The following is a 55,129-nucleotide window of genomic DNA, read 5'->3' as shown; positions in this document are numbered from 1 at the left end:
TGCTGGCGATAATCTTATCTTGGCCTCGGTCGCCTTTCAGAATGTCGCTACTGGCGGTGCCCCTGATAATATCCTCGAGGTCTTGCACCCCAAACGAAACTGACGCGCTGTCGCCATCGGGACCTGAGATGTAGAGCTCGTAACGGAAGGGCTTGCCCTGATAACTGTCGTAGTCGAGGTCCGCATCAATAACGATCCGATTGCCGTCAATGCGGAAAACCGAAGTACCCACCTCCCACTCACCAGTTATACCCCTATAGTCGACCCAGGCGTTCTGGCTTAACGTGAGGTTCGAGCCCTCAGGAGCGGATATTTCTGCTATCGCTGTGCCTACCGCAATTCGCTCGGGAACACCCTGGGGAAACAAAAGACTGATTGTTATCTGGTTGGCCAATATTTGGATCCTTCACGAGAGCGGACTCTACCTAGAGTCGGTACTATTGTCTGACTCTGCGGCAATTGGCAATTTAGTCGATGGGTTGCGGCACACGTTGAACCTGCCGCGAACGCTAAGGCCACGCTGCGCTAGCGAATTCAGTCTATAATCTCGGTGTCCTCATCGACCTTCGTCCACGTCAACGACCATTCGTCCATGCTGCCTTCGTTGTAGGTGTAGGTGCCGTGGTCTGCAATCTCCGTATCCATTGTGACCCAATCGGACGGAGCAACGCCCGGTAGATCGAGGACGCGCAGGTATTCACGCAGCTCGGCTAAATCGGAGACGTGCTTGACATCCTGCCGGCCCGGTTTTGCGATCGTCCATGCATAGATAGTCATGATTTCCCTCGCTCTCTGACATAGGCATCTACGAGCCGATCGGCCGATGGGAAAGCGCCGAAGTCATTGGCATCGCCGCTATCGTTCGGCGGGTCTTCCGCCGGATCCGGGTCTTCAGCGTAGGCGATCCGCATATTTTTCAAAACCTCTTCCATGGCCGATATTGTCTCAAGCGTTCCCCATCCATGCGTGGTGGCTTGGTCAAGTATGTCCTGGAGCGGCCCGTCTACCTCTTCCTGGCACAGAAGATGGCGGTCCTCATGGGATGCCGGGAATTTCGGCTGGTTTATCATCGTGGCTCCTCCGTTTCGCGGGAAACCGGAATACGTTTGAATTGTTCCCCGGAGAGGCAGTCAGTCAACCTGGTAAACGTCGGCTGCATCTGCATCGTCTCTAAGCCCCTTGAATGAGGCATGACGCAACTTTCCGTCTCCCGTCCAAGCGCGAAACTCGATTTCAGCGACAAGGTCCGGCCGGGCATAGACGAGGTTCTTCCCTTTGATGGAAACCGGCGGCCGCTCGATCAGCATCTGGTTTAACTGCTGTTTCAGCTTGCGGGCCTCACTGTGTTTGAAGCCAGTTCCTACAGAACCGACGTAGACCAGCCTGTCACCTTTGCGGGCGGCCAATAGCAGGCTGGCAATGGCGCCCGGCATCGTGGTGGATGGCTCGTAGCCGACCACCACAAAGCTCTCGCTCTGTACGCATTTGATCTTTAGCCAGTCGCCGAGCCTGCCAGACCGATACGGCCGGCGGCGATGCTTCGCGATTATACCCTCAAGGCCATGCTCGCACGCGGTCGCCAGAAGCATGTCGCCATCGGCTTCGATCTCTTCCGAAAGCCGGATTGGTCCATCGTTCTCGGTTATGATGCTCTCAAGGATCGATCGACGCTCTGCCTGTTCCATCCGGGTGAGATCATGGCCATCATAATAGAGAAGGTCGAACGCATAGAAGATTGCCGCCCCGGCATTTTTCTTTCCACCCCGGCCGCCGAGCGCAGTCTGCAGCGCTCCGAAATCTGACCGGCCCTGGTCGTCAAGAACGACCGCTTCCCCATCCAAGATCATAGTGGCGCCGAGGTCTCTGGCGGCTTTCTCTAAACCCGAGAAGCGCGTGGTCCAGTCGTGGCCACCTCGCGTCAGTATCCTGACCTTTGTCGGCTCGACGTGGATTGCCAGCCGATACCCATCCCATTTGATTTCGAATGCCCAGTCGTCGCCCTTTGGCGGTTTGGCAGCCAGCAGAGCAAGGCAGGGCTCTATCCGATCCGGCATGGGGTCGAAGGGAAGGCGGGGCTGGTTGGGGTCGCGGGCTTTGCGCGCTCGGCTCTTCAGCGGCAGATCGGGTTCCGCGCGAAGGCCTATCGGTTTGGGAGGTCGCTTTGCCATCCCGATATTGCGCCACAAGTTTGTTAAAGAGTGATTGCGGTCAGTTCCGAACTGCCGGCTGCTTATCCCAATAGTCGGCCGCCACGTGCTCGCTGCACCGCCACTCGATGATCCCGCGGCGATCCTTCCCAAACGCACCCCAACGCTTGCAGCCTGGGTGATCACACCAGTGCTCGAAATGCACCGGCGAGTTCGGATGAACTATTCTGTCGTCGCTCATGATTTTCTGCCTTGTGGGTCACGCGGCGTCATCACCCGCAGACACAGCTCCCATCGTTCCTCAACCTTCTGGGTGGCGAGCCGGGCCGTGTCTGCGTAACCAGCGTTCGGCATTGGCGGGGTTCCAATATGGGTTTTCGGGAACCAAGCTGCCCAGTGCCATTTGCCTTTGGTCGGACCGTGGAACTCTTTCCGGATACGGCCGATCATTAATTCACCGTCCATGCCGATCCAGTCGGTATCCCTCGGAGGGTCGTTCTCGTCTAGCTCTGTGCGGTGCCATTTGTATTTGGGCTGGTAGTCGGTCATGACGAAGGGATACCGGCTGGACACATTTTCGAAAAGCATAATGATTGCTAACGATGAGCATGTGTCCAGAAATTTGCCGAGATACTGGAAAGGTTCACTTTCCGCAGTCCGGCACGGGGCACCACTTTGATTTCAAGTCCTTCCCACAAGATTGCGAATCGTCTGGCTGAACACGGCGATCGCGGCGCTCGCATCACGCAACTTGCTTAACCGAAATACAACCTTCCGGCGTGCGGGGCGTGGATATTGCTGCCGGTTTGCTTCAAATCAGGACAGATCGAAAAGTCGGTTAACCGCCCCGCTGCATCACGATTGCAAAATTCTCTGACGATGCCCAGTCTGGAACAAATCAATCCCCCATCGGCACACTTTGCCTTGCAATCACGGAGTCGAGCATGTCCCAGTCTGCTACGTCCTGCGCCATTTTCGATGATGTCGATGCACTGTCCGGTGCCCTGTTTTCGTGGTGCGCGGAGCGCGGTGTCCGCCTGCGCAGCCAGGAGGGTGTCAGTGCTGCTGGTGCCGTCATCGATCTGTTCTTCGCGGGATACACAACGCAGGACGAACTGCTCGGTGCCTTGAATGAACGTCATAGCCGCGAAGTCGTCTTCGCGTCCTGACGCGGCCGGCTCCAACGGGGCCGTTTCCCGCCCGATATGCGAGCCCGGGGCAAAGCCGCACGCGGAACATGCTGGTTAAGGCAGTCGTCTTAAGACTTGTTGCGCAGGTTTCATTACCGCCATCTTATCGCCGCACGCCGCTGAGCAGCCTTCCAACACTATCGGGGACGGCGGACTTCGGTGTAATGACTGCTCGGCGCATAGGAGTTGCAATGGCAGTTTTCATTCGAGCGGCACATGACGAGGACAGGATCACCCTCGGAGCACTTAAGCTGCGGTCTTCGCTGGCTTGGGGAGATCATATCGAAGAGCTGCAAGCGCTGCCAGAAGCGAAGGAAGTGCGGGCCGAGCACATACCACATGCCATCGTCGCGGAACTCGACGGAGAGATCGTGGGCTTCGTAACCGTCTTTTCCAACGAGGGCGCTATGCCGGCCGAACTGGAGGACCTGTTTGTCGCGCCCGAAGCATGGCGAATGGGGATCGGCAGAGAGCTGCTCGCGCAGGCGGAGCATCGTGCCGCAGCGCTCGGGGCACGATCGGTACATGTGGTCGCTGGCGAGCGGGCCAGGCCATTCTACGAAGCTTCGGGATATCGATTCGCCGGAACGGTCGCGACGGATTTTGCTCCTGCAGCCGAATTGCTCAAGGATTTGCCACAACACCGCAGGCATAAGCTCAGTTCTGAGTGAGACGATACTCCGCGCCGGGCTCAGTTGAATTTCCTGGTCCGGAAGTGTTAGGTGCGCTGCAGCGAAATTTCTTGCGGCGGGCACATGCTTCCGATCAGCGATACCTATGAGAACCTCCGCCGCGACTTCCGCTGGCAGGTTCCGGCAAAATTCAACATCGGCACCGCCGTCAGCGATGATTGGGCGCAGTGCGAGCCCGAGCGGGTCTGTCTGCAACATTTCAGCCCCGATGGCGCGCACCGATCGTTGACCTACGGCGCTTTTTCGGCGCAATCCTCATCCTTTGCACAGGGGCTTCTCGAGCACGGCGTCAGGCCCGGAGACCGTGTGGCGATCCTTCTGCCGCAAAGTTTCGAGACGGCAATAGCCCATGCCGGTATTTACAAGCTCGGAGCCATCGCCCTGCCGCTGGCGCTGTTGTTCGGGGTCGAGGCGCTCGAATACCGGCTGCGCGATGCGGGTGCTGTGGCTGTCGTCACCAACCGCTTCGGCTATGAGAAAGTCGCCGCGCTCCGCCAGCGCTTGCCGGATTTGAAGTTAATTGTCCTTGTTGAGGGAGATGAACCGGATACGATCGGTTTTGCGGGACTTGCGCAAACGCCTGCTCCGGATTTCACCGCTGCCGATACGACGCCGGATGACCCGGCAATGATGATCTACACATCGGGCACGACCGGGCCGCCGAAGGGTGCGCTGCACGGGCATCGCGTTCTGCTCGGCCATATCCCGGGCTTCCAGTTTCACCATGCCTTTCTGCCGCAACCGGGCGACCGGATGTGGACGCCGGCCGACTGGGCTTGGGCCGGCGGACTATTGAATGCGCTTCTGCCCTCGTTGCTGCTCGGCGTTCCCGTAGTGTCCTCACCCGGCCAGAAATTCGATCCGCACATGGCTTTCTGGATTCTGGAAGAGATGGATGTGCGCAACGCTTTCATTCCGCCAACGGCGTTGCGGCTGATGAAATCAGTCGATAATCCCCGCTCGCTCTACAAGCTCAACCTGCGCACCATCGGTTCGGCAGGCGAATCGCTCGGACGCGAAACCTGGGAACAGGCAAGTGCGGCCTTTGGGGTTCCGGTCAATGAGTTCTATGGCCAGACCGAGTGTAACATCGTGCTGTCGTCGGCAGCCAATCTCGGCGTACTGAAGCCGGGCTCTATGGGCAAACCGGCGCCCGGCCATAAGGTTGCGATCATTGACGGGGAGGGCAGGGAACTGCCCGCCGGGCACGTCGGGCAGGTCGCTGTCCGCAGGCCTGATCCGGTGATGTTCCTCGGCTATTGGAACAATGATGCGGCAACAGTGGCAAAATTCATCGGCGACTGGATGACGACAGGTGATCAGGGCGTTCAGGACGAAGAGGGTTACATCACCTTCTTTGGCCGGGACGACGATGTCATTACTTCGTCGGGCTACCGGATCGGCCCGGGGGAGATCGAGGATTGCTTGGCGGGACATCCGGCCGTTCAGCTTGCCGCCGCCATCGGCAAGCCGGATCCTGTGCGCACCGAGATCGTCAAGGCCTATGTCGTGCTACGGCCGGAGTACGCGCCAAGTGACGAGCTTGCCGCCGATATCCGCGATTGGGTGAAGACGCGGCTGTCGATGCACGAATATCCGCGCGAGATCGAATTTCTCGACAGTTTGCCGCTGACCACGTCCGGCAAGGTCATCCGCCGCATCCTGCGCGACAGGGCTATCGCGCAGGGATGATCCTGCCGGCGGTATCGGCTTAGCTCTATCGCATGACGCGTGGTGCCAGCGACCGGATCTTTTCGCGCAGAAGCCGCGCCATGTTGCGGGTATTGCGGTAGAGGTGAAGCTGAGCCGCCACCTGCCGCACGTCGCGGTCGCGGTTCTGCTTGAGGCCGATCACCAGCGTTCCCATCTCCTCGCGCTCCTCCCAGAAGCGGCTCATCACCGGGTGGTCTGGAACGGCGCAACTGTCGGAACGCATGATGTTGGCGTCGTCGAGATGCCATTCCGTCAATTCGGCCAGTAGCAGCTTGCCCGGAGAATATCTGGCATATTGCTCGTCATAGGCGGTTTTCCAGGTATAGGCCTCGCCCGCCATCATGAAGACGATCATCGAGGCGATCGCGGTGCCGTCGAGATCGAGCGTGTGAATACGCACGCTGTCGGCTTCGGCAAGGTTGGTAATCGCCTCTCGTGCAAAGGCGGCGCGGTAGCGGTCGAGTACCATGGCGCTGGAGGCCCGGCCTTTCCAGCCGCTCGCCTCCAGAGCCAAAAACTCCTCCATCCGAACGCGGATATCGGCGGGTTGACGGGCGACGTTGTAGGAGACGCGGCCGGCCTTTTCCAGCAACTTCCATTGCCGCCGCAGTTCGCGCAGATGCCCGGGGCTGATGGCATGGCGCAGATAGGTCTGGCCGTCCTGCAGGCTTTCGAGCATCGGCCGGGAAAAGGTGTCGGTGACGGTCAGCGGTAGGTTACGGCCGATGGCGACGGCGCGTGCCAGTTGGGCGAACTTGCCCTTGAGGCGGATATCGGGCAGCACGAGAACACCGGGCAGGTTCGCCGCAGGGGCGCTCAGCGCTTCGTAGAAATTATCGATGGTTTCGGCCGCGTCTTCCGCGTCGAGCAAGGGTACGCCGAGCGGGCCGAACGGGTTGGACCAGGCGCGGATGATCGGCGCGCCGATCGAAAATCCCGGCTTTTCGATTGAAAACGGCATCAGGAAACGGATGCGGCTGCGGCGCGCATCGGTGTCGCGGATCAGCGCCAGGCGGATGACGCGGTCTTCCAGGCGCGGCATGGCTGGTGCCAGAAAGCGGCCGGTAAAGAAGACATTCGGCTCCATCGCCCGGTTGGAGAGGAAGTCCAGTTCCGTCTGCAATTCATAGCCCTGGCGGGCCGGATAGAAGCACAGCTGGCGGCCCGGGCGGCCGATGTCGATTGTATTATCCGCTACGGGCTGGTCGGGCACCGGCTGCGCGAGGCCGCCGAGGATGCGAGCCGACCGGCTGTTGGCGTCGTCTGGAAAATGCGGGTTGCCGGTCATGAGCGGGGTGCCTCTGCTTTGATGGTTTGGGCATACGGGTCGGCAAAGGCGAAGAGAGCGATGCCGAAGGTATGGCGGACAGCGACGTGAAGAAGGATCGCCTCGACAAACATGGCGCCGGCCGTGGCGATTGCCGCACCGGTCAACCCGAACATCGGGATCATCGTGACGTTGAGGGCCAGATTGAAGACAAGGGCCACCGCATAGAGCGCGACGCACAGCTTCTGCTGGCCGGCCATGGTCAGAAAGGCCTCGGCAGGCCCGACCAGTGCCTTTGCCATGATGCCGGCATACAGGATGGCCATCAGCGGATAGCCGGAGACAAAGGCGGGGCCGAACAGCGACAGGAGGAACGAGCCGCAGGCAAGCACCATCAGGCCGACCGCAAGTGACGGCCAGAACGACCATTTGGCGCTTTCAACAGCAATGACGGCCAGCTGCTGGCGGTCCGGGTTGGCCATGGCGGCGGAAAAGCGCGGTGATGCGGCAGCCTTCACCGAGAACATTACGAAATGGACCAGCGCCATGGTCTTGGCGGCGGCGAAGTAGATCGCGACACTGGCCGGATCGAGATAGAGGCCGACGATGACAACATCGGAATTCGTCAGCATGAAGCCGAACCCCTCGATCAGGAAGATCGGCAGCGCGACACGGAACCAGGTGCGGAACTCGATGCGGCTCGGGCCTTTGACATAGCGCCTGCGCAAGCGCCAGGTCAGGATGAAGAACTGGCTGACGCTTGTCAGATAGGTCGCGGCCATCGCAGCCATCATCGCGGTGCGGGCGGTATGCGGCTCGCCGATCGCCACTGCCAGCATCATCAATCCAAGGATCAGAACCGGCCGGATGATATAGGTGGGGCTCAGCGCCGAGACAGCCCAGCTATGTGCCCGCGACGTCCCGTCCATCACGTCGCCAAGCGCGATCATCGGCAGCGAGAAGACGCCGAGATAGAGCGGCACGAGATAGTAGCTTTCGATACGGTCTCCGAACAGCCAGAGGCCACCGATGCCGATGACGGCAAGCACGGTTGCAGATAGGAGCGCGAAGATGCGCACGGTCGTGGTCAGCCCGCGGATTTCGGCCAGCGCCTCGCGGGCGCGATACTGCGGCAGAAAGCGGATGATTGCGGTATGAAAGCCGAGGCAAGAGAGGTTGCCGAACAGGACGACCAGCACCCAGACAAAAACGAAGATGCCGTATTCGAATTCGCCCATGACACGGGCGAGGATGATCTGCGACATGAAGGCTATGGCCGCGCTGACGATACGGATGGCAAAGGAGACCAGCGCCATGCGCTGTGCAAGATGTTTGGGATCGTTGCTCGTCAGCACCGGCACGAGCTTTTCAAGCAGAGGCGCCAGCCGGTCCCTCACCGCGGGCGGCAGAATTCGTCCAGCCGTTTGACATGCTGCCATGAACACGGAAATACCCAAAACTACGCAAAACAGGATGCCAGTCTTGACAGAACAGCGTTAACAAAGGGTGCAGCGGAGCCTTGCAGGTATCGGGAAAATTGAGGATTCGATCATGGCTTTGAGCGATACCGAACGGCGGAAAATGCAGGTGGCACATTCCATAGGTCCTGCAATGACCGATTATCTCGAGCTGATAGGCGTCGAGAGCCTTTCGCAATTGGAGAATGCCGATGCGGGTGATTTGGCGCTGCAGATCAACGTGATGCTCGGCCGGCGCCACATCAACGGGCAAGGTGTGCGGGCTCTGGAAAACCTCATTCAGCACGCCCGCCGTGCTCCGGAATGAAAAATGCCGCCCGGAGGCGGCATTGATCGTTACGCTTCAAATGCACCGTGGCAATGCTTGTACTTCTTGCCCGAGCCGCAAGGGCAGGCCTCGTTGCGGGAGACCTTGCCCCAGCTCGACGGATCCTGCGGATTGCGGTTCTCCGGCTCGACGAAGTTCAGGTTGACGCTGTCGGCGAAGTCGTCGACCCCGGTGTCGGGGTCGATGTGATGGCCGACCATTTCCGGCGGCACGGGCTGCGGCGCTTCGGCTGCTTCACGAACCAGTTCGACGCGCATCAGCTGTGCGGTCACGGCCTGGCGCAGGTTGGCCAAGAGTGCCTGGAACAGCTCGAAGGCTTCCGACTTGTATTCCTGCAGCGGGTCGCGCTGGGCATAGCCACGGAAACCGATGACCGAGCGCAGGTGATCGAGGTTGACGATATGTTCGCGCCAGAGATGGTCGAGCGTCTGCAGAACCACGGAGCGCTCAACATAGAGCATGATCTCCGGGCCGAAGCGTTCGGCGCGGTCGGCTGCGGCCTTGTCGGCTTCAGCGGTGATGCGCTCGCGAATATCGTTCTCGTCGATGCCTTCCTCGGCGGCCCATTCCATGATCGGAAGGTCGAGGTTGAGCGAGGTCTGCACGTCGGTCTTCAGACCGGCGGCATCCCACTGTTCGGCATAGGCTTTTTCCGGAATGCGCTTGGCGACGATGTCTTCGATGACCTCATGGCGCATGTCGGAAACGGTTTCCGAAATGTCCGTCGCATCCATCATCTCGATGCGCTGCTCGAAGATCACCTTGCGCTGATCGTTGAGAACGTCGTCGTATTTCAGAAGATTTTTACGGGTGTCGAAGTTGCGGGCTTCGACCTTCTTCTGGGCGCGTTCCAGCGCCTTGTTGATCCAGGGATGGACGATCGCTTCGCCTTCCTTCAGGCCAAGCTTCTGCAGCATCGAATCCATCCGGTCGGAGCCGAAGATGCGCATCAGGTCGTCCTGCAGCGACAGGAAGAACTTTGAGCGACCGGGGTCGCCCTGACGGCCGGAGCGGCCGCGCAGCTGGTTGTCGATGCGGCGGCTTTCGTGACGTTCGGTGGCCAGAACGTAGAGACCGCCGGCAGCCAGCGCGACTTCCTTCAGGCGCTGGACCTCGGCCTTGATCGCGGCTTCCTTCTCCGTGCGTTCCGGACCATGCTCCATTTCGCCGAGTTCACGCTCGATGCGCATGTCGAGGTTGCCGCCGAGCTGGATGTCGGTACCACGGCCGGCCATGTTGGTGGCGATCGTTACGGCACCCGGAACACCGGCCTGAGAAACGATGTAGGCTTCCTGTTCGTGGTAGCGGGCGTTCAAGACCTGGAAATTGGTAAAGCCGGCCTTCTTGAGCATCTCTGCCAGAAGTTCGGATTTCTCGATCGAGGTGGTGCCGACCAGAACCGGCTGCTTGCGGTCCTGCGATTCCTTGATCTCGGCGATGATCGCCTTGTATTTTTCTTCCACCGACCGATAGACTTCATCGTCTTCGTCGATACGCTTGATCGGCAGGTTGGTCGGTACTTCCACGACTTCGAGACCGTAGATGTTGCCGAATTCCTCGGCTTCCGTCGACGCCGTGCCGGTCATACCGCCGAGCTTGTTGTACATGCGGAAATAGTTCTGGAAGGTGACTGAAGCCAGCGTCTGGTTTTCCGGCTGGATGGTAACCTTTTCCTTGGCTTCGAGCGCCTGGTGCTGGCCTTCCGAATAACGGCGGCCCGGCATCATGCGGCCGGTGAATTCGTCGATGATGACGATCTCGTCGTTGCGGACGATGTAGTCCTTGTCCTTCTGGAAAAGCTTGTGGGCCTTCAGCGCGTTGTTAACGTGATGGACGATCGCGACGTTCTCGACGTCGTAAAGCGTTTCGCCCTTCAGGAGGTTTGCTTCGCGCAGCAGGTTTTCGAGCTTTTCGGTGCCGTCTTCGGAGAAGTTGGCCGAACGCTGCTTTTCGTCGATCTCGTAGTCTTCCGCAGACAAAAGCGGAATGAATCGGTCGATGGTGTTGTAGAGTTCCGAACGGTCGTCGAGCGGGCCGGAGATGATCAGTGGCGTGCGGGCTTCATCGACGAGGATCGAGTCGACTTCGTCGACGATCGCAAAGAAGTGGCCGCGCTGGACCATCTGGCTGCGCTCGTACTTCATGTTGTCGCGCAGATAATCGAAGCCGAGTTCGTTGTTGGTCGCGTAGGTGACGTCGCAGGCATAGGCGTCGCGGCGCTGGTCATCGGTCAGGCCGTGGACGATGACGCCCGTGGTCAGGCCGAGAAACGAATAGATCCGGTTCATCGTCGCCGAGTCGCGGGTGGCGAGGTAATCGTTGACCGTGACGACGTGCACGCCCTTGCCGGCGAGCGCATTGAGATAGACCGGCAGGGTCGCGACCAGCGTCTTGCCTTCACCGGTCTTCATTTCAGCGATCGATTTTTCATGCAGGATGATGCCGCCGATCAGCTGGACGTCAAAAGGCCGCAGGCCAAGGGCACGGCGCGCAGCTTCGCGGGCAACCGCAAAAGCCGGCACGAGCAGGTCGTCCAGTGTCTTGCCGTCAGCCAGTTGCTTGCGGAATTCCACCGTCTTGGCGGCCAGTGCCTCGTCAGAAAGCGCTTTGGTTTCCGCTTCCAGGGCATTGATGGCATCGACCTTGGCCTTGTAGCCCCGCACACGGCGGTCATTCGATGAGCCGAAGATTTTGCGGGCGAGGCCGCCGAGACTGACCATAAGAATGGTCCTTTCTTCTATGTCGCCAACGCGGTCGATTTCCGCGAAATACTATGAAACGCCCGGAACTGTTCTGGACGCGAGGTTGCGTGACAGATAAGAGGGGGGTCGAATTATGTCAACGGAGTTGAGGCACGCCAAGGCTACAGAACGGCCACAATCTGATGATGTGGAACGTTTCAGGCCGGCCGTGACCACGGTTTCGGATACCAGCGTGGAAGGTATGAGGATGTTGAAATACAAAATGCTTGCGGCAGTTGCCCTGATCGCTGTCATGGCCGCACAAGGCCCGGCAGCGGCACAGGATGCCGCTGATCCGGTTATCGCCAAGGTTGGCGGTGCGGAAATCCACCAGTCCGAGCTGGACTATGCCCTGACCGGTCTTGATCCGCAGCTCGCACAGCTGCCGGAAGACCAGAAGCGCGCAGCAGCACTTTCCGGTCTGATCGACGTCAAGCTTCTGGCCAAGAATGCCGACACGGAAGGCCTGCAGAACGACGCGGACTTCAAGAAGCGTCTCGCCTATCTGACCGATCGCGAACTGCATAACGCCTTCTTCAAGAAGCACGTCGTCGATGCCGTCAAGCCGGAAGAGGTCAAGGCCCGTTACGACGCGGAAATCGCCAAGATCCCCGCGCAGGAAGAAGCCAAGGCCCGTCACATCCTGGTAAAGACCGAGGAAGAAGCCAAGGCGATCATCAAGGATCTGGACGCCGGCAAGGACTTTGCGACGATCGCCAAGGAAAAGTCGACTGATCCGAACAAGGCCGATGGCGGTGATCTTGGTTACTTCACCAAGGACCGCATGGTTCCGGAATTCTCGGAAGCCGCCTTCAAGCTCGAAAAGGGCAAGTATACTGAAGCGCCAGTCAAGACGCAGTTCGGCTTCCATGTCATCCTGCTTGAAGACAAGCGCATGCAGCCGCCGCCGCCGTTCGAACAGGTTGAGCCGCAGGTCAAGCAGCTGGTCATGCGCGACAAGTACATCGAGCTTCTCGCTGCGGCCAAGAAGGAAGCCGGCGTCGATATCACCGACCCGGCCCTGAAGAAGGCCTATGACGAGGCCAACAAGGCGGAAGCTGCGACTGCCAACTGATGAGATCTGGCGTGACTGTTCGTCTTCGGCCGGTCACGCCGTTCTGATATCCAGTGAACGACACAGTCCCGGAGGCGTTAGGCTCTTCGGGATTTCGTTTGTGGGCCCGTAAGGCCGGGCCATCATCGCTAAACAGGGTTGATCATGTCCGGTTCCGTTTCTCCACTTGCTCCGAAATCCTTCGCTGATATGCCGCCAGTGCGCGGTGTGCGCATGGCGACCGCCGCTGCCGGTATCAAGTACAAGAACCGCACCGACGTTCTCCTGATGGTTTTCGATGAACCGGCCGCCGTTGCCGGCGTCTTCACCAAATCGCGCTGCCCGTCGGCGCCGGTTGATTTCTGCCGCCAGAACCTGGCAGGCGGTGTCGCCCGTGCCGTCGTCGTCAATTCCGGCAATGCCAACGCCTTTACCGGCAAGAAGGGCAAGGCGGCGACCGAACTGACGGCACAGTCGGCATCGGAAGCTGTCGGCTGCTCGACCGGGGAAGTGTTTCTTGCCTCGACCGGCGTCATCGGCGAGCCGCTGGATGCAACAAAGTTTGCCGGTGTTCTCAGCGACATGACCACGCAGGCAACCGGCGACTTCTGGTTTGAAGCCGCCAAGGCGATCATGACCACCGATACCTATCCGAAGGTTGCCACCCGCAGCGCTGATATTGGCGGCGTCACCGTCACCATCAACGGCATTGCCAAGGGCGCTGGAATGATCGCGCCCGACATGGCGACGATGCTGTCCTTTGTCGTGACCGACGCGGATATTGCTCCGGAAGCCTTGCAGGTTCTCTTGTCGGAAGGCACTGGTCCGACCTTCAACTCCGTCACCGTCGATAGCGATACGTCCACCTCCGACACACTGATGCTGTTTGCCACCGGTGCTGCCGGCAAGGATGGGCAGACGAATATCGTCAGCCCGGCCGATCCGGCGCTTGATGGTTTCCGCGCCGCGTTGAACGATCTCCTGCGGGATCTGGCGCTGCAGGTGGTGCGCGATGGCGAAGGTGCGCGCAAGATGGTTGCGGTCACCGTCGAAGGTGCCGAAAGCGACCAGGCGGCCAAGCGCATCGGTCTGTCGATTGCCAATTCGCCGCTGGTCAAAACCGCGGTCGCCGGTGAGGACGCCAATTGGGGCCGCGTGGTCATGGCCGTCGGCAAGTCCGGCGAACTGGCCGATCGCGACCGGCTGGCGATCTGGTTCGGCGACGTTCGCGTTGCCGTCGATGGCGAGCGCGATCCAACCTATTCGGAAGCTGCTGCAACGGCTGTGATGAAAGAAGAAGACATCGTCATCCGTGTTGAGATTGGTCTCGGAACCGGCAAGGCAACCGTCTACACCTGCGATCTGACGAAGGAATATGTCGAGATCAACGGCGATTACCGGAGCTGATAGCAGTGCAGAATACCATTTCGAAAGCCGATCTGCCGAACGTGCGCCGCCTGGAGGCCGTCGGTTTTCGCGCCTGGCCTGCGGCGTCCGTACAGTATGACGGCAGCTGGCTGATCCGGCTGACGGCTGGCCATGATTCCAAACGGCTGAATTCGGTCAATCCACTCGATCCCTCCGACAGCCGCGATATCGAGACCCGGCTTGCGAAGGCTGCCAAGCGCTTTTCCGACTATGGCCGGCCGCTGACGGTTCGCCAGACGCCGCTCACCCCGCTGCCCCTGATCGCCTACATGGATGAGCATCGCTGGCCGCTGTTTTCCGAGACCATCGTGATGATGGCTGATATTCCGCCGAACGATACAACGGAAGCGATCGAACATCTGCCGTTGCGTGATGTTGGCCGTTTCGTCGATGCCCGGCTGCAAATTTGCGGTGAAAGCAACCAGGACAAGGCGGGTCTCACGGAAGTCATCAACGCGATCAAGCCGGAATGCGGGCTGTTTCTGTTCGAGGCGCAGGACGAAGGACCGATCGCGGTCTCGCTTGCCGTTCATGACAACGATCTTGCCGGAATTTTGCAGGTTGCGGTCTCCGAGAATGTCCGGCGGCAGGGTGTGGGCAGCGCCATCGTCAATGCGTCACTGCGCTGGGCCCGCCTGCGTGGCGCCCGCACGGCCTGGCTTTCGGTCGAAGCCGATAACGAGGGCGCTATTCGGCTCTATCGCAAGTTCGGCTTCAAGGACGTCTACCGGTATGCCTACCGGCGTGAGGGAGCGTGATTATGGACGTTGCTGGCCGAAAGATTCTGCTGGTTGCGGCCTGCGCGCTGGTTGATAGCGACGGCCGGATCCTGCTTGCCCAGCGGCCCGAAGGAAAGTCCCTGGCCGGGTTGTGGGAGTTTCCAGGCGGCAAGGTCGAGCCCGGCGAAACGCCGGAAGAAACGCTGATCCGCGAACTGGACGAGGAATTGGGGATCCAGACCAAGGTTGCCTGCCTGGCCCCGCTCACATTCGCCAGCCATACCTATGACGACTTTCATCTGCTGATGCCGCTCTATGTCTGCCGGCGTTATGAAGGCGTTGCTCACGGGCGGGAAGGCCAGGCGGTGAAATGGGTTCGCCCGAAGGCGCTGCGCGACTATCCCATGCCGCCCGCCGATGAGCCACTTATCCCCTACTTAATGGATTTGCTCTGACCTAATCCCTGAAATTTCTATTTTATTAATCGAACATTTATCACCCTCCCGCACAATCAGCTTCGAGTAAGTACCGGTGTCTATTGGTTTGGGGATGATTCCCGTAACCGATGCCGGTTTTTTATAGGCGTCGACATGATGAAGTGGTGCGTGAGACCGCTTCAGGGAAACGCACGTATTCGAAGAGGCAGACGATGGTCGACGACGATTTTTGGAGAACGGTTCAGGACAAGGATCTGGTGACGACCCAGAGCCGCCGTACCGGTGCGCTCAATTTGTCGCTGCTGTTTGGCACCGCCGTTATCGCGCTGACCCTCATCCTGACGCCGATGCTGACCTCGAAGACGGACAACAAGGTGTTGGCCGACGCGCCGATCGACTACGATAATATTTCAACTGGCTCGATCCCGGGCAGCCCGCCGGCCAAACGCTACACAGTGCGCCGCAGTGTGCTGCAGGAAATGCCAGGTGCCGTCTGCATTATTGACGGAAATGGAAGCAAGAGCGGCTGCTGACGTCCCGGGGCCGGAACTGTTCCGGCTTTCCTGTTCGTTGCCAGCCGGGGTCGGGACCGACCGATAACGATGGTGCGCATCGTGCTTTTCGGGTGATGTCACCCAGAGGCAGGCGCAGGACAGGCAGGGAGCACATGACGATACTGATCCGTTTACTGAAGGACAAATCCGCAGCCACGGCCATTGAATACGGCCTGCTCGCCAGCCTGATTTCGCTAGGCATGATCGCCGGGCTAGGGGCGTTCTCGGACTCCTTGCAGGCTGTCTTTCAGTCGATCACGGATGCGGTCGTCGGCGTGCGTCCCGCTTAAGCCCGGCAGACATTTCTATTGTTTATCTTTCAACGGCAATTCCCGTGTGTTCAGCGCATCGGATAGCCGTTGTTTTGCTGAGCCGGGTTTCAGCGGCTTTTGCTGGCTTTCGTGCGGTGCCCAGCCGGAAATATAGATGATCGAGAACGTCGCCCGGATGCGGCCATCCGGATCGGCAAAGCGCTCGGCGTAGATTTCGGCGGCGCGAACGAAGAAACGCCGTGTCAGCGGCTTGCGGCTGCGGGCTGCGAGCGGATTGGTCATCCCCATCGAGCGCAGATCTTTCAGCAGTGAAAACAGCGACGCATAACGCACCGTGTAGCTCTCGGTATCGGCGACCGGCAGGCTGAAGCCGGCACGCTGCAAGAGCGCGCCGATGTCGCGAACATCGGCAAAGGGGATGACCCGCGGACTGGCGCCGCCGGTCAACTCGCTTTCGGCCGCCAGCAGCACTTCGCGCAATTCCTGCAACGTGCCGGAACCCGGGATCGCTGCGAGGAACAGGCCATCGGGTTTGAGTGCCCTGCGGACCTGGATGAAGACACCGGGCGTATCGTTGGTCAGGTGCAGCGATAGCGGCGAAACGATCAGATTGGTTGATTCCGGGGCGAGCGGCACCGTCTCCAGCGAAGCCGGGGAGACCGTTTCATCCGGGGCGGCAAAGGCCGCATCTGTCTCGACCCGCTCGATATCCGTCACCTTGCCGGTCTGGGCGATGTAGCGGGCGGTGAGGCCGGTATAGCCGTGCAACTCGACCGCCTTGTCGAAATGGCGCTCTACCACGCTCAGGCGCTCGGACAATTCCTGTGCTGCGATCTCCAGCAGGAACTGCGCCTTCGGATCGCCGTTGCGGAAAGCACGCTTGCGGCGGGCTTCGATGAGCGTCTGGTCGAAAACGATATCCATGGCCTTGCTTTCCAAAAATCTGGTCGCCCAAAAATCTGATCGCAATGAAACCCGGTCCGCCGTAATGTCAACCTCATGGGGGACGAACAGGCGGAAAATCCAGGATGGCGGCTGGCCGGTGGCCTGCGGAAGGGGCTGCGCAGCGTGATAGCTGCCGCGGTCGATGCGGTTTATCCGCCGGTCTGTGCCGGTTGCGGCCGGATGACCGGCCAGCATCGCGGTGTTTGCCCCGCCTGCTGGGCGACACTGCGGCTGATCGAGCGGCCCTATTGCGAGGTCCTCGGTCTGCCGTTTTCGCACGATCTGGGCGCGGGCATCCTGTCGGCCGATGCGATCGCCAATCCGCCGGTGTTCGAACGGCTACGCTCCGTCGCCATCCATGACGGCATTGCCAAGTCGCTGATTCATGGCCTGAAATACCGCGATCGGACCGATCTGGCTGTGATGATGGCGGAGTGGATGATCCGGGCCAGCGATGGCACTGTCGCGGCAAGCGATGCGATCGTTCCGGTGCCGCTACACGCCTACCGGCTTTGGGGCCGCAAGTTCAACCAGTCGGCCGAGCTTGCCAGGGTGATTGCCCGCAGGTCGGGGAAGCCCTTTCTAGCGACGGCGCTGATCCGCAACCGGCGCACCGCCCAACAGATCGGGCTGGGTGCCAGTCAGCGTGAAGAGAACGTGCGTGGGGCCTTTTCGGTAACGGAAACCGGCAGGACGGCCTTGTTTGGCAAGCGCATCGTTCTCGTTGATGATGTCTTTACGACGGGGGCGACCGTCTCGGCCGCCACCCGCGTTCTGAAGAGGGCAGGGGTGGCGGATGTGACCGTTTTGACCTTTGCAAGAGCCGTGTCCGGTCCTATATGAGACCGTATGGAATGCTGGCGCAGGGCCGGCGAAGGAGCAGATCAACTCATGGCTTCGGTTGTCATTTATACCCGTCAATTCTGCGGTTATTGTTCCGCGGCGAAGAAACTTCTGGAAACCAAGGGCGTGCAGTTCGAGGAACATGATGCGACCTATGCGCCGGAAGTTCGCCAGCAGATGATCGAGCGGTCGAATGGCGGCACGACCTTCCCGCAGATCTTCATCAACAATGCCCATGTCGGCGGCTGCGACGACCTGCATGCGCTGGAACGCGCCGGCAAGCTGGACGCGATGCTTGCTGCGTAAGGAGTGACTGTGATGACGTTCAAGGCCGCAGCGATCCAGATGTGTTCCGGTGTCGATCCGGCCCGGAATGTGCAGAGCATGGGACCGCTCGTGCGGGAAGCAGCCGCACAGGGCGCAATTTACGTCCAGACTCCGGAGATGACCGGGGCTCTTCAGCGCGACCGGGCTGCGATGAAGGCGGCACTGCGCGACGAAGGGAACGATCTCATCGTTGCCGCCGCTTCCAGCCTCGCCGCCGAACTTGGTATTTACCTGCATGTCGGTTCGACGGCCATTGGCCTTGCTGATGGCAAGATGGCCAATCGTGGTTTTCTGTTTGGCCCCGATGGCAAGAAGATCACCCATTACGACAAGATCCACATGTTCGACGTCGACCTCGACAATGGCGAGAGCTGGCGCGAAAGCTCGGCCTATACGCCAGGCGGCACGGCGCGGCTGGTGAACCTGCCGTTCGGCAAGCTCGGCTGCGCCATCTGCTACGACGTTCGCTTCCCTGAACTCTTCCGGGCGCAGGCGGCTGCAGGTGCACAGATCATGTCGGTGCCGGCCGCCTTTACCCGCCAGACCGGCGAGGCGCATTGGGAAATCCTGCTGCGCGCCCGGGCGATCGAAAACGGCATGTTCGTCATCGCTGCAGCGCAGGCAGGCGTCCATGAGGATGGCCGCGAAACCTTTGGCCACTCGATGGTCATCGATCCCTGGGGCCGTGTACTGGCCTCGGCCAGTGGCACCGGCGAGGGCATCGTGCTTGCTGATATCGACGTCGATGCGGTTGCAGCGGCGCGGGGCAAGATCCCCAACCTCAAGAACGGCAGGCCGTTCCAGCTTGAGGAGGTGCCGCTCAGCGCTTCCGGGGATGTGGCCGCTTGATCAAATATACGCTTGCTTGCGACAGCGGCCACTCCTTCGAGGGATGGTTTTCCTCAAGCGCCGATTTCGACGGTCAGGCGGAGCGCGGGCTGGTGTCCTGTCCCGTCTGCGGTTCGGCCAAGGTGGGCAAGGAGCTGATGGCGCCTTCAGTCTCGACAGCCCGCAAGAAGGACGAGACCAAGGTGCTGATGATGGATCAGGCCCGCAAGGAAGCGGTCGCCAAGATCCGTGAACTGGTCACGTCGATCCGCGAAAATGCCGAGGATGTCGGGACCAAGTTTCCCGAGGAGGCCCGCAAGATTCACTATGGCGAGGCCGAGCAGCGCGGCCTGATCGGCCAGGCGACCGTCGATGAGGCCAAGGCTTTGCTGGACGAGGGCATCGAGATTGCCGCCCTGCCGGTGCTGCCCGACGATGTGAACTGAGATGGTGGCCGGGCAATATCGTCTGGCCATCTACAATTTCGGCCTGCATGTCGGGCCTGAAGGCGATCCCCGTGTCGACGGTTTCGTCTCGCGCGAACCGGCCAATTTCGAGGCGGCGTCGCGGGCGTCCGGTTTTATCGGACGCTCCGGTTATCGCGGCGTGCCAGGACCGCGTAGCTGGGGCAAACAGGCCTTTCCCCGCTTCATCGACGGTAGCGGTTTTGGCAGCGCACCATCGTCGCTGTCGCTCTGGGCCGACATCGAATCCTTGATGGCGTTTTCGTACAATGGTGTTCATGCCGATGCGTTGAAACATGCGCGCAACTGGAACATCAAACCCAGCTGGCCGCCGCTGGTGCTGTGGTGGGTGGGGGAGCATGGTTTTCCCGACTGGTCCGATGGCGCCAGCCGGCTGGAACATCTGCACGATCACGGGGCGTCGGCCAGAGCTTTTACCTTCAAAGAACCCTTCACCGCTGATGGCGAAACCTATGCGATCGACCGGGAAAAGGTCCGGCGGATTGTGGAGGAGAACAGTAAGGGGCAGGCCGATCTGCTGGCGCATGTGCTGACGTTGAAAGTTTAGCATAGCAGCGAGGGTGAGGATGATTGGCTCCTGGTGTGCTTGGCAACGATGATTGCTGGTAGTAATATTTCCTACCATTCAAGTCTGGAGACGTCTTATGTCCAATGTAGAAAAGATCAGCGTTGCACTGACAACGCAGCAAGCCGCAATGCTTCGCGATGCCGTTGGAACCGGGGCCTATGCCACAACCAGTGAAATTGTTCGCGAAGCCGTCCGTGATTGGTCCGCCAAATGGGAAGCTCGCCAGGCCGACACACGCAGGTTGAGCGAGCTATGGAACGAAGGCAAAGCCAGCGGCAGGCCCACGGCCATAGACTTTGACAAGTTGCGCGAGGAAGCGCGCCAAGACCTTCGTGCCGTACAGAAACATGCCGGCTGATTTGGTTTGGTCGCCTCTGGCGCAAGCGGATATCCGTCGCATCTATGTCGATATTGGCCGCGAGCAGCCATTGGCCGCCGAACGCTTCTACGAGCGGTTTCAGCACAAAGCCAACCTTCTGATCGATCAGCCACGCCTCGGTATGCGTCATCCGGCGATCAGCCCGGCCGCTCGAATGCTTGTGGAGTCACCTTTCGTGATCCTCTACGAGACGATACCCGACAGCGACGAAGGCCCCGTGAAAATAGTGGAAATCGTGCGTGTCATCAATGGGCGGCGCGATTTGGAGAGCCTTTTTTCATAAACCTGCTTTGGTGATAGCAGGTGAAATTGAACGTGGCTGCAAGAGGTCACCTGTCAAAGAACGGAACGACCCCGGATGTGATTTTCTCCACTTGGCTCGATCCTTTGCAGTCTAGCATGGCGGGATGGGGCGGGGACTATGTCGTGCAGGTTTATTGAGCAGCCCGGCAGGCATCCGCTTTTCCGCGTTACAGGAAAGGTTGCGCTGCTCTTTTAATTCAATGGCTTGATCCCCATCTGCGGGCCGTATGCAGAATGGAGTTTCAAGACTGATGGATTTTTCCGACCTTCGCTTTTCGACCGAGCGCCTTGAAATCCGGCGATTCGTACCCGCCGATTTCGCGGCGTTCCGAGCGTATCACAGCCTGCCGGAGGTCTACCGTTATCTCTACGCCGATCCGCTCAATGACGCAGAGGCGGCCGAAAAATTCGGGAAGGCCAGCGTGCCACGGCTGCGCAAAAATGGCGATTGTGCCGTGTTTGCAGTGGAGCGCCGGGAGGACGGAGCTGTCGTTGGCGAAGTGGTGCTGAAGCTTGAAAGCGCGATCGCCCGGCAGGTGGAGGTCGGCTACATCTTCAATCCGGCCTTTGCGGGCAAGGGCTATGCCACCGAAGCGATGCGGGCGATCCTGGATTTCGCGTTTTCCACGCTGAACTTCCACCGGGCTTTCGCCCGGCTCGATGCCGCCAATGCCGGATCGGTCGGGGTGGTCGAGCGGCTGGGCATGCGGCGCGAGGCGCATCTGATCCAGAACGACCAGTTCAACGGCATCTGGGGCGACGAGTTTATCTACGCGCTGCTCCGGGACGAATGGCTGGCGCGGCAAACGGGCGTCTGACGATCCGCAGCCGCTGACGACAGTTTCTCCCGCGAACCCGATCGCGGGAGGACTGGCAGTTGCGTTATGCCGGGCGTTTTGCGACGATCATGTAGTTGACGTCCATGTCCTTCGACAGGTTCCACTGGTTCGACAGCGGATTGAAGAAGACGCCGGTGCGGTCGGTCACCTCCATGCCGTTCGCCGTAATCGGCTTTTCCAGTTCTTCCGGGCGGACCAGTTTTTCATACTGGTGGGTGCCCCGCGGCAGCCAGCGCAGGACGTTTTCGGCGGCGAAGATGGCAAGCGCTGCCGCCTTCATCGTGCGGTTGATGGTGGCGACGAACATCAGGCCGCCGGGCCGCACCATCGATGCGCAGGTGCTCGTGAAAAACTCGACATCGGCGACATGCTCGACCACTTCCATGTTGAGCACGACATCGAAGGTCTCGCCGGCTTCGGCAAGCGATTCCGCCGTCACGGCGCGGTAATCCACATTGACGCCGCTGCCGGCCGCGTGGGTCTTTGCGATCATGATATTCTTTTCCGAGGCGTCTGCGCCGACGACATCCGCACCCATGCGGGCCATCGGCTCGGACAGGAGACCGCCGCCGCAGCCGATATCGAGGATACGCAGGCCCTTCAGCGGCTGCAATGCCTTCGCCTCACGGCCAAAATTGTCCGAGACGCGGTCGCGGATATAGGTGAGGCGGACCGGATTGAACTTGTGCAACGGCCGGAATTTCCCTTTCGGATCCCACCACTCGGCGGCCATGGCGGAAAACCGGTCGACTTCGGTCTGGTCGATGGTGCTGCGGGCCTGTTCGGTCATGGTCGGAACTCCTTGGATCATACCTCTGGTGAAGTCGGATGATCGGCCGTGAATGTCAAGGGTTGGCAGTGCCGCGCCGCGATTGACGGCCTTTCAGGCAGCGGTCGAATTTCGGCAGGTCTTCATCGGGATGGGCGATCAAGTCTCTTTGAAGGTCATCGAGCAGCTCCGCGAATGTCTCGTAGGCTGAAGCACTCACTGTTGCCATGCAGCGCGGCAGTTTTGCGCAGGCATTGCCGGACAGGCCTATTTCCCGCTGGGCGCGGACCTTACGATCCTGATGGGCGGAGACGTGCATTTCTCCGCTGCAGGCCTTGTCGCGGCGGCATTTACGAGCCTGGCAGATGCGCCATGCGCTGTGAATGGTCAATATGGTGCGGCATTGGCGTTCGTGATCGGCGGATACGCGCTTTTCATAGTCGGAAAAATCCTGTTTTGGCATTGGATGCTCCTTTGGCGACGAGGGCGGACAAGACAGGCGTTCGCATTCACGCGGCTTGTTGCGCCCGTGGCATGCCGCTGCGGTGATCTTTTTGCGCTTTCGCGCCGGCAGGATCGGCCGGGGCACATCGTGTGCCGAGTGTTTGGTAGTAAATGACACGCGATGTGCCCCGTCTCGGCGGTTTTTACCTGCAACTCCGGTTTCTCTGCGGGGATGACGGCGCCCTTTTGATACGGGGTGACGCTGGCGGTTTTGCCGCCGCGTCAGGAAAGATATTGCTGTCGCAATACCGCTCGCCGGTCCTCATGTGTGCCTCACAGGCACGCCCCGCCATTTTGCAGACGGGAGGGAAACCACTTTCTGCAGGCCCCTCCGGCTGCGCCTGCGTTTCAAACACAGGCCGAAGGCACCGGCCCCACCTCGCCGGCAACGCTTTCCGGTGTATCCGATGGCAGGACGGGAAGAGTGTGCCATGGTTTTGAGGGGCGGGGATTTGCGGGGATGATTTTTTCAGGTTTTGTTGATCGAGACGCCGCCATCAACGAGCATCGCGGTGCCGGTGGTGAAGCTTGAGGCATCCGAGGCGAGGTAGAGGACGGACTGTGCGATCTCTTCCGGTTTTGCCATACGTTTCAAGGCATGGATGCCTTCGACGAAGGCAAGGACCTCCGGTCCTGCACCCGGCGCATTGGTAAAGCTCATCGGCGTATCGGTGCCGCCGGGCAGGATGGCATTGACGCGAATACCCTGTGGTCCGAGTTCCGTTGCGAGACTTTTTGTCAGGCCGATCATCCCCGCTTTTGCAGCGGCATAGGCGCTGGTGTTCGGCATGCCTGCGGTGTGGCCGACGAAGCTGGAGGTGAAAATCAGCGAGCCGGAACCGCGCGCCTTCATCGCAGGCACCTGATACCTGGCGCCGAAGAAGGCAGCGGTCAGATTGGTTTCGATGGTTTCCAGCCATCCGGCGGTTGAGAGGTCTTCAATCGGGGCCATCTCGCCGGTGGTGCCGGCATTGTTGAAGGCGATGTCGAGGCCGCCGAACGTTGCCGTTGCGGTTTCGACCAGAACGCGATTGTGGGCTTCGTCGCGGACGTCGCCATCGATGGCGACAGCCTTGCCGCCTTCGGCCGCGATCTCCGCAACAAGCTCATCAAGTGCGGCGCGACGGCGGCCGGAGAGAACGAGGCTTGCCCCTTGGTGGGCGAACAGTTTTGCGGTGGCCCGGCCGATGCCGGAGCTGGCGCCGGTGACGATGGCGACCTTGTTGGAAAGCATGGGCATGTTTGAAACTCCTTTGGGTTGCGGGAGGTTCAATCGCAGCATGGGCGGACCGTCGCCACCCGATTCCTGCCTGCCTTTGGCGTCCGGCTTGCGAAGAGTGGGGAAGAGTTTTTACGTAGCTTTGATCGAGACACCGCTGCGGGCAGGCATGGAGCGTTGGCAAAACTCATGCATGGAGAGCACGGACGGCGGCAACGAGGCGCTTCAGATCGGTTGGTTTCCCGAGATTGGTAATGTCCGCAAGCACGGCATAGCGTGACAACTCGGCGGCGCTGCTGGCGCTGGCGAGGACAAAGGGTACGCCCAGCGTCTTTAATTGAAGGGCAACAGGTGTGACCTTGTCTCTGCCAAGATTGAAATCGAGGACGGCGGCATCGGGGCATTCGCTGGTCAGCAAATCAAGGGCATCCCGGACGGAGGCCGCGGGACCCAGGACCCGGAAGCCACCATCGGTCAACGCGGCCTCCAGTTCCATCGCCAGGAACACTTCGTCTTCCACGACAAGAACGCACCCCCTATGTTCGGTATCTCCCATAAGCGCGCTCATTGCCATCACACCGGTATCTTGAGTAAAGCGCTTAAACCAGCCGGAGCATAGATAAGTTCCACCTCGCCATGCAGTTGAGCGGAGGTTCCCTTGATTAGCTTCGTGCCATAGCCTTTCCGCTCAGGCGGCTTGACGGGCGGTCCGTTTACCTCGCGCCATTCGCAGCTCAGGTAGGTCTGTCCCTGCGGCTCTGCCTGCAGTTTCCATTCGACGTGGACTTCGCCTCCGGGCACTGAAAAGGCACCGTATTTCGCGGCATTGGTCGTCAGTTCATGGAAAATCAAGCTGACCGAAAGCACCTTCGCGCTTTCCAGTTCAACGGCCGGACCGTTGCAGAGGAGGCGGTCGCCGCCCAACTCGCCGACCGCCAGCCGCACGATGTCCTCAAAGTCCGCTGCGTCATTGGTCGCGGCTATTTCCTGGGCGCGGAACGTCGTTTCCAAACGTCCAAGCAGCGTTTCGCGATAATCACGTGCTGTGCGGTCTTCGATGCTGGTCTGCATTGCGATCGAGCGCACCACCGCGAACAGATTGTTCATGCGATGCCGTGTTTCAGAGAGGATGAACTCCATTTCGGCATCGTGGCGCCGGCGGACTGTGATGTCATCGAAGAGGACGAGGATATTCGTGCTGTTGTCATCCGGGTGGATGAGGCGGCGCGCGTCAACAAGGAACGTGCGCGGCCCGATCATCGGAAAGTCATGCTTCACCTCGAAGCCAATGACAGCGGCGGCCTTCGGGATTACAGACGCGATCAGATTCTTCAGCTCAGTGATGTCCCACTGGCCGTCTCCAAGACTGAAAAAGTTTTCGCCGAGAATATCGTCCCGCTCGACCTTGAAGGTTCTGATGAAGGCGTTGTTTGCCGTGCTGACGCAGAAATTCTGATCAAGGACCACGATGGGCTGCGTCATCGTATCGACGACGCCCTGAGCCTGGACGTGTCCGCTTTTGAGTAACCGGTATAGGTCTTCCAGCATCATTTCTGTTCATCTTCCCGGGCAACGATGTCGGGCCGATCTGCTGTTTGTTCGCGCCGGCCTTGAGTTGCTTAAGTTGGATCTCAACAGAAAGACTAGGACTCAGCTCCATTTTGAAAAGGGCTCTGCGTTGCCGTTTTGGTGGATTTCGTCGTTGGATGGGGGCCAGCCGCTTGCGGTACGGACGACCGTAGCCGGTGACGGAGGGACGCTTCAGAGCTTCATCTTGTCGAGGCGCAGCGTGGTTGCCGAGGAAAGCCGGTGTGCGAGCGACGAGGATTGCGACGCGGAAAACTGAATCAGCGGGATCAGGATGATCAGCAGGATCAGGGTGGCGATGTAGAGCAATCCAAGAGGAATTCGGCGCGCTTTCAAACGGTAATCTCCAGTGTTGCTGGAAACATGCGCGCCAATGCTGACAGCAGCCTGAACGTGCGCAAGGCGGACCGGCACATGCTGCCACGCGATTCCAAGAGATTGCCACGCGCTTCTGCACGTTCAGGTTCCTGTCAGAAAAACGGACCAGATGTCCCGTCCTGGAGACGGCTGCGGCACGGAGCCCGGCAAACGGACCGTGGCTGGCGGTTGGGGCAACGACCGGTATTGTTGCAGCCGTCTTCCAGCCGCCCGATGTTCTGCAGGAGTGTTCGTGTCCCTGGAAAGCCTACCAATCGCCAATGCGCGCGTACAGCGTCCTGTCATCGGCAGTGTGACGCTGAGCCTGCTTGTGGCGTTTTATCTCGTCTTCGCCACCAACCGGACCTTCTGGTTGAAGGCGGTGGACTATCTCGGCGCCCCCAGCTTTGCGCTGTTTTTGCTTGCCATCGGGCTTTTTGCGCTGTTTTCGGCGGTTTGCGTGACGGTTTCGGTGAAGTACCTGACGAAGCCGTTTTTCATCCTGCTGATCATGATTGCCGCTGCAAGCGCACGCTTCATGGATACGTTCGGCACGATCATCGACACCGACATGATCCGCAATGCGGCCGAGACGACCGGTTCGGAAGCCGGTCATCTGTTGACCGCGGGTTTCCTCACCCACATGCTGATCTTCGGGATCGTGCCGTCCTTGCTGATCGTGTTCGTGCGGATCAAACACCGGCCGTTCTTCGAGAAGTTCAAGCACAATCTCGTGCTGGTCCTGTGTCTTCTTGCCGTTTTCACCTCCGTCAGCATTGCCAATGTCCGGACGTTTACGGCCGCGATCCGCCAACACCGCGATCTTGCCGCAACCGTCAACCCGGTCGCGCCGATCGTCAGTGCCGTGCGCTATGCCGTGGCGACCGGCGCCGACAAGAACGTTGCCGTCCAGCCGCTCGGCACCGATGCGCGGGTGGCCGCCCCAATGCAGTCGGGAAAGCCGCGCGTTACCATCATCGTTGCCGGCGAAACGGCGCGGGCGGAGAACTTTTCGCTGGGCGGTTATAGCCGCGACACCAACCCGCTGCTCGCCCGCCAGGATATTCAATATTTCACCGACACGTCGAGCTGCGGCACGGCGACGGCGGTGTCTCTGCCCTGCATGTTCTCGGTTTATACGCGCGCGAGCTACACCCACCGCAAGGGGCTTGAGACCGAAAACCTGCTCGATGTGTTGACCCGTGCGGGTGTCAAGGCGGAATGGTGGGAGAACAATACCGGCAGCAAGGGCGTTGCCGATCGCATCGCCTATACGTCGTTTTCCGATATCAACGATCCGCGGTTCTGCAAGAACAACGAATGCCTGGACGACGTGGCTCTCGACCGGCTTGGTGCCTGGTTGGACGGCATCAAGGGTGACAGCGTGCTGGTGATCCATCAGCTCGGCAGTCATGGGCCGGCCTATTATCTGCGCTATCCGGAAAAATTCCGCCGCTTCACGCCGGATTGCCGCACAGCCGAGCTTGGCAACTGTTCGCCCGAGGAGATCGTCAACGCCTATGACAATTCGATCCTCTATACCGATTACATCGTCTCGACCGTGATCGACATGCTGAAGGCCCGTGAGGAGACGATGGCGGGATCGATGATCTACATCTCCGACCACGGCGAATCGCTGGGTGAGAACGGGCTGTATCTGCATGGCGCGCCCTATTTCATTGCGCCGTCGCAGCAGACCCATATTCCTTTTGTGCTGTGGACTGGCAAGGAGACAAGGGCCGGTATCGACCAGCCTTGTCTCAAGGCAACGGCCAGTGAGCCGCGGTCGCATGACAACCTGTTCCACACGGTGCTGGGTCTGATGAACGTCGCCACCGGGATTTACGACCCGGCACTCGACGCCCTGGCCGCATGCAGGACCAACGCCGCGTCGTAAGCGGCGAAACGGACGCTTCGTTCTGGCCGCCCGTCTCCGGTATTCGGGGACGGGTGTTTTGCCGTGTCATCAAAGCCGTTTGACGGCGCAGTCCAAAGAAGGAATAAGAATGCCGGTGGAGCTGACCGATAAAGGGACCAGCGGCTTGCGTGTTCTGCTCGTCGAGGACAATGAGATACTGGGGGAGGCCGTGCGCGATCATATCGCCGCCGCCGATCATGCCGTCGACTGGATGAAGACGCTGGATGATGCGCGCATGTCGCTGCGCACCGTCGCCTACGGCCTGATCCTGCTCGATCTACGCCTGCCGGATGGCAGCGGCATTGCGCTCCTGAAGGAGTTGCGGGCGGGAGCTAACGCTACGCCGGTGATCATCTTGACGGCCCATGACCAGATTTCCGACCGGATCGAGGGCTTGAACAGCGGTGCCGACGACTATCTCGTCAAGCCGTTCGACCTTGGCGAACTCTCCGCCCGGATGCTGGCCGTCATCCGCCGCTATGGCGGCAATATCTCCCCGGTGATCCGTTTCGGCGAGCTGAAGATCAGCCCGGTCGACCGGCGGGTGTTTGCCGGCGAGGCGGAAGTCGGCCTTTCCGGGCGTGAATGGGCAGTGCTCGACACGCTGTTGTCGCGGCCGGGCGCGATCATTTCCAAGGCGCAGATCGAAGAGGCGTTGTACGCCTTCGGTTCCGAGATCGAAAGCAATACCGTCGAGGTCTATGTCAGCCGCTTGCGCAAAAAGCTCGGGCGGGATCACGTCGTGACCGTGCGCGGCGTCGGCTACAAGATCGGGGCGCCGGCGTGACGCGCGACATCCGTACCCGCAGCATGATGGGCCGGTTGATCCTGTGGCTGACCGGTGTCACCACGGCTTTCTGGCTGATCGCCGCTATCCTCGGCGTTGCTGTCATGAAGGACGAATTCGACGAGTTTTTCAACGGTTCGCTGCAGGAAACGGCCGAACGGCTGATGCCGCTGGTGCTCGACGATCTTGCGCGGCGCGAGGGGCCGCAATCGCCACGGCATTTTCAAAGCGAGGCCGAGGACCTGGACGAGGAGTATCTGGTCTATCAAGTCCGCGACGCAAGCGGCAAAATCCTCATCCGCTCGCATGATGCGCCGATGGAGCCTTTCGATGTACCGTTGAAGCGCGGTTTTTCGGAAAACGATACCTATCATTTCTACACAGCGAGCGCTGCCGACGGCACTACCTTCGTGCAGGTTGCCGACGCCATGGACAATCGCACCGAGGCGGTGATGGAGGGCAGCATGGCGCTGTTCCTGCCGGTGCTGGTGCTGATCCCGGTCAGCATCCTGCTGATCTGGCTGATCGTGCGCCGGGCGCTGGCGCCGGTCGATGACCTGCGCGAGGCCATCGAGGAAAAGGACGGTGGCAATCTCGCGCCGGTGCCATCCAACATGCTGCCGCGCGAACTGCGGCCGATTGCCAGCTCGGTCAACCGGCTGCTTGGCCGCCTGCAGGCGGCCTTTGATGCGGAACGCGAATTTACCGCCAACAGCGCGCATGAGCTCAGAACGCCAATTGCGGGTGCTTTGGCGCAGACACAGATGCTGATTGCCGAGCTGGACGGACCGCGCAAGCGGCGCGCCCAGCAGATCGAGATATCGCTCGCCAATCTTGGCCATACGACCGAGAAGCTGCTGCAGCTGGCACGCGCCGAAGCGGGTATCGGCGCGGGTGCAGGCATCGTCGATCTGGCGCGCGTGCTGGAACTGGTGGTGACCGATTTCGAGCGCAGCGATCCCGGCGCCAAGCGGTTGCGCCTTCATCGCCAGCCGGGGGCGGTGTTGACCGGCAATTACAGCGAGGACGCCTTTGCGATCGTGTTGCGCAACCTGATCGAGAATGCCCTTCTGCACGGTGATAGGGATGAGCCGGTGGACATCCGGCTGGAGACGGGTGGTATCGTCCGTATCGTCAATGGAGCCGCAGCCCTTTCTCCGGACGAACTGGCGGCGGTTCGCAAGCGTTTTGGACGCGGCAATACCGCGTCACCTGGCTCGGGTCTCGGCCTGTCGATTGCCGAGCGGCTACTCGCCCAGATGAATGTGGGTTTCGAGGTTTACTCGCCAGCCCAGGGCCGGGCCAATGGGTTCGAAGTGGTGCTGCGGTTTGGCGCCGGGGATGCTGCCGGCTGATTGGGGAGAGTGCGGTCGGCCCCTCATCCGCCCTGTCGGGCACCTTCTCCCCACCTGCGGGGAGAAGGAACTTGCGGCGGGCTCCATCGTCCCCTCTCCCCGCAGGCGGGAGAGGGTTAGGGTCAGGGGCTGGGCTCAGCCTCTCGGCAAGCAGCTTTGCAACCGCCACCCTCAATCCCGGTCCGGCGCGCCGAGCGGAAAGAACGAACGGTAGGGGCGGCCTTCATCGACGGCGCGGGCGAAGGACGGGCGGGCGAGAAGGCGGGCGCGATAGGCGCGGACGTTTGCAAATGTCTCGGGGATCGGGTGCACCCAGTCGGCATAGAACAGCGACGGGCAGGCGGCGCAATCGGCAAGGCTGAACGTATCCCCGGCCGCCCATTCGGTCTTGGCGACGACGCCGTCGAGCCAGCGATAGGCATCATCCAGCATTGTCTTGGCTTCTGTGACGCCATAGGGATCACGGTCGGCTTCCGGGCGGATCTGGTTGAACACCACCTTTTGCATCGGCGTCATGACGTAATTGTCGAAGAAGCGGTCCATCATCCGGGTGCGCAGGGCAGCCTTCGGATCATCCGGGATCAGGCGGACGCTGCCGGGATAGTTGAGCATCAGGTATTCGATGATGATGGTCGCTTCCATCACCGCGTTTTCACCGTCCTTCAGCACCGGAAAACGCTTGATCGGCCAGATCGCCTCCCATTCCTCGACGGTGCCTGTCTCTTCTGGACTGAGCATACGGTAGTCGAATGCGGTGCCGTTTTCATAGATCGCCACGAGCACCTTCTGACAGTAGGAAGAGAAGGGGTGTGCAAAGAGCTGCGGTTTCATCATATCCTCCAAACTGATTTCAATCTGCAACTGGTTGTTTCGTAAAATAACTGATCCTATATTGCAAGCGGTATTAATGAGAGGCGGGCCGTGGATATTGTGCAGCGATCGGGATGTCCGATCAATCTTACCCTGGAAATGCTTGGCGATCGCTGGAGCCTGATTGTCATCCGCGATCTGATGTTCGGCAACCGGCGGCATTTTCGTGAGCTTCTGTCCCAATCGGAAGAAGGGATCGCCTCGAATATCCTGGCCGACCGGCTGCGGCGGCTGACCGAGAACGGACTTCTGTCACGCCGGGACGACCCCAGTCACAAGCAGAAAGGCATCTACAGCCTGACCGAACCATCGATCCAGCTGGTGCCGCTGCTGGCGCAGATGGGTGCCTGGGGCAGGCGGCACACGCGGGTATCGGAAGAATTGTCGATCCGCGCCGAGCTGCTTGAGGACGGCGGACCGGACATGTGGGCGGCGTTCATGGACGAGCTGCGGGCGCTGCATCTGGGCGCCCCGGTGCCGGAGCGATCGGTGTTTGCGGAATTGCAGGCGGCGTATCTGGCGGTGGTGGCGAAGAATGCGGAGCCTAGATGATATGGTGGCGAGAGGCGAACGGTCCTGGTCGCCCCTCACCCTAACCCTCTCCCCGCAAGCGGGGAGAGGGGACGATAGAGCTTGCCGCTGGTCCTTCGCCCCGCCAAAGCGGGGAGAAGGTGCCCGACAGGGCGGATGAGGGGCCTTTTAAACTGGGGGAAGCAGTTTCCCGGAAACCCGCCCAATCAATACACTTCCGGCACATACATTTCTGACGGCACCGGGTGGCGGGTGTAGTCGTCGTGACGGATGCGTTCGGGAAGGACGAGATCGGGTTTCGGCACGTCCTCATAGGGGATCTGGGCCAGAAGATGGGCGATGCAGTTGAGGCGGGCCTTCTTCTTGTCGACCGCCTGGACGACCCACCAAGGGGCTTCCTCGATATGGGTCTTTGCCAGCATCTCTTCCTTGGCCTTGGTGTAATCCTCCCAATGGATGCGGCTTTCCATGTCCATCGGCGACAGCTTCCACTGTTTCAGTGGATCGTGGATGCGCATCTGGAAGCGGAATTCCTGTTCCTCGTTGGTGATCGAGAACCAGTATTTGATCAGGATGATGCCGGAGCGCACCAGCATGCGCTCGAATTCCGGAACGGTGCGGAAGAATTCGTCGAGCTCTTCCGGCGAGCAGAAGCCCATGACCCGCTCGACGCCGGCGCGGTTGTACCAGGAGCGGTCGAACAGCACCATTTCACCGGCCGTCGGCAGATGCGGCACATAGCGCTGGAAATACCATTGGTTCTTTTCGCGCTCGGTCGGCGCGGGCAGGGCGACGACGCGGCAGACGCGTGGATTGAGCCGCTGGGTGACGCGCTTGATGGCGCCGCCCTTGCCGGCACTGTCGCGGCCTTCAAACAGCACGACGACCTTGAGCTTCTTGTACTGCACCCAATCCTGCAGGCGCACCAGTTCGTGCTGCAGGCGGAACAGCTCGCGGAAATAGATCTTGCGGTCGAGTGTCGGTTCGGCCTCTTGCGACATGCCTTCGGCGACCAGCTCATCCAGCCGGTCTTCCTCCATCTGCATTTCCAGTTCTTCGTCAAAACTGTCGGCAATTTCCGCCTTGATGCGGTCGAGTTGGTCGATCATTTGGTCAAATCCCCGTTGGTCGCAGGCACAGGAGCAGGGTTTGATGACAGGTATGTGACAGTGCTATCGGCCACCGCGGCGAAGTTCGCTCGCGACCGTCTCCACCTCATTGGTCCAGATGCCGCCGGAATAGTTTTGCGGCAGGCGCGAGATGAGTTCCGGCGTGTCCAGCCCTGTCGAGAAATCGCCGCCGGAATAGGGGCCAAGGGCAAAGACCCGGCTGCCGGCGCCCTCCATGCGATCGAGGAAACGATCCGGCCAGCCCCAGAGCCAGGGGGCGATGTTGATCGGGACAAGCACAATCGAATTGCGGCAGGCATCCGGCACGATGCCGGTCCAGCCGGTGGCGAAGTAGCGCAAGAGGCAGGTTTTCAGCGAACTGCGTGACATGGCGCGGATATCGGCAAGTGCTGCGCGCAAGGCGGCAACCGGCCTGTCGCCGCCATAGACCATCAGTGTCTGCCGCCGGTCTGCGGGAAGGGCTGACAGAACGGCGGCGAGCTTTTTGCCTTCCTCCGGATCGTTGCTCTTGATGTTGATGAGGAACTGTTTGTCCGGAAAGCTGGAGAGAACCTCGTCCAGCGATGGCATCAGGCCGATGCCTTTGCCGCGGAGCGGGAAAGTCTTGCCGCCATCGGCGGTATAGCCATAGCCGATATCGAGCGCTTTCAGCTCGGCCATCGAATGATCACGGGTGACGCCCTTGCCTTGCGTCCGGCAATCCAGCGTCCAATCATGAAAGACGGCAAACTGGCCGTCGGTGGTCGGATGGATATCGGCTTCGACAATATCGGCACCGGCGGCGAAACCGGCGCGCATCGAAGCGATGGTGTTTTCGAGATAATCATGGGCCGGCGGCAGCATGCGGGAGGCGGTGCATGTGTCGTTGCCAACACCCGTTGGGTCGAATTGCTGGGCGATGCCGCGATGGGCAAGCAAGACCGGTGCCGCGGGCGGGCGTGGATTGAACAGGCTGGTATTGTTGAGAGAGACAAAGGCAGCCAGCAGACCAAGCGTCGCGCCGGCCGAGCGCCAATATTTTCGCATCCTCATCACTTCCTCCGAATCGCCCTGATGTCAGAGTTTGCCAACGGAATGGGCGAGAATGCGGCGGGGTATTGTGTCCTTCAGGTTGAAGCAAGCCGGAGGCGCATGCGCCCGAGGCAGCGTTCAAAGACGGTGTCGTCGGCCATGGCGCGTGCCAGCACCAGCGCGCCCTGAATGCCGGAGACGGCGTCTTCCGCCAGTTGCCTGGCGTCATCGGCCGGGGCGCCGTCGTGGATCAGCGCGGTTTCGAGCGCATTTGTCCAGCGCGCGAAATAGGCCCGGATCGGCCGTGCGAACCGGTCGCGGGTTTCATCCAGTGCGAAGGCGCCGATCAGGCAGATGCGTTTGCCGGAGCGGAAGTACTCGTCCACCGCCGTCCACATCTGCGCGATTGCCGCACGCGGCTCGGCTGTTTCCAGTGGCTCGAAGATTTCCCGGGCAAACCAGGCATCGACGTGCGCGAGCACTTCCGCCGCCATCTGTTCCTTTCCGCCCGGAAAGAAATGGTAGAGGCTGCCCTTGGACAGCCTCGTGCGCGCGGTGATCGTGCTCATCGAGGCGCCTTCATAGCCGCACTCGCGAAACACTTCGGCAACCAGCGCGATGGCATCGCTTTTTTCGAAAACGGTGCGCATGCGGCGGTCAGAGGCCGAGATCGGACAGGCCGGGATGATCGTCCGGACGCCGGCCAAGCGGCCAGTGGAATTTGCGCTCGCTTTCGGCAATCGGCAGATCGTTGATCGAGGCGAAGCGGCGCTGCATCAGGCCGTCGGCGGCAAAATCCCAGTTTTCATTGCCATAACTGCGATACCACTGGCCGCTGTCGTCGTGCCACTCATAGGCGAAGCGGACGGCGATGCGATTGCCTTCGAAGGCCCAGATTTCCTTGATCAGCCGATAATCCAGTTCGCGCTGCCATTTCCGCGTCAGGAATTCGACGATCTGCGGGCGGCCGACGGGAAATTCGGCGCGGTTCCGCCAGCGGCAATCCTCGGTATAGACTTTCGAGACGCGGACGGGATCGCGGCTGTTCCAGCCATCCTCGGCCATGCGGACCTTGGCGACGGCGGTTTCATGGGTGAAAGGGGGTAGCAAGGCGGTCATTGCGGGCTCCTTCTGAAACGATCGGAATCGTGTAGACCGATCGGTCTAGAAAAGCAAGCGCTTGTGAAAATCGGGGTGTTTGCTGCAGAAGGCGGCAGTGTGCCAAACATCGAGGCCGGATGTCGCAAATGCGGCAGCGCGGCCATTGCACGCGGGCTGCAATTTCGCTAAGAGACCGGCGACTTGAGACGACACGGGCGCGGGTTTGCGCGCAGCATTTTCGACCGGTAGAGGCACATGGCACGCATCGTGATGAAATTCGGCGGCACGTCCGTCGCGGATATGGATCGCATCAGGAATGTGGCCCGCCATGTGAAACGCGAGGTCGATGCCGGCCACGAAGTTGCGGTGGTGGTTTCGGCGATGTCCGGCAAGACCAACGAACTGGTTGCCTGGACGCGCGATGCCTCGCCGATGCACGACGCGCGCGAGTATGATGCGGTTGTTGCTTCCGGCGAACAGGTGACCTCGGGCCTCCTGGCGCTGGCGCTGCAGAACATCGGCATCAACGCCCGTTCCTGGCAGGGCTGGCAGATCCCGATCCGCACCGACAATGCGCATGGCGCGGCACGTATTCTTGAAATCGACGGCTCTGAACTGATCCGCCGCTTCGGCGAGGGCCAGGTGGCCGTCATTGCCGGCTTCCAGGGGCTCGGGCCTGACAATAGGATTGCCACGCTCGGCCGCGGCGGGTCCGATACATCGGCGGTTGCAATCGCTGCTGCGGTCAAGGCCGACCGTTGCGATATCTATACGGATGTCGACGGCGTCTACACCACCGACCCGCGCATCGAGCCGAAGGCCAAGCGCCTGAAGAAGATCGCGTTCGAGGAAATGCTGGAAATGGCGTCGCTCGGCGCCAAGGTCCTGCAGGTTCGCTCGGTCGAGCTTGCCATGGTATTCAAGGTTCGCACCTTCGTGCGTTCCAGTTTCGTAGACCCCGACGCGCCGGGCATGGGCGATTTTCTGAACCCGCCCGGTACGCTGATTTGTGATGAGGATGAGATTTTGGAACAGGAAGTCGTCACCGGCATCGCTTATGCCAAGGATGAAGCGCAGATTTCGCTGCGGCGCGTGGCCGACCGGCCCGGCGTTTCGGCGGCGATCTTCGGGCCTCTGGCCGAAGCCCATATCAATGTCGACATGATCGTCCAGAACATTTCCGAAGACGGTTCCAAGACCGACATGACGTTCACGGTGCCGTCGACCGACGTCGACAAGGCGCTGAAGGTTCTCAGCGAAGCCAAGGCGCAGATCGGCTTTGACGTCATCCAGAACGAATCAGGCCTCGTCAAAGTCTCGGTCATCGGCATCGGCATGCGCAGCCATGCGGGCGTTGCGGCGTCCGCTTTCCGCGCACTTGCCGAAAAAGGCATCAACATCAAGGCAATCACTACCTCGGAAATCAAGATTTCGATCCTGATCGATGGTGCTTATGCCGAATTGGCCGTTCGCACTTTGCATTCCGTCTACGGTCTGGATAAGAGTTAAAGCGGGTGGTGGTGACTGCGTTTTCGCTTATATAAGCGGGAACAAATTACCGCTTCCAGTTGTTGACTTTTATTCGGGAGACGTTGTGCGATGAGAGACCTCTCTGCGGGTCCACGCGTCCTCCTCAAGCGGTTGCGCGAACTGATGGCGGAACCGCTCGAGCCGCAGGATCGCCTTGACCAGATTGTTCGCCAGATTGCGCAGAACATGGTCGCAGAAGTGTGTTCGGTCTATGTGCTTCGCTCCGATGGCGTTCTTGAACTTTATGCTACCGAAGGCCTGAACAAGGGCGCCGTGCACCTGGCGCAATTGCAGATGGGGCAGGGCCTCGTCGGCACCATCGCGGCCTCGGCGCGTCCGCTCAACCTCTCCGACGCGCAGGCGCATCCGGCCTTTACCTACCTGCCGGAAACCGGCGAAGAAATCTATCATTCCTTCCTTGGGGTGCCGATCCTGCGCACCGGCCGTTCGCTCGGCGTTCTCGTCGTGCAGAACAAGGCCAGCCGCACCTATCGCGACGACGAGGTCGAGGCGATGGAAACGACGGCAATGGTGCTGGCTGAAATGGTGGCGACCGGGGAATTGAAGAAGCTTACCCGCCCGGGACTTGAACTCGACCTGTCGCGGCCTGTGACGATCGAGGGCTCGAGCTTCAACGATGGTATCGGGCTTGGCTATGTCGTGCTGCACGAGCCGCGCATCGTCGTGACCAACCTTCTGAACGACGATACCGATCATGAGCTGGGACGGCTGGCGGAAGCGCTGGGTTCGCTGCGCATTTCGATCGACGACATGCTGTCACGGCGCGATGTTTCCATGGAAGGCGAACACCGCGCCGTGCTGGAAGCCTACCGGATGTTCGCGCATGACCGCGGCTGGGTCAGGAAGCTCGAAGAGGCGATCCGCAACGGCCTGACGGCGGAGGCGGCTGTCGAGCGGGTGCAGAGCGAGACCAAGGCGCGGATGATCCGGCTGACGGACCCCTATCTGCGCGAGCGCATGCATGATTTCGACGATCTGGCCAACCGGTTACTCAGGCAGCTGACCGGCTACGGCGCCAAGATGTCGGCGACGGATTTTCCGAATGATGCGATCGTCGTGGCGCGTGCCATGGGGGCGGCCGAGCTGCTTGATTATCCGCGTGAGAATGTGCGGGGCCTCGTGCTCGAAGACGGTGCGGTGACTAGCCATGTGGTGATCGTTGCACGCGCCATGGGCATTCCGGTTGTCGGCCAGGCAGCGGGCGTCGTGGCGCTGGCGGAAAATGGCGATGCGATCATCGTCGATGGCGATGATGCCCAGCTGCATTTGCGGCCGATGGCCGACCTGCAGCGGGCCTATGAAGAAAAAGTCCGGCTGCGCGCCCGCCGGCAGGAACAGTACCGCGCCCTGCGTGACGTCGAGCCGGTGACCCGGGACGGTAAGCGCATCAAGCTGCAGATGAATGCAGGCCTTCTGGTCGACCTGCCGCAGCTGTCGGAATCCGGCGCCGAGGGTATCGGCCTGTTCCGCACCGAACTGCAGTTCATGATTGCCTCGACCATGCCGAAGATGGAAGAGCAGGAACTGTTCTACCGCAACGTCATGAAGCAGGCGGCCGGCAAGCCGGTCACCTTCCGCACACTCGACATCGGTGGCGACAAGGTGGTGCCCTATTTCCGCGCGGCGGAAGAGGAAAACCCGGCGCTTGGCTGGCGGGCAATCCGCCTGTCGCTCGACAGGCCCGGCCTGTTGCGCACACAGCTGCGCGCCATGCTGCGCGCTTCGGCAAGCCAGGAGCTGCGCATCATGCTGCCGATGGTGACGGAAGTGTCTGAGCTGCGCACGGTGCGCGAGCTGCTGCAGAAGGAAATCCAGCGGCAATCGAAGATCGGCGAACAATTGCCGCGCAAGCTGCAGTTCGGCGCCATGCTGGAAGTTCCGGCGCTGCTCTGGCAGCTGGACGAGCTGATGGACGAGGTCGATTTCGTTTCGGTCGGCTCCAATGACCTGTTCCAGTTCTCGATGGCGGTCGATCGCGGCAATGCGCGGGTGTCGGACCGTTTCGACGTGCTCGGCCGGCCGTTCCTGCGCATCCTGCGCGACATCGTCCGGGCGGGCGACCGCAACGAGACGTCCGTGACGTTGTGCGGAGAGATGGCGAGCAAGCCACTCTCTGCGATGGCGCTGCTCGGCATCGGCTACCGCTCCGTCTCGATGTCGCCGACGGCGGTCGGCCCGGTCAAGGCCATGCTCCTGGCGCTCGATATCGAAAAACTCTCGGCCATGCTTCATGCGGCACTGGACGACACGCGCAGCCAGACATCGGTGCGCGAGATGCTGGTGGCCTTTGCGGCGGAGACCGGGGTGCCGTTGTAGGTAAGCGGCCCCTCATCCGCCCTGTCGGGCACCTTCTCCCCGCAAGCGGGGAGAAGGGATATGCGGCGAACTCTCTTTTCCTCTCCAACTGGAGACGATGTTGATGGTGATTGAGGGGCGGCAAATTCGGTCGTTCCCTCTCCCCGCATGCGGGGAGAGGGTTAGGGTGAGGGGCAATCCTTGACGGATGGAGAGGATGAGAGGTCCGGATAAACACAAGACGGAGCGCGCTCGCAGTCTGCGCAAAGTCGAAAACAATGCGGAAGAGGCTCTCTGGTTCGAGCTCCGTGGGCGACGCCTCAACGGCTTTAAATTTGTCCGGTAATTACCGGTTGGTCCGTATTTTGCAGATTTCGCATGTAGACAGGCCGGGCTCGTTGTCGAAGTTGACGGCAGTCAGCATGCGAACAGCCGCCATGATGCAAGGCGGGACGACTACATGACAATGAACGGTTGGAGTGTTGTTCGTTTTTGGAATGGGTGTGTTCTTCAGGACCGTGACCGCGTATTGGAGACCATCGTCGCAATTGTCGAGAATCGGCTGGTGCTCGAAGTGAGATCGTTCGATCTCACTTTCGTTCCGGCTAAGAGATCAGATTATGGCGGCTGAAAAGCTGCCGTTGTCATAAACATTGCTGTTCTTGAACAGCGCCTGTGGAGTACACATTGGCTACCTTACCTGTTGAAAAGATGCGCGAGCTGGAGCGCCGGTTTTCCGAGATCGAGGCGCGCATGGCCGAGGGGCCGGCGGCGGATGTCTATGTGAAATTGGCATCGGAATATTCCGAGCTGCAGCCTGTTGTGACGAAGATCCGGCTGTATGAGAAGGCGCAGAGTGAGCTTGCCGACGTCAACGCGCTGCTATCCGCCAAGGATACCGACCGCGAGATGCGCGAGCTGGCGGAGATGGAAAAGCCTGATATCGAAGAGCGGATCGAGGCGTTGGAAAAGGACATGCAGATCCTTCTCCTGCCCAAGGACGCGGCCGACGAGAAGAGTGCCATCCTTGAAATCCGCGCCGGCACCGGCGGCTCCGAAGCGGCCCTTTTCGCCGGTGACCTGTTCCGCATGTACGAGCGTTATGCGGCTGGCAAGGGCTGGAAGGTCGAGGTGCTTTCGGCCAGCGAGGGCGATGCGGGCGGCTACAAGGAAATCATCGCGACCGTGACCGGGCGCGGGGTGTTTTCCAAGCTGAAGTTCGAATCCGGCGTGCACCGGGTTCAGCGCGTTCCCGATACCGAAACGCAGGGGCGTATCCACACCTCGGCGGCGACCGTCGCCGTTTTGCCGGAGGCCGAGGATATCGATATCGAAATCCGCAACGAAGACATCCGCATCGACACGATGCGCTCGTCGGGTGCCGGTGGACAGCACGTCAACACGACGGACTCGGCCGTTCGCATCACCCATCTGCCCTCCGGCATCGTCGTCACGTCGTCTGAAAAATCACAGCACCAGAACCGCGCCAAGGCCATGCAGGTTTTGCGCTCGCGGCTCTATGACATGGAGCGGCAGAAGGCAGACAATGAACGGTCGGCTTCCCGCAAAAGCCAGGTCGGGTCCGGTGACCGTTCGGAACGTATCCGCACCTACAATTTTCCGCAGGGACGCGTTACCGACCATCGTATCAATCTGACGCTCTACAAGATCGACCGGATGATGATGGGGGAAATCGACGAAGTGGTCGATGCGCTGCTCGCCGATTACCAGGCCGATCAGTTGGCGCAACTGGGCGAGCAGAAGGGATGACCGATACACTCGACAGCCTGTTTGCCGAGGCACGGACGGCGTTCCTGAAAGCGCATATCGGCGAGGCGGCGCTTGATGCGCGCGTGCTGATTTCCGGTCTGCTCGACCTGCCGGCGGTGGCGTTCATGACGCGTGGCGGCGAGATCGTTTCGGAGAAGGATGCGCAGCGCATTCGCGATGCGATTGAGCGGCGGGCGGCACACGAGCCGGTTCACCGTATTCTCGGGCAGCGTGAATTCTACGGCCTGACGCTCGGCATGTCGCCAGACACGCTTGAGCCGCGGCCGGATTCGGAGATGATCGTCGAAGGGCTCATTCCTTTCGCGCAGAAATTCGTGGCGGAGAAGGGAACCTGTCATCTGATCGATCTCGGCACCGGGACGGGGGCGATCTGCTTGGCGCTGCTGAGCGCCGTTCCGCAGGCAACCGGGGTCGGATCCGACCTGTCGGCCGGTGCTGTCGAGATGGCCAAGGCCAATGCGCAGCGCAATGATCTGAGTGCGCGTTTCGCCGGGGTGGAAAGCGACTGGTTTGCGGGGATTGTCGGCAAGTTCGACATCATTGTGTCAAATCCTCCCTATATACGCACAGACGTCGTTGCATCGCTGGCGCCTGAAGTGCGCGATCATGATCCGGCGTTGGCGCTTGATGGCGGTGCGGACGGTCTCGATGCCTATCGCACCATCGCTGAACATGCCGCACGCCATCTGGTCGAGGGTGGCATTGTCGGTGTCGAGATCGGCTACGACCAGTTGCAGGTGGTCGGCCAGCTTTTCGAAGATCAGGGCTTCCGGGTGATCGACCGGGTGAAGGATCTGGGCGGAAATGACCGTGCCATCCTGTTCGCCTTCGGCCGCTAACCCCTGCAAACCGGCCCTTGTTGCAACGTTCTTTTTCGAAACCGTGAAGAAAAGGCTTGGAATCACACGGGAAGCGGGCTAGGTTCCTCTCACGCACTGGGCAGAAGGTCAAAGATCAGAGATTCGTTCCGGTCAGACCTTGCCGCAGGGATTACTCTCAAAAAAGAGTTTCTAAGGTTCGACAGTGCCTGGTGCGGGTACCTGTTAATTTGACTTTAACCAGCGACGGTACCGTCAAGAGGCGGTTGGGTCGCGGCGCGTGTCTGCTTGATGCGGAATCCGTTGAGACGGAATTCCTGGCAAGCCGCGAAGCCACAAGATCATCAATATAAAGAGAATCCAGGTGAGTGAACGATGAGGCCAGGACAGCAGAACAAGCGCGGCCGTGGGCGTAACAACAATACCAGCAGCAATAACAGTGGCGGCGGCGGTAACAACAACAATCATAACCGGAAGGGTTCCAACCCGCTGACCCGGACCTATGACAGCTCCGGCCCGGACGTAAAGATTCGCGGTACCGCCCAGCACATCGCCGAGAAATACTCGACGCTCGCCCGTGACGCGCAGAGCTCCGGTGACCGTGTTGTGGCTGAAAATTATCTGCAGCACGCCGAGCATTACAACCGCATCATTGCGGCCGCACAGGCGCAGATGCAGGAACGCTTCCAGCGTGACGACCGCAGCGACTATAACGATCGCAACGAATTCCAGGATCGCGACGGCAACGAGCGCGACGACGATATGGACCAGAGCGAGACCGACGAGACCGCAGGCGTTCAGGACCAGCCGGCCGAGCAGGGGCGTCATCACCAGCAGGGTGAGCGCCAGCAGCGCCGCCAGCCGGAAGGCGAGCGTCAGCAGCGCCAGCAGGACCGTCAGCCCCGCCAGTCCGACCAGCAGCGTCAGCCCGAGCAGGATCGCCAGCCTGATCAGGACAGCCAGGCCGACCAGGAACGTCAGCCTGAGCAGGAGCGTCAGCCGCGCGAGGAGCGCCAGCCACGGCAGGAGCGCCAGCCAAGGCAAGAGCGTCAGCGCCAGCCGCGCGCCGAGCAGGCCCAGCCGCGTGCCGACCTCGCACCGCAGCCCGTCATCGACGGCTCCGGCCCGCAGCCGGTGATCGAAGGCACGCCAGCCGAGGTTTCGCTGGAGGAAGAAGCGCCGACGGGCCGCGCTCCGACGCGCCGCCGCACGGCTCCGCGTCCGCGCCGCCAGCCGCGCCGCGGCGAAGCCGGTGGTGACGAGGCATCCGCATCCGGGGAAACCGGTGGCGAGCCAGCTGGCGATGCGCCGGCGCTGGAACCTGCTGCGACGGAGTAATCAGCAAAGGCTGCCGGAAGGTGGCGCTTGCCGATGATTTGAAGAGCCCGGCCGTTTTGCGGCCGGGTTTTTTGTTGCCGTGAACTGTCATAGACATTGGTATGAAATGACGGGAAGAACTGGCGGCAGTGCCGGTTGCGTCGGGGGCGATTGCATGGATAGCTGGACTTTGCATTGGCTGGAGGCATCTGGCGACCTCTCCGGGTATCGCGCCGAGATAGCCGCGGCGTTCGAACAGTCATACCGGACTGTTTCAACGCTGCTGTCACCGCCGCGGCTCGATATTCTCGTTCAGCGGCTTGCCGGTGCGACAATCCCTGGCGTCGGCATTGCCGGATATGCCCAGCGCAGCACGCTGTTTTCGATGACGGTCGATCCGGACGAGCCGAATTTCGCAGACAGCCTCAAGGATGGAGCGCTGAACAGGCAGATCATTCACGAGGTGCATCATTGCCTGCGCATGGCGGGGCCAGGGTATGGGCATACGCTGGGCGAAGCGCTGGTCACCGAGGGGCTGGCCGGGCAGTTTGTCCGCCGTCTCATGGGCACGCCGCCGGAGCCTTGGGAATGTGCCGTCGCGCCAGAGGTGCTGCAGGCGGCTCTTCCCAGCGCAGAAGACCTTGCGTCTACGAACTATGACCATGCCGTGTGGTTCTTTGGTACGGCTTCTCAGCCCTGCCGGTTCGGCTACACGCTGGGATACCAGATCGCCGGGCGCTGGCTGGACAAAGCCGGGGCGGTGGATGCCGCCACCTGGGTGAATGTGCCGGCGGCAACGGTGCTGGCCATGGGGCTGAAGCAGGAGGCGAATGGTTAGGAAGCTTGGCCGTGCAGCCGCTGGTCAGGCGGTGATACCGTGGACGATCAATGCGGCCAGATGGGCCGTTGCCGCCGTTTCATCGAGCCGGCCGCGGATGAGTTCGCGGGCGATGACTTCGGCAGCCCCGGCAAGGGCGGCGCAGCGTAGTCTCAGGTCCTCTGCAGATAGCGATGAGAAACGGGCAAGAGAAGCGGCGATGAGGACGGCATAATCGTCGGCCAGTGCCTGCTGGACAGCATCCATCTGCGCATTGCCGCGCAACGCGCCGGACATGGCCAGCCATTCCGGCCCGCTTTCCACCGCGCAGCCGATATAGGCGGCGCTGATGATCCCGGCAATTGCCGGCAGGGCGGGGGCCGCCTTTTCGAGGCCTGCCTTCAGCTTTCCGATATGGCGCGCTTCGACTTCTTCCGAGAGGGCGATCAGCAGGCCTTCGCGCGTGCCGAAATGTTCGTAGGCGATCGGCTTGCTGACGCCTGCGCGCTCCGCCAGATGCCCGAGCGTCAGGGCATCGGCGCCGCATTCACGCAGGATGTTCCTTGCCGTGTCGAGGAGCTGTGTGCGCCGCTCCGGCTTGGGGAGTTTGCGCATTTCGGGCTTTGCCATCGCCACCTTCCTTATTTCGTTGCAATCGGGCGGTCTGCCTCTTGAAAACGGTCTATTTCAAATTACCTACCAGTAGTAACTTACTATTGGTAACATTGGCAATATGCCAATGTCTCCATGTTTCAGGAGATAAGATCATGTCGAGCACATTAAACCCAGTCCTGATCATCGGCGGCTCCGGCGTCGTCGGCAGCTGGACGGCAAGGACCATTCGCAAACTGCATCCCAGCCTGCCGCTTGCCATCGGCGGGCGCGACCTTGCCAAGGCACAGGCCGTTGCCCGCGAGATTGGCGGTGCGACGGGCATCAGGGTCGATCTCGACCGCGCCGATCTGGGTCTTTCGGGCGGCGAGGCGTTCAGCGCAGTCGCGGTGTTCGTCAAGGACGACAGGCTGTCTTCCATGCGCTATGCGCAGCATCACAAGATTCCCTATATCAGCATTTCCAGCGGCACGTTCGAAATCGGCCCAGAGGTTGCGCAATATGTTCATGCGCCGGACCGGGCGCCGGTCCTGCTCGCGAGCCATTGGCTGGCGGGTGCGGCGATCTTCCCGGTCCTCGCCTTTGCCAAGGATTTTCAACGGATCGACGCTGTTCGCATCGGCGTTCTGCTCGATGAGCAGGACATGGGCGGACCGGCGGCGCTGACGGACTATAACCGCATCACCGGCGCTGCCCCGGCGGCGCTGACCGTCAAGGATGGCAAGATGCACTGGGTGAGTGGTGAGGAAGCCAAGGCGCGTTATGTCAGTGTCGATGGTGTTGAGCTGGACGCGCAGGCCTATTCGCCGTTCGACATCATGGCGCTTGCCGCCCGCACCGATGCCAAGGCGATCCGGCTTGATCTTGCCTATAGCGTTTCCGCCAGCCGCCGCCGTGGCGAGGCGTTTTCGACGGAAATTACCATTGAGATCGAGGGGCAGGGGACGGACGGCAAGCTGCGGCTGGACCGGCACGAAATCGTCCATCCGCAGGGACAGGCGCCGCTGACGGCGTTGGGAGTTGCGCTCGGCGTAGAACGGCTTCTGGGCCTTTCGGGCGGGGATGCTCCGAAGGCTGGTCTCTATCTGCCGGAAGTGCTGATCGAGCCCGGCTACTACGTTGACCGGATGAAGGAGTTTGGAGCGGTTTTTGAGGACAAAAGGGCTGCAGTCTAATGAAGGGGTAACTCAAACCTCAGCCATTCTCGTCCTCATAACAGGAATCCAGTCAGCTCAAGTCATTGGACTGGCTGGTCTTTTGACCCGGTGGACGCCGGGTCGCTGGATCCCCGCCACAAGGGCGAGGATGACGGGAGGGTGAATGTCCGTTTCTTCCAGTAAGCGGTTCTAGCATTTGTCAGCAGGAAACCCTCGCCGGTGAGCACCGCGAGGGTTTCGTCTTCTGGAGGGTTTTTTGTGGTCGTTGCAACCGCTATATATGAGCCATGGATGCATCTGATACCACCACTTTTCGCAGCATTATCATCGCCAGATTTCCGGAGCTTGCCACGTCGCGGTTCGAGCTGGCGACTGCGGGGTGGGATTCGATCGCGGTCGATGTGGATGACCGGCTGATCTTCAAGTTTCCCCGCCATGCGGTTGCTGAAACGGCGCTGCTGCGCGAGGCGCGGCTTCTGGCAGTCATCCGGCCGCGGATCGCAATGCCGGTGCCCGATCTGCGCATCGAGCAGGGGCCGCCGCTGTTTTCCGTGCATGAAAAACTCAAGGGCGTGCATCTCATTACCGCCGATTACGATCGGCTCCCGGAGGCGGCGCGGCAAGAGCTGGGTGAGAGGCTCGGGCGGTTTTATGCAGAGCTTCACCGGCTGGATCAGGCGACGATGCAGGCCGCCGGGGCAGGGCTTGTTGCACAATGGCAGCCGGTGAGCGCGATGCGGGAGAGGGCGCTGCCGATGCTTGCTGGGGATATCCGCCAAAAGGCGGCAGCGGCGATTGATGCGTTCGAACAGTTGCGGCCTGATCCTTACGGCAGAACCTATGGCTTTTCCGATGGCCACGGCTGGAACATGGCCTTCGACCACCCAAGCCAGCGATTGACCGGCATGTATGACTTTGCCGATTCCGGTTTTGCGCCGGTGCATCAGGAATTCATCTATGCGCGCTTCGTTTCGCCGGATCTGACTGAACGCATCATCGCATCGTACGAGGTTCTGACCGGCCGGGCGATCGACCGGCGACGGGTGGACATTTTGACGGCGGCGCATCGTCTGTCCGAGCTGGCAGAGCTTGCCGACAACCCCGATCATGTGCGTATCATGATCGACAGCGTCGAAAACTGGGCGCGAACGGCGAATTTACAAAGCCTGCGATGAAATCGGCAACCATGACGTTTCCTGCTCTTTAATTTCGAAAATCCCGGCCCCATATTCACTCCAGACGGCCGGTCCTGTGCAATGCAGGGTGCGGCCGGCACGGGCTTGCCTTTTCAGGGAGCCTCATTCCAACCGTCGGCAGTGCCAAATGTGGGCTGACCGATTACCGGAGGTAGACATATGAATATTGAAAAATACTCAGAGCGCGTGCGCGGTTTTCTGCAATCGGCTCAGACCTATGCGCTGGCCCAGGGCCATCCGCAATTCGTTCCCGAACACGTGCTGAAGGTCCTGCTCGATGACGACCAGGGCATGGCGGCATCGTTGATCGAGCGGGCTGGCGGCAGTGCCAAGGACGCAAAACTTGCCAATGACAGTGCGATTGCCAAGCTGCCGAAAGTGTCTGGCGGCAACGGCTCGATCTCGCTTTCGCAGCCGCTTGCCAAGGTTTTCACCACGGCCGAAGAGGCCGCCAAGAAGGCGGGCGACAGCTTTGTTACCGTCGAGCGGCTGCTGCAGGCGCTGATCATCGAGACCTCGGCTGCCACGTCCGGCATCCTGTCGAAGGCTGGGCTGACGGCATCCAAGCTCAATCAGGTGATCAACGAAATCCGCAAGGGCCGCACCGCTGATGGCGCCAATGCCGAAGCGGGTTTCGACGCCTTGAAGAAATATGCGCGCGACCTGACGGCCGATGCCCGTGACGGCAAGCTCGACCCGGTGATTGGCCGCGACGATGAAATTCGCCGCACCATCCAGGTCCTGTCGCGCCGCACCAAGAACAACCCGGTCCTGATCGGTGAACCCGGCGTCGGCAAGACGGCGATCGCCGAGGGCCTGGCTGCGCGTATCGTCAATGGCGACGTGCCGGAAAGCCTGAAGGACAAGAAGCTGATGGCGCTCGACATGGGCGCCTTGATCGCTGGTGCGAAGTTCCGTGGCGAATTCGAAGAGCGGCTGAAGGCCATTCTCTCCGAAGTCCAGGCGGAAGCCGGCGAGATCATCCTGTTCATCGATGAGATGCACACGCTGGTGGGTGCCGGCAAGGCGGATGGAGCCATGGATGCGTCCAACCTCTTGAAGCCTGCGCTTGCGCGCGGCGAACTGCATTGCGTCGGCGCCACCACGCTTGATGAATACCGCAAGCATGTGGAAAAGGACGCAGCTCTTGCCCGCCGGTTCCAGCCGGTCATGGTCAACGAGCCGAATGTCGAGGACACGATCTCGATCCTGCGCGGATTGAAGGAAAAGTACGAACAGCATCACAAGGTGCGGATCTCGGATTCGGCGCTGGTTGCGGCTGCGACACTGTCCAACCGCTACATCACCGACCGGTTCTTACCCGACAAGGCGATCGACCTGATGGACGAAGCCGCATCGCGGCTGCGCATGCAGGTGGATTCGAAGCCGGAAGAACTGGACGAACTCGACCGCCGCATCATGCAGCTGAAGATCGAGCGCGAGGCCTTGAAAAAGGAAACCGACCGTGCCTCGAAGGACCGGCTGGAAAAGCTGGAACTGGACCTTACCGGGCTCGAGGAGCAGGCCGATGCGCTGACGGCGCGCTGGCAGGCGGAAAAATCGAAGCTCGGTCTGGCTGCCGATCTGAAGAAGCAGCTGGAAGAGGCCCGCAACGAACTGGCGGCAGCCCAGCGCAAGGGTGAGTTCCAGCGCGCTGGCGAGCTTGCCTATGGGGTGATCCCGAAGCTCGAAAAGGAGCTGGAGGTTTCCGAAAGCCAGGATTCGTCGGCGCTTGATCCGATGGTTCAGGAGGTCGTGACGCCCGACAATATCGCCCATGTCGTTTCCCGCTGGACCGGTATTCCAGTGGAAAAGATGCTCGAAGGCCAGCGCGACAAGCTGTTGCGCATGGAAGACGAGCTGTCGCAATGGGTGGTTGGCCAGGGTGATGCGGTTCAGGCCGTTTCGCGCGCGGTTCGCCGTTCGCGGGCAGGTCTGCAGGATCCAAACCGTCCGATCGGTTCGTTCATTTTCCTGGGGCCTACCGGCGTCGGCAAGACGGAACTGACCAAGGCTTTGGCGCGCTTCCTGTTTGACGACGAAACGGCGCTGGTGCGCATGGATATGTCCGAGTACATGGAGAAACATTCCGTGTCGCGGCTGATCGGTGCCCCTCCGGGCTATGTCGGTTACGAGGAAGGCGGCGCGCTGACCGAAGCGGTAAGGCGCAAGCCCTACCAGGTGGTGCTGTTCGACGAGATCGAAAAGGCACATCCGGATGTCTTCAACGTGCTGTTACAGGTTCTCGATGACGGCCGCCTGACCGATGGTCAGGGCCGCACCGTCGATTTCCGCAACACGATGATCATCATGACCTCCAATCTCGGGGCGGAATATCTCGTCGGGCTTGGTGAGAACGATGACAGCGACACGGTGCGCGATCAGGTGATGGATGTGGTGCGCGGGCATTTCCGCCCCGAATTCCTCAACCGCGTCGACGAGATCATCCTGTTCCACCGCCTGAAGCGCGGCGAAATGGGCGCGATCGTCGATATCCAGCTTTCGCGCCTGCGTCAGTTGCTCGCCGACCGCAAGATCACGCTGGAACTCGACGACGAGGCCCGTGCCTTCCTCGCCGACAAGGGCTACGATCCGGCCTATGGCGCACGTCCGCTGAAGCGGGCCGTGCAGAAATATGTCCAGGACCCGCTCGCCGAGCAGATCCTCCAGGGCAATTTCCCGGACGGTTCGACGATCAAGGCCTTCGCCGGCTCGGATCGCCTGAACTTCAAGCTGCGCGGCGGCGAACAGGCTGCGGCGTAAGGCCCTTCCGACAATAGTGAAAACCTCCCTGGGTAAGCCCGGGGAGGTTTTTTTGTATCGTCATTTCATGCGATGGACCATGTCCAGCAGCGCTCGAAGCCTCGGTGTCAGGTTGCGGCGATTGGGGTAATAGAGATAGAAGCCCGCGAATGGCTGGCTGTAGTCTTCCAACAAAGGCACGAGCAGGCCGCGGTCGATCAGCGGGCGAAAGCTGTCCTCCATGCCGAAAGTGATGCCGGCGCCGGCGCAGGCGAGCCGGATCATCAACCCCATGTCGTTGGTGGTGAACTCGGGCTCGACCGCGACGCTGAAATCCCGGCCATCCTCCGTGAATTCCCAACGGTAGGGCGCGACGGCCGGGGCCGGACGCCAGCCGATGCACCGGTGATGGCCAAGATCGCGCGGATGATGCGGCGGGTTGCAGTGCTGCAGATAGGCGGGCGCGCAGACTGCAAGCTGCCGCTGCGGACCGGACACCGGAACCGCGATCATGTCCTGCGCAATCACTTCGCCAAGACGCACGCCTGCGTCATAGCCTTCGGCAACGATATCGAACTCTTCGTCCGTCACAGTGATATCGATCCGCACATCGGGATTGGCATCGGCAAACGCCGTCAATAGCGCGCCGGACAGGAATTTTTCGGCGATCGAGGAGACGGCCAGCCGCAACTGGCCCCGGGGGCGACCCCGGATATCGGCAGCCGCCGACAGGGCTGCGCCGACATCGGCAATGGCGGGGGCGATATCGTCATAGAGCCGCTGGCCTTCCTCCGTCAGGCTGACGCTGCGCGTCGTGCGGCGTACGAGCAGGATGCCGAGCGTTTCCTCCAGCCGCGATATCGTCTGGCTGACGGCGGAGCGGGTGACCCCCATGCGGTCTGCCGCCGCCCGGAAATTCCGTTCCTGCGCAACAAGGGCAAAGACTGAGAGTGCATTTAGGTCCAGCTGCATTGGTTAGATTTTCTGTCCAGTGAAGTCACGTATCGATATCTTATCGCGACAATGATGGAGCGTTACCTTTCTGGCAAGCAATCAGGCTAGAACAGGAAGGATCATCACATGTCTGACAAGGTTGTTCTGATTACCGGCGCCTCCAGCGGCATCGGTGCCGGCATCGCCCGCGCGTTGGGCGGCGCCGGTTTCAAATTGATGCTCGGCGCCCGCCGGGAGGATCGTCTCAATGCACTTGCCGAAGAAATCCGTGCGGGAGGAGGGGAGGTGGAAACGCGCCGCCTCGATGTGACAGATCGCGCCGATGTGGCGGCCTTTGCCGATGCAGCGCGGCAGGCCTTTGGCCGCGTCGACGTCATCGTCAACAATGCGGGTGTCATGCCGCTATCCCTGATGGCCTCGATGAAGGTGGACGAATGGGAGCGGATGGTCGATGTCAACATCAAGGGCGTGCTTTACGGGATCGCGGCGGTGCTGCCCGAAATGACCCAGCGCGGGTCAGGCCATGTGATCAACATCGCTTCGATCGGTGCGCTCAGCGTGGTTCCAACAGCTGCAGTCTATTGCGCCACCAAATTTGCGGTTCGGGCGATCTCCGACGGGTTGCGGCAGGAGCGGGACGATATCCGCGTTACCTGCATCCATCCGGGTGTCGTGGAAAGCGAACTGGCCGGAACGATCACCGACCCAGCGGCGGCCGACGCCATGAAGACGTACCGCGCCATCGCGCTGCAGCCGGATGCGATCGGCCGGGCCGTGCGCTTCGCCATCGAGCAGCCTGATGATGTCGACGTCAACGAGATTGTCGTCAGGCCAACACGGGCGGCGCACTGATGAACCGCGCCGTTCTGACGATTTTTCTTTTCGCAGCGCTTGCAAGCGCAACCTTCGCAGGGGACACGATGACTACAATGGAAAGGCCCCACCCCTATGTCGGCTTGTGGGTCACCCGCGATGGCCATGTCCGGCACGAATTGCTGGCGAACGGCCGCTATGACGAGGCGCGGGGACATCGGAAAAGCGCCTATCAGGGGCGCTATAGCGTCACAGGCGATCATATCGACTATTGGGACGATACCGGCTTTACTGCCGACGGTGATTTCATCGACGGGGTGCTTTACCATGGCGGGATGATTTTGTACCGGAAGTGACGGAGGAGGCATGGCCTGCTGGCCAGGTTTGAGGCGAAATCGCGTGTTGGACGGTTATCGCTGGTATCAATGGAGCAGGTGGTCCTGCTTTGTGCTTGCTACAGCCGTGGCAAGCGCCGTTTGACCGACGTTCCCTTGATGACGGCTGTGCTGGTGACGGCGTGTTCGGACAGGCTTTCAAGAACATCGTCCATCTGTTCGATCGAATTGACGACCAGACGGGCGAGGAAAGGATCGTCACCGGTGATCTTGTCGCATTCGATAAATCCCGGCTGCTCCTGAATCAGCCGCTCGACAAGGTGCAGCTTGCCCGGAAGCGGTCTGATTTTCACCATGGCCCGTATCGGGTAGCCGATTGCCCGCGTATCGACGTCGATCGTAAAGCCGCGGATGGTCCCGGCCGCCTGCAGTTTGCGCACCCGCTCCGATACGCTCGGTTGCGACATGCCGACGGCGCGGGCCAGTTCACTCATGGAGAGCCGTGCGTTGGAATCGAGTTCCGTCAAAATCCGCGCGTCCGTATCGTCCAATGAGGACTTTCCGAATTGAACGCCGATGTCTGATTTTGCTTTCTTCATGGAAGGCAGAATAGGAGATTTACCGCGTCTTTTCCATATAAAACAAGCGAATGATGTTGAATGATCATCCTTTGAAAAAGGGATGAAAAATGCTGTTCGGAATCCTGGCCGGCCTTGCCACATGCGCGTTGTGGGGCCTCACATTTGTTGCGCCCCGCGCTGTCGAACCGTTCACCGCATGGGACTTGACCGTCGCCCGCTACGGGATTTTCGGGCTGGCCTGCGCCCTGCTGATGATCGGCAGGCGGTTCCGGCCGACCGGTATTGCACCACGGCGGTTGCTCACGGGTCTGCTTCTCGGCGGCGCCGGTTATACCGGCTATTTCATTTGTGCCGCGTTTGCCGTTCAGTTGGCGGGCGCCGCCATCCCTCCCGTTATCATCGGCGCCATGCCTGTGCTTCTTGCTGTTATCGGCAATGCGCGTGATCGCACCGCGCCGTGGGCGGCTCTTGCCTTGCCTTTGCTGCTGACCGGGGCCGGCGTCGCGATTGTGAATGTCGCAGCACTTGGGCGGATCGATGCTGCCGATACGCAATCACTTCAACGCGGTATCCTGGCGAGTATCGCCGCGCTGGTGATATGGGTTGTCTATGGATTGGTGAACGCGGCCGTCATGCGTTCCGCTGACGCGCCTGACGGCCTCAAATGGACGGGGCTGCAGGGGATCGGCGCTGCTGCGGCAAGTCTTTTCCTGCTCCCCCTGTCGTCGCTGACGCAGATGGATGCATTCCAGGAACACGATCTGTATCGCTTCATGGGGTGGGCGTTGGTGATGGGGTTGGCCGGGTCCTGGCTTGCGACCTGGTGCTGGGTCGTCGCTTCCCGGCGTCTGCCTCTTGCTCTTGCGGCCCAGCTCATTGCCGCCGAAACGGTCTTCGGTCTTGCCTACGGCTTTGCATTCGAAGGCCGTTGGCCGCTTTGGTGGGAAGTGCTTGGAGCCGGGTTGCAGATTGCCGGCGTCTGTTGTGCCGTCAACGTCTTTTCCGGGAGACCCGCAGCCTCCTTGCTTGATGACACCGCATCATCTCCCGGCTGCGAACTCCATACCAAACAGTGTTCTGTATAAAAACGGTATCCAGGGCTGCACAGCATGAAATGCGGCCACCGGAAGATGAGGGCACCCGGGGCCACAGCGGGCAAAACCGCGCTACTGTGCGGCTGCCACTTCGGCGCTGCCATTGTCCTTGGCCAGCAATTCGTCGATGCGTCCGCGTTCCTTGTCGAACTGGGCGAGCGCCTTGCCGTCGAGCGACTTGCCGCCGGGCAGGCGGATGCGCAAAGGGTCGACGCGGTTGCCGTTGACGATCAGCTCATAGTGCAGGTGCGGCCCGGTCGACAGGCCGGTGGTGCCGACCCAGCCGATCACCTGGCCCTGAACGACCTTCGAACCGGCAGTGACATTCTTGGAGATTGCGCTCTGGTGATTGTAGGACGAGACATAACCATTGGCGTGGCGGATCAGCGTCTGATTGCCATAACCGCCGGAATCCCAGCCAGCCTTTTCAACGACACCGTTACCGGCCGCGATGATCGGCGTGCCGCGCGGAGCCGCCCAGTCGACACCGGTATGCATGCGCGAAAAGCCGAGGATCGGATGGCGGCGCATGCCGAAACCGGAACGGAACGTGCCGTTCGGAACGGGATTGCGCAGCAGGAACTGGCGGATGCTCTTGCCCTGTTCGTTGTAATAGTCGATCGAATTGTCGTCCGGATCCTGGAACCGGTAGAAGCGCGTCTCGGCGTCGCCGAATTTGGCGTTGACGTAGAGCAGTTCTGAATCGTCGGTTGCCTTGCCGCTGCTGTCGGCGACGGAGAAGAAGGCTTCAAGACGGTCGGTCGGCTTCAGCTGCGCCTGGAAATCGACATTGCTGGCCAGAAGCTTGATGATCTGGGCGATCATCGTCGAATTCATGCCGTAGGAGAGGGCGGCGCGGTAGACACCATCATAGACGCGCGGCAGGTCGTGGCCGGAGGTTATGACCGGGGTTCCATTATCGTCAAAGGCGCTGGCAACGGCTGCCAGTTGCGGCGGTTCGTAAGCCTTGACGAAATTGCCCTTGTCGTCGAGCGCCATGGTAAAGACATGGGCGCCGCGTGTGTAAACGGTGGCACGCACGACCTTGGCCTCGTCGTTCTCACCTTTCTGGATGATGCCGATGCGCAGGACGTCGCCTTCCTGCAGATCGGTTGCGTCGAGGGCTGGCCGCAGATAGCCGGCGAGATCCTCGGCCTGGGCTTTGCCATAACCGGCATTGATCAGAACGGTGGCGATCGGCGTTGCCCGGCGCACCGGAATGACGTCGTCGGCATATTCGGTCGTCTGGTCGGTGATCGTCTCAAACGCGGAGACGGTCATGTTTTCCTCGACCACCCTGGCCGACAGGCCCTGGATCAGGTCGAGATCGGAAGCGTCAGAGGCAAAGCGGCGCGGATCGATGTAGAACAACGAGGCCAGCTGGGTATTGCCGTCGGTCAGCACCGAACCATTGGTGCGGACATTCTCCTCGACCTCGTCCATCGACATCGAGGGCGCGAATTTCAGCGTCGAGCCCTTCAGCGGAAAATCCACCGTCTTCAGCGCCACTTCGGATTCGACATCGGAGCCATAGAGCGTGCCGGTCCGGCTGACCGGTGGTGGCGCATCCGCATCGTCGCTGGAAAAAATGGCCAGCGGATCGAAGGAGGGATATTTTTCCGCCGGCTGGTGGTTGGCGGCAAGCGTCATCTTCACATGCGCGAACGGCTGGCGGCGAACCACTTCCTTTTCGCCATCATGGGTCATGGTCGAGACTTCCATGATGGTGCGGTCGGATGGCTTGGCAACGATGCTGGGGCTCAAGATACGGTCGCCGCGCTTGGCGGCTGCGGTCGGCTGCGAGCCACGGACGGACGGATCCATGGCGGCATAGGCTTCGGCAGGGATGGCCAGTTGCTGGCGCCCGTCAAGGGCTGCGAACAATGCGACGCCCATCAAGAGGCTGGATGTAATGCCGGTGAGAAACGTGCCCGAAAGCCAGCGCAGGGAAATCTCGCGCCGGTCGGGAGCCTTGCGTCCATCTGCAAGGATCGGCGGCTCGTTGCCGAGCGACCGTATCATGGTCTTGTCCGTGATCATGCCAATCGAGCGGGGTCCCTGGTTACGCGCCGTTTCTTATTATGGTCCGGGTATGTTGTGCGAAGATGTGCATCTTTCACGCCTTCAAGTCAAACAGAACGGCCATCACTCCATAAGGTGCCTATAGAGTGCAAGGCTCCCCTATAGAGAAGAAGCCTCAAGACGCAGTTGCGAAGCGCTGATTAGAGCGCCAATTGTGAAGAAGTGAGGGCGAGAATGTGTTTTCCGGCCTATACAAAGGGTTATCCCGATTGCCGCAACGCAGCAAAGCCTTACGGCGCAGGCTTTTGTCAAAAAACTGTCATTTTTTTCAAAAACCCTGTTGACTGTGAAGGATGTC

General features: G+C 60.7%; 58 protein-coding genes and 1 pseudogene (1 of these 59 cut by a window edge). 35 read left to right on the top strand and 24 right to left on the bottom strand.

The genetic code is table 11. The annotated features are described in order from the left end of the window. From ACSQ3J_RS27170 to ACSQ3J_RS27150, 5 genes are all read right to left on the bottom strand, one after another. Positions 1-394 carry the 5' portion of a calcium-binding protein gene (locus ACSQ3J_RS27170; RefSeq protein ID WP_060508708.1) on the bottom strand. The gene continues 410 nt to the left of window position 1, outside the view, so 394 of the gene's 804 nt are visible here — the first part of the coding sequence; its start codon is at positions 392-394; its stop codon lies beyond the left edge, outside the window. A gap of 140 nt (positions 395-534) precedes the next feature. Then, complete coding sequence (locus tag ACSQ3J_RS27165; RefSeq protein ID WP_436040711.1) at positions 535-777, bottom strand: hypothetical protein; 243 nt, start codon at positions 775-777, stop codon at positions 535-537. Beyond that, a complete protein-coding gene (locus ACSQ3J_RS27160; RefSeq protein ID WP_436040710.1) occupies positions 774-1,070 on the bottom strand; it encodes a hypothetical protein in 297 nt (98 codons plus the stop codon). Before ACSQ3J_RS27160 ends, ACSQ3J_RS27165 begins: the two co-directional genes overlap by 4 nt. Before the next feature lie 60 nt (positions 1,071-1,130). After that, entirely contained in the window at positions 1,131-2,168 is a 1,038-nt protein-coding gene (gene ligD / locus ACSQ3J_RS27155) for a non-homologous end-joining DNA ligase (RefSeq protein ID WP_436040709.1), read from the bottom strand. 216 nt (positions 2,169-2,384) lie between these two features. Next, a complete protein-coding gene (locus ACSQ3J_RS27150; protein ID WP_436040708.1) occupies positions 2,385-2,696 on the bottom strand; it encodes a hypothetical protein in 312 nt (103 codons plus the stop codon). A gap of 395 nt (positions 2,697-3,091) precedes the next feature. Here ACSQ3J_RS27150 and ACSQ3J_RS27145 point away from each other — a divergent pair, with 395 nt between their 5' ends. The 3 genes from ACSQ3J_RS27145 to ACSQ3J_RS27135 all read left to right on the top strand — a co-directional run bounded on the left by ACSQ3J_RS27145 (position 3,092) and on the right by ACSQ3J_RS27135 (position 5,721). After that, positions 3,092-3,316, top strand: a complete 225-nt coding sequence (locus tag ACSQ3J_RS27145) for a hypothetical protein (RefSeq protein WP_060506375.1) — start codon at positions 3,092-3,094, stop codon at positions 3,314-3,316. Between the two features lie 212 nt (positions 3,317-3,528). Beyond that, positions 3,529-4,008, top strand: coding sequence for a GNAT family N-acetyltransferase (locus tag ACSQ3J_RS27140; RefSeq protein ID WP_060511831.1), 480 nt, complete (start codon positions 3,529-3,531; stop codon positions 4,006-4,008). Positions 4,009-4,092: 84 nt separating this feature from the next. Further along, positions 4,093-5,721: an AMP-binding protein gene (locus tag ACSQ3J_RS27135; RefSeq protein WP_060506373.1), complete on the top strand. Its 1,629-nt coding sequence runs from the start codon at positions 4,093-4,095 to the stop codon at positions 5,719-5,721. Positions 5,722-5,746: 25 nt separating this feature from the next. Here ACSQ3J_RS27135 and ACSQ3J_RS27130 read toward each other — a convergent pair whose 3' ends face one another. Both ACSQ3J_RS27130 and ACSQ3J_RS27125 read right to left on the bottom strand, forming a co-directional pair. Next, entirely contained in the window at positions 5,747-7,030 is a 1,284-nt protein-coding gene (locus tag ACSQ3J_RS27130) for a GNAT family N-acetyltransferase (RefSeq protein WP_060506372.1), read from the bottom strand. Further along, positions 7,027-8,448, bottom strand: coding sequence for a lipopolysaccharide biosynthesis protein (locus ACSQ3J_RS27125; protein WP_060506588.1), 1,422 nt, complete (start codon positions 8,446-8,448; stop codon positions 7,027-7,029). The genes ACSQ3J_RS27130 and ACSQ3J_RS27125 overlap by 4 nt, the downstream gene beginning before the upstream one ends. Before the next feature lie 112 nt (positions 8,449-8,560). Between ACSQ3J_RS27125 and ACSQ3J_RS27120 the strand changes: the two genes are divergently transcribed. Then, the gene (locus ACSQ3J_RS27120; RefSeq protein ID WP_060506371.1) at positions 8,561-8,794 is read left to right on the top strand and encodes a hypothetical protein; all 234 of its coding nucleotides are present in this window, start codon (positions 8,561-8,563) and stop codon (positions 8,792-8,794) included. Positions 8,795-8,823: 29 nt separating this feature from the next. Here the strand turns inward: ACSQ3J_RS27120 and secA are convergent, their stop codons facing one another. Then, entirely contained in the window at positions 8,824-11,535 is a 2,712-nt protein-coding gene (secA, locus tag ACSQ3J_RS27115) for a preprotein translocase subunit SecA (protein ID WP_060506370.1), read from the bottom strand. A gap of 229 nt (positions 11,536-11,764) precedes the next feature. Here secA and ACSQ3J_RS27110 point away from each other — a divergent pair, with 229 nt between their 5' ends. The 6 genes from ACSQ3J_RS27110 to ACSQ3J_RS27085 all read left to right on the top strand — a co-directional run bounded on the left by ACSQ3J_RS27110 (position 11,765) and on the right by ACSQ3J_RS27085 (position 16,038). Continuing rightward, positions 11,765-12,631 (top strand): peptidylprolyl isomerase, encoded by an 867-nt coding sequence (locus tag ACSQ3J_RS27110; protein WP_060506369.1) that lies wholly within the window; start codon positions 11,765-11,767, stop codon positions 12,629-12,631. Positions 12,632-12,775: 144 nt separating this feature from the next. Then, a complete protein-coding gene (argJ, locus tag ACSQ3J_RS27105; protein ID WP_060506368.1) occupies positions 12,776-14,017 on the top strand; it encodes a bifunctional glutamate N-acetyltransferase/amino-acid acetyltransferase ArgJ in 1,242 nt (413 codons plus the stop codon). 5 nt (positions 14,018-14,022) lie between these two features. Continuing rightward, entirely contained in the window at positions 14,023-14,796 is a 774-nt protein-coding gene (locus tag ACSQ3J_RS27100; RefSeq protein ID WP_244482360.1) for a GNAT family N-acetyltransferase, read from the top strand. A gap of 2 nt (positions 14,797-14,798) precedes the next feature. Next, positions 14,799-15,212, top strand: coding sequence for an 8-oxo-dGTP diphosphatase MutT (mutT, locus tag ACSQ3J_RS27095; RefSeq protein ID WP_060506367.1), 414 nt, complete (start codon positions 14,799-14,801; stop codon positions 15,210-15,212). Positions 15,213-15,406: 194 nt separating this feature from the next. Further along, positions 15,407-15,727, top strand: a complete 321-nt coding sequence (locus tag ACSQ3J_RS27090) for a hypothetical protein (RefSeq protein ID WP_060506366.1) — start codon at positions 15,407-15,409, stop codon at positions 15,725-15,727. Positions 15,728-15,861: 134 nt separating this feature from the next. Beyond that, entirely contained in the window at positions 15,862-16,038 is a 177-nt protein-coding gene (locus ACSQ3J_RS27085; RefSeq protein ID WP_082512295.1) for a Flp family type IVb pilin, read from the top strand. Between the two features lie 15 nt (positions 16,039-16,053). Here ACSQ3J_RS27085 and ACSQ3J_RS27080 read toward each other — a convergent pair whose 3' ends face one another. Beyond that, positions 16,054-16,944: a methyltransferase domain-containing protein gene (locus ACSQ3J_RS27080; RefSeq protein ID WP_060506365.1), complete on the bottom strand. Its 891-nt coding sequence runs from the start codon at positions 16,942-16,944 to the stop codon at positions 16,054-16,056. A gap of 75 nt (positions 16,945-17,019) precedes the next feature. Between ACSQ3J_RS27080 and ACSQ3J_RS27075 the strand changes: the two genes are divergently transcribed. The 8 genes from ACSQ3J_RS27075 (at position 17,020) to ACSQ3J_RS27040 (ending at position 21,516) form a co-directional block, all read left to right on the top strand. Next, positions 17,020-17,808: a ComF family protein gene (locus ACSQ3J_RS27075; protein ID WP_082512294.1), complete on the top strand. Its 789-nt coding sequence runs from the start codon at positions 17,020-17,022 to the stop codon at positions 17,806-17,808. Between the two features lie 48 nt (positions 17,809-17,856). Next, on the top strand, positions 17,857-18,114 hold the full coding sequence (gene grxC / locus ACSQ3J_RS27070) for a glutaredoxin 3 (RefSeq protein ID WP_060506585.1): 258 nt from the start codon (positions 17,857-17,859) through the stop codon (positions 18,112-18,114). Between the two features lie 12 nt (positions 18,115-18,126). Continuing rightward, positions 18,127-18,984 (top strand): carbon-nitrogen hydrolase family protein, encoded by an 858-nt coding sequence (locus ACSQ3J_RS27065; RefSeq protein WP_436040707.1) that lies wholly within the window; start codon positions 18,127-18,129, stop codon positions 18,982-18,984. Further along, positions 18,981-19,409: a DUF1178 family protein gene (locus tag ACSQ3J_RS27060; RefSeq protein WP_060506363.1), complete on the top strand. Its 429-nt coding sequence runs from the start codon at positions 18,981-18,983 to the stop codon at positions 19,407-19,409. The genes ACSQ3J_RS27065 and ACSQ3J_RS27060 overlap by 4 nt, the downstream gene beginning before the upstream one ends. Position 19,410: 1 nt before the next feature. Beyond that, the gene (locus ACSQ3J_RS27055; protein WP_060506362.1) at positions 19,411-19,995 is read left to right on the top strand and encodes a DUF3291 domain-containing protein; all 585 of its coding nucleotides are present in this window, start codon (positions 19,411-19,413) and stop codon (positions 19,993-19,995) included. A gap of 97 nt (positions 19,996-20,092) precedes the next feature. Further along, positions 20,093-20,374, top strand: coding sequence for a ribbon-helix-helix domain-containing protein (locus tag ACSQ3J_RS27050; RefSeq protein ID WP_060506361.1), 282 nt, complete (start codon positions 20,093-20,095; stop codon positions 20,372-20,374). Continuing rightward, a complete protein-coding gene (locus tag ACSQ3J_RS27045) occupies positions 20,364-20,678 on the top strand; it encodes a type II toxin-antitoxin system RelE/ParE family toxin (protein WP_060506360.1) in 315 nt (104 codons plus the stop codon). Before ACSQ3J_RS27050 ends, ACSQ3J_RS27045 begins: the two co-directional genes overlap by 11 nt. Positions 20,679-20,949: 271 nt before the next feature. Continuing rightward, positions 20,950-21,516 (top strand): GNAT family N-acetyltransferase, encoded by a 567-nt coding sequence (locus tag ACSQ3J_RS27040; RefSeq protein WP_060506359.1) that lies wholly within the window; start codon positions 20,950-20,952, stop codon positions 21,514-21,516. 64 nt (positions 21,517-21,580) lie between these two features. Here ACSQ3J_RS27040 and ubiG read toward each other — a convergent pair whose 3' ends face one another. From ubiG to ACSQ3J_RS27010, 6 genes are all read right to left on the bottom strand, one after another. After that, the gene (gene ubiG, locus ACSQ3J_RS27035; RefSeq protein WP_436040706.1) at positions 21,581-22,327 is read right to left on the bottom strand and encodes a bifunctional 2-polyprenyl-6-hydroxyphenol methylase/3-demethylubiquinol 3-O-methyltransferase UbiG; all 747 of its coding nucleotides are present in this window, start codon (positions 22,325-22,327) and stop codon (positions 21,581-21,583) included. 55 nt (positions 22,328-22,382) lie between these two features. Next, positions 22,383-22,769: a hypothetical protein gene (locus ACSQ3J_RS27030; protein WP_060506357.1), complete on the bottom strand. Its 387-nt coding sequence runs from the start codon at positions 22,767-22,769 to the stop codon at positions 22,383-22,385. A 510-nt stretch (positions 22,770-23,279) separates the two neighbouring features. After that, a complete protein-coding gene (locus ACSQ3J_RS27025) occupies positions 23,280-24,050 on the bottom strand; it encodes an SDR family oxidoreductase (RefSeq protein ID WP_060506356.1) in 771 nt (256 codons plus the stop codon). 166 nt (positions 24,051-24,216) lie between these two features. Further along, on the bottom strand, positions 24,217-24,597 hold the full coding sequence (locus ACSQ3J_RS27020) for a response regulator (protein ID WP_164491971.1): 381 nt from the start codon (positions 24,595-24,597) through the stop codon (positions 24,217-24,219). A gap of 5 nt (positions 24,598-24,602) precedes the next feature. Continuing rightward, on the bottom strand, positions 24,603-25,580 hold the full coding sequence (locus ACSQ3J_RS27015; RefSeq protein ID WP_436040705.1) for a sensor histidine kinase: 978 nt from the start codon (positions 25,578-25,580) through the stop codon (positions 24,603-24,605). A 210-nt stretch (positions 25,581-25,790) separates the two neighbouring features. Further along, complete coding sequence (locus ACSQ3J_RS27010) at positions 25,791-25,952, bottom strand: hypothetical protein (RefSeq protein WP_156393904.1); 162 nt, start codon at positions 25,950-25,952, stop codon at positions 25,791-25,793. Between the two features lie 274 nt (positions 25,953-26,226). On the opposite strand from ACSQ3J_RS27010, the gene ACSQ3J_RS27005 reads away from it, so the two are divergent. From ACSQ3J_RS27005 to ACSQ3J_RS26995, 3 genes are all read left to right on the top strand, one after another. Further along, positions 26,227-27,870, top strand: a complete 1,644-nt coding sequence (locus tag ACSQ3J_RS27005) for a phosphoethanolamine transferase (RefSeq protein WP_244482358.1) — start codon at positions 26,227-26,229, stop codon at positions 27,868-27,870. 145 nt (positions 27,871-28,015) lie between these two features. Next, positions 28,016-28,678, top strand: coding sequence for a response regulator transcription factor (locus tag ACSQ3J_RS27000; RefSeq protein ID WP_060506582.1), 663 nt, complete (start codon positions 28,016-28,018; stop codon positions 28,676-28,678). Positions 28,679-28,701: 23 nt separating this feature from the next. Further along, the gene (locus ACSQ3J_RS26995; protein ID WP_060506581.1) at positions 28,702-30,033 is read left to right on the top strand and encodes a histidine kinase dimerization/phospho-acceptor domain-containing protein; all 1,332 of its coding nucleotides are present in this window, start codon (positions 28,702-28,704) and stop codon (positions 30,031-30,033) included. A 171-nt stretch (positions 30,034-30,204) separates the two neighbouring features. Here the strand turns inward: ACSQ3J_RS26995 and ACSQ3J_RS26990 are convergent, their stop codons facing one another. After that, on the bottom strand, positions 30,205-30,864 hold the full coding sequence (locus ACSQ3J_RS26990) for a glutathione S-transferase family protein (RefSeq protein ID WP_060506353.1): 660 nt from the start codon (positions 30,862-30,864) through the stop codon (positions 30,205-30,207). A gap of 90 nt (positions 30,865-30,954) precedes the next feature. Here ACSQ3J_RS26990 and ACSQ3J_RS26985 point away from each other — a divergent pair, with 90 nt between their 5' ends. Further along, positions 30,955-31,455 carry a winged helix-turn-helix transcriptional regulator gene (locus ACSQ3J_RS26985; protein ID WP_200954918.1) on the top strand — a complete coding sequence of 167 codons (501 nt, stop codon included), beginning with the start codon at positions 30,955-30,957 and terminating at the stop codon, positions 31,453-31,455. Positions 31,456-31,640: 185 nt separating this feature from the next. Here the strand turns inward: ACSQ3J_RS26985 and ppk2 are convergent, their stop codons facing one another. The 4 genes from ppk2 to ACSQ3J_RS26965 all read right to left on the bottom strand — a co-directional run bounded on the left by ppk2 (position 31,641) and on the right by ACSQ3J_RS26965 (position 34,694). Next, positions 31,641-32,543, bottom strand: a complete 903-nt coding sequence (gene ppk2 / locus ACSQ3J_RS26980; RefSeq protein ID WP_060506352.1) for a polyphosphate kinase 2 — start codon at positions 32,541-32,543, stop codon at positions 31,641-31,643. Positions 32,544-32,606: 63 nt separating this feature from the next. Next, complete coding sequence (locus ACSQ3J_RS26975) at positions 32,607-33,590, bottom strand: glycerophosphodiester phosphodiesterase family protein (protein WP_060506579.1); 984 nt, start codon at positions 33,588-33,590, stop codon at positions 32,607-32,609. An 80-nt stretch (positions 33,591-33,670) separates the two neighbouring features. Then, positions 33,671-34,225 carry a TetR/AcrR family transcriptional regulator gene (locus ACSQ3J_RS26970; RefSeq protein WP_060506578.1) on the bottom strand — a complete coding sequence of 185 codons (555 nt, stop codon included), beginning with the start codon at positions 34,223-34,225 and terminating at the stop codon, positions 33,671-33,673. A gap of 7 nt (positions 34,226-34,232) precedes the next feature. Further along, positions 34,233-34,694 carry a DUF1348 family protein gene (locus ACSQ3J_RS26965; RefSeq protein WP_060506351.1) on the bottom strand — a complete coding sequence of 154 codons (462 nt, stop codon included), beginning with the start codon at positions 34,692-34,694 and terminating at the stop codon, positions 34,233-34,235. Positions 34,695-34,931: 237 nt separating this feature from the next. Between ACSQ3J_RS26965 and ACSQ3J_RS26960 the strand changes: the two genes are divergently transcribed. The 7 genes and pseudogenes from ACSQ3J_RS26960 to ACSQ3J_RS26930 all read left to right on the top strand — a co-directional run bounded on the left by ACSQ3J_RS26960 (position 34,932) and on the right by ACSQ3J_RS26930 (position 43,286). Then, entirely contained in the window at positions 34,932-36,185 is a 1,254-nt protein-coding gene (locus ACSQ3J_RS26960; protein ID WP_060506350.1) for an aspartate kinase, read from the top strand. Positions 36,186-36,275: 90 nt separating this feature from the next. Next, positions 36,276-38,543, top strand: a complete 2,268-nt coding sequence (ptsP, locus tag ACSQ3J_RS26955; protein WP_060506349.1) for a phosphoenolpyruvate--protein phosphotransferase — start codon at positions 36,276-36,278, stop codon at positions 38,541-38,543. A 196-nt stretch (positions 38,544-38,739) separates the two neighbouring features. Continuing rightward, positions 38,740-39,153 (top strand): annotated as a pseudogene (locus ACSQ3J_RS26950) (endonuclease domain-containing protein). A gap of 56 nt (positions 39,154-39,209) precedes the next feature. After that, positions 39,210-40,292, top strand: a complete 1,083-nt coding sequence (gene prfA / locus ACSQ3J_RS26945; RefSeq protein WP_060506348.1) for a peptide chain release factor 1 — start codon at positions 39,210-39,212, stop codon at positions 40,290-40,292. Beyond that, positions 40,289-41,152 (top strand): peptide chain release factor N(5)-glutamine methyltransferase, encoded by an 864-nt coding sequence (gene prmC, locus ACSQ3J_RS26940; RefSeq protein WP_060506347.1) that lies wholly within the window; start codon positions 40,289-40,291, stop codon positions 41,150-41,152. The genes prfA and prmC overlap by 4 nt, the downstream gene beginning before the upstream one ends. A gap of 354 nt (positions 41,153-41,506) precedes the next feature. Continuing rightward, positions 41,507-42,469: a DUF4167 domain-containing protein gene (locus ACSQ3J_RS26935; RefSeq protein WP_060506346.1), complete on the top strand. Its 963-nt coding sequence runs from the start codon at positions 41,507-41,509 to the stop codon at positions 42,467-42,469. A gap of 154 nt (positions 42,470-42,623) precedes the next feature. Next, on the top strand, positions 42,624-43,286 hold the full coding sequence (locus tag ACSQ3J_RS26930; RefSeq protein ID WP_060506345.1) for a DUF2268 domain-containing putative Zn-dependent protease: 663 nt from the start codon (positions 42,624-42,626) through the stop codon (positions 43,284-43,286). A gap of 24 nt (positions 43,287-43,310) precedes the next feature. On the opposite strand, the gene ACSQ3J_RS26925 is transcribed toward ACSQ3J_RS26930, so the two are convergent. Then, positions 43,311-43,895: a TetR/AcrR family transcriptional regulator gene (locus tag ACSQ3J_RS26925; protein ID WP_060506344.1), complete on the bottom strand. Its 585-nt coding sequence runs from the start codon at positions 43,893-43,895 to the stop codon at positions 43,311-43,313. A 137-nt stretch (positions 43,896-44,032) separates the two neighbouring features. On the opposite strand from ACSQ3J_RS26925, the gene ACSQ3J_RS26920 reads away from it, so the two are divergent. The 3 genes from ACSQ3J_RS26920 to clpB all read left to right on the top strand — a co-directional run bounded on the left by ACSQ3J_RS26920 (position 44,033) and on the right by clpB (position 48,993). Next, positions 44,033-45,052, top strand: a complete 1,020-nt coding sequence (locus tag ACSQ3J_RS26920; protein WP_060506343.1) for a hypothetical protein — start codon at positions 44,033-44,035, stop codon at positions 45,050-45,052. Between the two features lie 269 nt (positions 45,053-45,321). Next, positions 45,322-46,209: a phosphotransferase family protein gene (locus ACSQ3J_RS26915; RefSeq protein ID WP_060506342.1), complete on the top strand. Its 888-nt coding sequence runs from the start codon at positions 45,322-45,324 to the stop codon at positions 46,207-46,209. 180 nt (positions 46,210-46,389) lie between these two features. After that, positions 46,390-48,993, top strand: a complete 2,604-nt coding sequence (gene clpB / locus ACSQ3J_RS26910; protein ID WP_060506341.1) for an ATP-dependent chaperone ClpB — start codon at positions 46,390-46,392, stop codon at positions 48,991-48,993. Positions 48,994-49,053: 60 nt separating this feature from the next. Here clpB and ACSQ3J_RS26905 read toward each other — a convergent pair whose 3' ends face one another. Continuing rightward, the gene (locus tag ACSQ3J_RS26905; protein ID WP_060506340.1) at positions 49,054-49,944 is read right to left on the bottom strand and encodes a LysR family transcriptional regulator; all 891 of its coding nucleotides are present in this window, start codon (positions 49,942-49,944) and stop codon (positions 49,054-49,056) included. A 108-nt stretch (positions 49,945-50,052) separates the two neighbouring features. Here ACSQ3J_RS26905 and ACSQ3J_RS26900 point away from each other — a divergent pair, with 108 nt between their 5' ends. Both ACSQ3J_RS26900 and ACSQ3J_RS26895 read left to right on the top strand, forming a co-directional pair. After that, positions 50,053-50,778, top strand: a complete 726-nt coding sequence (locus tag ACSQ3J_RS26900; RefSeq protein ID WP_060506339.1) for an SDR family oxidoreductase — start codon at positions 50,053-50,055, stop codon at positions 50,776-50,778. Next, a complete protein-coding gene (locus tag ACSQ3J_RS26895; protein ID WP_112834733.1) occupies positions 50,778-51,095 on the top strand; it encodes an Atu4866 domain-containing protein in 318 nt (105 codons plus the stop codon). Before ACSQ3J_RS26900 ends, ACSQ3J_RS26895 begins: the two co-directional genes overlap by 1 nt. Before the next feature lie 98 nt (positions 51,096-51,193). Here ACSQ3J_RS26895 and ACSQ3J_RS26890 read toward each other — a convergent pair whose 3' ends face one another. Then, positions 51,194-51,673 (bottom strand): Lrp/AsnC family transcriptional regulator, encoded by a 480-nt coding sequence (locus tag ACSQ3J_RS26890; protein ID WP_060506338.1) that lies wholly within the window; start codon positions 51,671-51,673, stop codon positions 51,194-51,196. A gap of 89 nt (positions 51,674-51,762) precedes the next feature. Between ACSQ3J_RS26890 and ACSQ3J_RS26885 the strand changes: the two genes are divergently transcribed. Then, positions 51,763-52,740, top strand: a complete 978-nt coding sequence (locus ACSQ3J_RS26885) for a DMT family transporter (RefSeq protein ID WP_060506337.1) — start codon at positions 51,763-51,765, stop codon at positions 52,738-52,740. Between the two features lie 81 nt (positions 52,741-52,821). Here the strand turns inward: ACSQ3J_RS26885 and ACSQ3J_RS26880 are convergent, their stop codons facing one another. After that, the gene (locus ACSQ3J_RS26880) at positions 52,822-54,789 is read right to left on the bottom strand and encodes a M23 family metallopeptidase (RefSeq protein WP_060506336.1); all 1,968 of its coding nucleotides are present in this window, start codon (positions 54,787-54,789) and stop codon (positions 52,822-52,824) included. Positions 54,790-55,129: the final 340 nt, after the last annotated feature.

The sequence above is a fragment of the Rhizobium sp. LjRoot98 genome, from assembly GCF_964252935.1.
Classification (GTDB): domain Bacteria; phylum Pseudomonadota; class Alphaproteobacteria; order Rhizobiales; family Rhizobiaceae; genus Pararhizobium.
The sequence above is the reverse complement of the archived record's forward strand: the minus strand, read 5'-3'. Positions and strand labels throughout refer to the sequence as shown.

Bases quoted from the DNA above. Each gene is read 5' to 3' on its own strand.
- ACSQ3J_RS27165 (WP_436040711.1), bottom strand. From the start codon at position 777: ATGACTATCTATGCATGGACGATCGCAAAACCGGGCCGGCAGGATGTC.
- ACSQ3J_RS27160 (WP_436040710.1), bottom strand. From the start codon at position 1,070: ATGATAAACCAGCCGAAATTCCCGGCATCCCATGAGGACCGCCATCTT.
- ligD (WP_436040709.1), bottom strand. From the start codon at position 2,168: ATGGCAAAGCGACCTCCCAAACCGATAGGCCTTCGCGCGGAACCCGAT.
- ACSQ3J_RS27150 (WP_436040708.1), bottom strand. From the start codon at position 2,696: ATGACCGACTACCAGCCCAAATACAAATGGCACCGCACAGAGCTAGAC.
- ACSQ3J_RS27145 (WP_060506375.1), top strand. From the start codon at position 3,092: ATGTCCCAGTCTGCTACGTCCTGCGCCATTTTCGATGATGTCGATGCA.
- ACSQ3J_RS27140 (WP_060511831.1), top strand. From the start codon at position 3,529: ATGGCAGTTTTCATTCGAGCGGCACATGACGAGGACAGGATCACCCTC.
- ACSQ3J_RS27135 (WP_060506373.1), top strand. From the start codon at position 4,093: ATGCTTCCGATCAGCGATACCTATGAGAACCTCCGCCGCGACTTCCGC.
- ACSQ3J_RS27130 (WP_060506372.1), bottom strand. From the start codon at position 7,030: ATGACCGGCAACCCGCATTTTCCAGACGACGCCAACAGCCGGTCGGCT.
- ACSQ3J_RS27125 (WP_060506588.1), bottom strand. From the start codon at position 8,448: ATGGCAGCATGTCAAACGGCTGGACGAATTCTGCCGCCCGCGGTGAGG.
- ACSQ3J_RS27120 (WP_060506371.1), top strand. From the start codon at position 8,561: ATGGCTTTGAGCGATACCGAACGGCGGAAAATGCAGGTGGCACATTCC.
- secA (WP_060506370.1), bottom strand. From the start codon at position 11,535: ATGGTCAGTCTCGGCGGCCTCGCCCGCAAAATCTTCGGCTCATCGAAT.
- ACSQ3J_RS27110 (WP_060506369.1), top strand. From the start codon at position 11,765: ATGTTGAAATACAAAATGCTTGCGGCAGTTGCCCTGATCGCTGTCATG.
- argJ (WP_060506368.1), top strand. From the start codon at position 12,776: ATGTCCGGTTCCGTTTCTCCACTTGCTCCGAAATCCTTCGCTGATATG.
- mutT (WP_060506367.1), top strand. From the start codon at position 14,799: ATGGACGTTGCTGGCCGAAAGATTCTGCTGGTTGCGGCCTGCGCGCTG.
- ACSQ3J_RS27090 (WP_060506366.1), top strand. From the start codon at position 15,407: ATGGTCGACGACGATTTTTGGAGAACGGTTCAGGACAAGGATCTGGTG.
- ACSQ3J_RS27085 (WP_082512295.1), top strand. From the start codon at position 15,862: ATGACGATACTGATCCGTTTACTGAAGGACAAATCCGCAGCCACGGCC.
- ACSQ3J_RS27080 (WP_060506365.1), bottom strand. From the start codon at position 16,944: ATGGATATCGTTTTCGACCAGACGCTCATCGAAGCCCGCCGCAAGCGT.
- ACSQ3J_RS27075 (WP_082512294.1), top strand. From the start codon at position 17,020: ATGGGGGACGAACAGGCGGAAAATCCAGGATGGCGGCTGGCCGGTGGC.
- grxC (WP_060506585.1), top strand. From the start codon at position 17,857: ATGGCTTCGGTTGTCATTTATACCCGTCAATTCTGCGGTTATTGTTCC.
- ACSQ3J_RS27065 (WP_436040707.1), top strand. From the start codon at position 18,127: ATGACGTTCAAGGCCGCAGCGATCCAGATGTGTTCCGGTGTCGATCCG.
- ACSQ3J_RS27055 (WP_060506362.1), top strand. From the start codon at position 19,411: ATGGTGGCCGGGCAATATCGTCTGGCCATCTACAATTTCGGCCTGCAT.
- ACSQ3J_RS27050 (WP_060506361.1), top strand. From the start codon at position 20,093: ATGTCCAATGTAGAAAAGATCAGCGTTGCACTGACAACGCAGCAAGCC.
- ACSQ3J_RS27045 (WP_060506360.1), top strand. From the start codon at position 20,364: ATGCCGGCTGATTTGGTTTGGTCGCCTCTGGCGCAAGCGGATATCCGT.
- ACSQ3J_RS27040 (WP_060506359.1), top strand. From the start codon at position 20,950: ATGGATTTTTCCGACCTTCGCTTTTCGACCGAGCGCCTTGAAATCCGG.
- ubiG (WP_436040706.1), bottom strand. From the start codon at position 22,327: ATGACCGAACAGGCCCGCAGCACCATCGACCAGACCGAAGTCGACCGG.
- ACSQ3J_RS27030 (WP_060506357.1), bottom strand. From the start codon at position 22,769: ATGCCAAAACAGGATTTTTCCGACTATGAAAAGCGCGTATCCGCCGAT.
- ACSQ3J_RS27025 (WP_060506356.1), bottom strand. From the start codon at position 24,050: ATGCCCATGCTTTCCAACAAGGTCGCCATCGTCACCGGCGCCAGCTCC.
- ACSQ3J_RS27020 (WP_164491971.1), bottom strand. From the start codon at position 24,597: ATGAGCGCGCTTATGGGAGATACCGAACATAGGGGGTGCGTTCTTGTC.
- ACSQ3J_RS27015 (WP_436040705.1), bottom strand. From the start codon at position 25,580: ATGATGCTGGAAGACCTATACCGGTTACTCAAAAGCGGACACGTCCAG.
- ACSQ3J_RS26995 (WP_060506581.1), top strand. From the start codon at position 28,702: ATGATGGGCCGGTTGATCCTGTGGCTGACCGGTGTCACCACGGCTTTC.
- ACSQ3J_RS26990 (WP_060506353.1), bottom strand. From the start codon at position 30,864: ATGAAACCGCAGCTCTTTGCACACCCCTTCTCTTCCTACTGTCAGAAG.
- ppk2 (WP_060506352.1), bottom strand. From the start codon at position 32,543: ATGATCGACCAACTCGACCGCATCAAGGCGGAAATTGCCGACAGTTTT.
- ACSQ3J_RS26975 (WP_060506579.1), bottom strand. From the start codon at position 33,590: ATGCGAAAATATTGGCGCTCGGCCGGCGCGACGCTTGGTCTGCTGGCT.
- ACSQ3J_RS26970 (WP_060506578.1), bottom strand. From the start codon at position 34,225: ATGCGCACCGTTTTCGAAAAAAGCGATGCCATCGCGCTGGTTGCCGAA.
- ACSQ3J_RS26965 (WP_060506351.1), bottom strand. From the start codon at position 34,694: ATGACCGCCTTGCTACCCCCTTTCACCCATGAAACCGCCGTCGCCAAG.
- ACSQ3J_RS26960 (WP_060506350.1), top strand. From the start codon at position 34,932: ATGGCACGCATCGTGATGAAATTCGGCGGCACGTCCGTCGCGGATATG.
- ptsP (WP_060506349.1), top strand. From the start codon at position 36,276: ATGAGAGACCTCTCTGCGGGTCCACGCGTCCTCCTCAAGCGGTTGCGC.
- prmC (WP_060506347.1), top strand. From the start codon at position 40,289: ATGACCGATACACTCGACAGCCTGTTTGCCGAGGCACGGACGGCGTTC.
- ACSQ3J_RS26935 (WP_060506346.1), top strand. From the start codon at position 41,507: ATGAGGCCAGGACAGCAGAACAAGCGCGGCCGTGGGCGTAACAACAAT.
- ACSQ3J_RS26930 (WP_060506345.1), top strand. From the start codon at position 42,624: ATGGATAGCTGGACTTTGCATTGGCTGGAGGCATCTGGCGACCTCTCC.
- ACSQ3J_RS26925 (WP_060506344.1), bottom strand. From the start codon at position 43,895: ATGGCAAAGCCCGAAATGCGCAAACTCCCCAAGCCGGAGCGGCGCACA.
- ACSQ3J_RS26920 (WP_060506343.1), top strand. From the start codon at position 44,033: ATGTCGAGCACATTAAACCCAGTCCTGATCATCGGCGGCTCCGGCGTC.
- ACSQ3J_RS26915 (WP_060506342.1), top strand. From the start codon at position 45,322: ATGGATGCATCTGATACCACCACTTTTCGCAGCATTATCATCGCCAGA.
- clpB (WP_060506341.1), top strand. From the start codon at position 46,390: ATGAATATTGAAAAATACTCAGAGCGCGTGCGCGGTTTTCTGCAATCG.
- ACSQ3J_RS26905 (WP_060506340.1), bottom strand. From the start codon at position 49,944: ATGCAGCTGGACCTAAATGCACTCTCAGTCTTTGCCCTTGTTGCGCAG.
- ACSQ3J_RS26900 (WP_060506339.1), top strand. From the start codon at position 50,053: ATGTCTGACAAGGTTGTTCTGATTACCGGCGCCTCCAGCGGCATCGGT.
- ACSQ3J_RS26895 (WP_112834733.1), top strand. From the start codon at position 50,778: ATGAACCGCGCCGTTCTGACGATTTTTCTTTTCGCAGCGCTTGCAAGC.
- ACSQ3J_RS26890 (WP_060506338.1), bottom strand. From the start codon at position 51,673: ATGAAGAAAGCAAAATCAGACATCGGCGTTCAATTCGGAAAGTCCTCA.
- ACSQ3J_RS26885 (WP_060506337.1), top strand. From the start codon at position 51,763: ATGCTGTTCGGAATCCTGGCCGGCCTTGCCACATGCGCGTTGTGGGGC.
- ACSQ3J_RS26880 (WP_060506336.1), bottom strand. From the start codon at position 54,789: ATGATCACGGACAAGACCATGATACGGTCGCTCGGCAACGAGCCGCCG.